At 60.8% G+C, this 56590-nt stretch carries 59 protein-coding genes and 1 pseudogene (1 of these 60 cut by a window edge); 18 read left to right on the forward strand and 42 right to left on the reverse strand.

Annotation, left to right across the window (positions count from 1 at the left end):
- Window positions 1–193 (forward strand): helix-turn-helix transcriptional regulator (locus tag O4H62_RS22690; protein ID WP_269391154.1); only part of this gene is annotated, 193 nt, incomplete at its 5' end.
- 39 nt (window positions 194–232) lie between these two features.
- On the opposite strand, the gene O4H62_RS22695 is transcribed toward O4H62_RS22690, so the two are convergent.
- The 13 genes from O4H62_RS22695 to O4H62_RS22755 all read right to left on the reverse strand — a co-directional run bounded on the left by O4H62_RS22695 (window position 233) and on the right by O4H62_RS22755 (window position 11688).
- Window positions 233–937 carry an ABC transporter ATP-binding protein gene (locus O4H62_RS22695; RefSeq protein WP_269391155.1) on the reverse strand — a complete coding sequence of 235 codons (705 nt, stop codon included), beginning with the start codon at window positions 935–937 and terminating at the stop codon, window positions 233–235.
- A gap of 11 nt (window positions 938–948) precedes the next feature.
- The gene (locus O4H62_RS22700; protein ID WP_269391156.1) at window positions 949–1677 is read right to left on the reverse strand and encodes an ABC transporter ATP-binding protein; all 729 of its coding nucleotides are present in this window, start codon (window positions 1675–1677) and stop codon (window positions 949–951) included.
- Window positions 1670–2623 (reverse strand): branched-chain amino acid ABC transporter permease, encoded by a 954-nt coding sequence (locus O4H62_RS22705; RefSeq protein ID WP_269391157.1) that lies wholly within the window; start codon window positions 2621–2623, stop codon window positions 1670–1672. The genes O4H62_RS22700 and O4H62_RS22705 overlap by 8 nt, the downstream gene beginning before the upstream one ends.
- Complete coding sequence (locus O4H62_RS22710) at window positions 2623–3474, reverse strand: branched-chain amino acid ABC transporter permease (RefSeq protein WP_269391158.1); 852 nt, start codon at window positions 3472–3474, stop codon at window positions 2623–2625. Before O4H62_RS22710 ends, O4H62_RS22705 begins: the two co-directional genes overlap by 1 nt.
- Window positions 3475–3556: 82 nt before the next feature.
- Window positions 3557–4864 carry an ABC transporter substrate-binding protein gene (locus tag O4H62_RS22715; RefSeq protein WP_269391159.1) on the reverse strand — a complete coding sequence of 436 codons (1308 nt, stop codon included), beginning with the start codon at window positions 4862–4864 and terminating at the stop codon, window positions 3557–3559.
- An 85-nt stretch (window positions 4865–4949) separates the two neighbouring features.
- Window positions 4950–5348 (reverse strand): Rid family hydrolase, encoded by a 399-nt coding sequence (locus tag O4H62_RS22720; protein ID WP_269391160.1) that lies wholly within the window; start codon window positions 5346–5348, stop codon window positions 4950–4952.
- A gap of 2 nt (window positions 5349–5350) precedes the next feature.
- Window positions 5351–6541: a malate dehydrogenase gene (locus tag O4H62_RS22725; protein WP_269391161.1), complete on the reverse strand. Its 1191-nt coding sequence runs from the start codon at window positions 6539–6541 to the stop codon at window positions 5351–5353.
- Complete coding sequence (locus O4H62_RS22730; protein WP_269391162.1) at window positions 6538–7167, reverse strand: BMC domain-containing protein; 630 nt, start codon at window positions 7165–7167, stop codon at window positions 6538–6540. The genes O4H62_RS22725 and O4H62_RS22730 overlap by 4 nt, the downstream gene beginning before the upstream one ends.
- 2 nt (window positions 7168–7169) lie before the next feature.
- The gene (locus O4H62_RS22735) at window positions 7170–8549 is read right to left on the reverse strand and encodes an aldehyde dehydrogenase family protein (protein ID WP_269391163.1); all 1380 of its coding nucleotides are present in this window, start codon (window positions 8547–8549) and stop codon (window positions 7170–7172) included.
- On the reverse strand, window positions 8549–9739 hold the full coding sequence (locus O4H62_RS22740; protein WP_269391164.1) for a hypothetical protein: 1191 nt from the start codon (window positions 9737–9739) through the stop codon (window positions 8549–8551). The genes O4H62_RS22735 and O4H62_RS22740 overlap by 1 nt, the downstream gene beginning before the upstream one ends.
- Window positions 9740–9791: 52 nt before the next feature.
- The gene (locus O4H62_RS22745) at window positions 9792–10100 is read right to left on the reverse strand and encodes a BMC domain-containing protein (RefSeq protein WP_269391165.1); all 309 of its coding nucleotides are present in this window, start codon (window positions 10098–10100) and stop codon (window positions 9792–9794) included.
- 1 nt (window position 10101) lies between these two features.
- Window positions 10102–10389 (reverse strand): EutN/CcmL family microcompartment protein, encoded by a 288-nt coding sequence (locus O4H62_RS22750; RefSeq protein ID WP_269391166.1) that lies wholly within the window; start codon window positions 10387–10389, stop codon window positions 10102–10104.
- A 3-nt stretch (window positions 10390–10392) separates the two neighbouring features.
- Window positions 10393–11688 (reverse strand): glutamine synthetase family protein, encoded by a 1296-nt coding sequence (locus tag O4H62_RS22755; RefSeq protein WP_269391167.1) that lies wholly within the window; start codon window positions 11686–11688, stop codon window positions 10393–10395.
- A gap of 92 nt (window positions 11689–11780) precedes the next feature.
- On the opposite strand from O4H62_RS22755, the gene O4H62_RS22760 reads away from it, so the two are divergent.
- Complete coding sequence (locus O4H62_RS22760) at window positions 11781–12917, forward strand: FAD-dependent oxidoreductase (protein ID WP_269391168.1); 1137 nt, start codon at window positions 11781–11783, stop codon at window positions 12915–12917.
- Between the two features lie 4 nt (window positions 12918–12921).
- Here the strand turns inward: O4H62_RS22760 and O4H62_RS22765 are convergent, their stop codons facing one another.
- Genes O4H62_RS22765 through O4H62_RS22785 form a run of 5 tightly spaced genes read right to left on the reverse strand, consistent with a single transcriptional unit; the run spans window position 12922 to window position 17104 of the window.
- Entirely contained in the window at window positions 12922–13611 is a 690-nt protein-coding gene (locus tag O4H62_RS22765) for a type 1 glutamine amidotransferase (protein WP_269391169.1), read from the reverse strand.
- Window positions 13612–13658: 47 nt separating this feature from the next.
- Window positions 13659–14024 (reverse strand): DUF6455 family protein, encoded by a 366-nt coding sequence (locus O4H62_RS22770; RefSeq protein WP_269391170.1) that lies wholly within the window; start codon window positions 14022–14024, stop codon window positions 13659–13661.
- Window positions 14025–14064: 40 nt separating this feature from the next.
- Window positions 14065–15486 carry an FMN-binding glutamate synthase family protein gene (locus O4H62_RS22775; protein WP_269391171.1) on the reverse strand — a complete coding sequence of 474 codons (1422 nt, stop codon included), beginning with the start codon at window positions 15484–15486 and terminating at the stop codon, window positions 14065–14067.
- Window positions 15471–16163 carry a hypothetical protein gene (locus tag O4H62_RS22780; protein ID WP_269391172.1) on the reverse strand — a complete coding sequence of 231 codons (693 nt, stop codon included), beginning with the start codon at window positions 16161–16163 and terminating at the stop codon, window positions 15471–15473. Before O4H62_RS22780 ends, O4H62_RS22775 begins: the two co-directional genes overlap by 16 nt.
- Entirely contained in the window at window positions 16160–17104 is a 945-nt protein-coding gene (locus O4H62_RS22785) for a class II glutamine amidotransferase (protein ID WP_269391173.1), read from the reverse strand. The genes O4H62_RS22780 and O4H62_RS22785 overlap by 4 nt, the downstream gene beginning before the upstream one ends.
- 156 nt (window positions 17105–17260) lie before the next feature.
- On the opposite strand from O4H62_RS22785, the gene O4H62_RS22790 reads away from it, so the two are divergent.
- The 3 genes from O4H62_RS22790 to O4H62_RS22800 are packed head-to-tail and all read left to right on the forward strand — an operon-like array spanning window position 17261 to window position 18649.
- On the forward strand, window positions 17261–17926 hold the full coding sequence (locus tag O4H62_RS22790) for a GntR family transcriptional regulator (protein WP_269391174.1): 666 nt from the start codon (window positions 17261–17263) through the stop codon (window positions 17924–17926).
- A 36-nt stretch (window positions 17927–17962) separates the two neighbouring features.
- On the forward strand, window positions 17963–18112 hold the full coding sequence (locus tag O4H62_RS22795) for a LysR family transcriptional regulator (protein ID WP_269391175.1): 150 nt from the start codon (window positions 17963–17965) through the stop codon (window positions 18110–18112).
- A 21-nt stretch (window positions 18113–18133) separates the two neighbouring features.
- On the forward strand, window positions 18134–18649 hold the full coding sequence (locus tag O4H62_RS22800; RefSeq protein ID WP_269391176.1) for a LysR family transcriptional regulator substrate-binding protein: 516 nt from the start codon (window positions 18134–18136) through the stop codon (window positions 18647–18649).
- Between the two features lie 520 nt (window positions 18650–19169).
- Here O4H62_RS22800 and O4H62_RS22805 read toward each other — a convergent pair.
- The 3 genes from O4H62_RS22805 to O4H62_RS22815 form a co-directional block, all read right to left on the reverse strand.
- Window positions 19170–20021, reverse strand: coding sequence for a fumarylacetoacetate hydrolase family protein (locus O4H62_RS22805; protein WP_269391177.1), 852 nt, complete (start codon window positions 20019–20021; stop codon window positions 19170–19172).
- Window positions 20022–20133: 112 nt separating this feature from the next.
- A complete protein-coding gene (locus tag O4H62_RS22810) occupies window positions 20134–21117 on the reverse strand; it encodes an NAD(P)H-quinone oxidoreductase (protein WP_269391178.1) in 984 nt (327 codons plus the stop codon).
- Window positions 21118–21191: 74 nt separating this feature from the next.
- Entirely contained in the window at window positions 21192–22172 is a 981-nt protein-coding gene (locus tag O4H62_RS22815; protein ID WP_269391179.1) for a VOC family protein, read from the reverse strand.
- 251 nt (window positions 22173–22423) lie between these two features.
- Between O4H62_RS22815 and O4H62_RS22820 the strand changes: the two genes are divergently transcribed.
- The gene (locus tag O4H62_RS22820; protein WP_269391180.1) at window positions 22424–23212 is read left to right on the forward strand and encodes a helix-turn-helix domain-containing protein; all 789 of its coding nucleotides are present in this window, start codon (window positions 22424–22426) and stop codon (window positions 23210–23212) included.
- A gap of 16 nt (window positions 23213–23228) precedes the next feature.
- On the opposite strand, the gene O4H62_RS22825 is transcribed toward O4H62_RS22820, so the two are convergent.
- From O4H62_RS22825 to O4H62_RS22890, 14 genes are all read right to left on the reverse strand, one after another.
- Window positions 23229–23834 (reverse strand): nuclear transport factor 2 family protein, encoded by a 606-nt coding sequence (locus O4H62_RS22825; protein WP_269391181.1) that lies wholly within the window; start codon window positions 23832–23834, stop codon window positions 23229–23231.
- Window positions 23835–23938: 104 nt separating this feature from the next.
- Entirely contained in the window at window positions 23939–24940 is a 1002-nt protein-coding gene (locus O4H62_RS22830) for a TRAP transporter substrate-binding protein (protein ID WP_269391182.1), read from the reverse strand.
- Between the two features lie 101 nt (window positions 24941–25041).
- Window positions 25042–26343: a TRAP transporter large permease gene (locus O4H62_RS22835; RefSeq protein ID WP_269391183.1), complete on the reverse strand. Its 1302-nt coding sequence runs from the start codon at window positions 26341–26343 to the stop codon at window positions 25042–25044.
- A gap of 43 nt (window positions 26344–26386) precedes the next feature.
- A complete protein-coding gene (locus tag O4H62_RS22840) occupies window positions 26387–26917 on the reverse strand; it encodes a TRAP transporter small permease (RefSeq protein WP_269391184.1) in 531 nt (176 codons plus the stop codon).
- 151 nt (window positions 26918–27068) lie between these two features.
- Window positions 27069–28670: a bifunctional 3-(3-hydroxy-phenyl)propionate/3-hydroxycinnamic acid hydroxylase gene (locus tag O4H62_RS22845; protein WP_269391185.1), complete on the reverse strand. Its 1602-nt coding sequence runs from the start codon at window positions 28668–28670 to the stop codon at window positions 27069–27071.
- 181 nt (window positions 28671–28851) lie between these two features.
- Window positions 28852–30516, reverse strand: coding sequence for a sulfatase-like hydrolase/transferase (locus O4H62_RS22850; protein WP_269391355.1), 1665 nt, complete (start codon window positions 30514–30516; stop codon window positions 28852–28854).
- A gap of 22 nt (window positions 30517–30538) precedes the next feature.
- Window positions 30539–31153 carry a glutathione S-transferase family protein gene (locus O4H62_RS22855; RefSeq protein ID WP_269391186.1) on the reverse strand — a complete coding sequence of 205 codons (615 nt, stop codon included), beginning with the start codon at window positions 31151–31153 and terminating at the stop codon, window positions 30539–30541.
- A gap of 16 nt (window positions 31154–31169) precedes the next feature.
- Complete coding sequence (locus tag O4H62_RS22860; protein WP_269391187.1) at window positions 31170–32039, reverse strand: 3-keto-5-aminohexanoate cleavage protein; 870 nt, start codon at window positions 32037–32039, stop codon at window positions 31170–31172.
- A 214-nt stretch (window positions 32040–32253) separates the two neighbouring features.
- Window positions 32254–32592, reverse strand: coding sequence for an OsmC family protein (locus tag O4H62_RS22865; RefSeq protein ID WP_269391188.1), 339 nt, complete (start codon window positions 32590–32592; stop codon window positions 32254–32256).
- Window positions 32593–32695: 103 nt separating this feature from the next.
- The gene (locus O4H62_RS22870; protein ID WP_269391189.1) at window positions 32696–32827 is read right to left on the reverse strand and encodes a DUF3309 domain-containing protein; all 132 of its coding nucleotides are present in this window, start codon (window positions 32825–32827) and stop codon (window positions 32696–32698) included.
- Window positions 32828–33216: 389 nt separating this feature from the next.
- Window positions 33217–34065, reverse strand: coding sequence for an FAS1-like dehydratase domain-containing protein (locus O4H62_RS22875; protein ID WP_269391190.1), 849 nt, complete (start codon window positions 34063–34065; stop codon window positions 33217–33219).
- A 24-nt stretch (window positions 34066–34089) separates the two neighbouring features.
- On the reverse strand, window positions 34090–35250 hold the full coding sequence (locus O4H62_RS22880; protein WP_269391191.1) for an acyl-CoA dehydrogenase family protein: 1161 nt from the start codon (window positions 35248–35250) through the stop codon (window positions 34090–34092).
- 105 nt (window positions 35251–35355) lie between these two features.
- Window positions 35356–36717 (reverse strand): MmgE/PrpD family protein, encoded by a 1362-nt coding sequence (locus tag O4H62_RS22885; protein ID WP_269391192.1) that lies wholly within the window; start codon window positions 36715–36717, stop codon window positions 35356–35358.
- Window positions 36714–37553, reverse strand: coding sequence for an HpcH/HpaI aldolase/citrate lyase family protein (locus O4H62_RS22890; RefSeq protein WP_269391193.1), 840 nt, complete (start codon window positions 37551–37553; stop codon window positions 36714–36716). Before O4H62_RS22890 ends, O4H62_RS22885 begins: the two co-directional genes overlap by 4 nt.
- Window positions 37554–37821: 268 nt before the next feature.
- On the opposite strand from O4H62_RS22890, the gene O4H62_RS22895 reads away from it, so the two are divergent.
- The 5 genes and pseudogenes from O4H62_RS22895 (at window position 37822) to O4H62_RS26560 (ending at window position 41477) form a co-directional block, all read left to right on the forward strand.
- Entirely contained in the window at window positions 37822–38961 is a 1140-nt protein-coding gene (locus tag O4H62_RS22895; protein ID WP_269391194.1) for a CaiB/BaiF CoA transferase family protein, read from the forward strand.
- A 109-nt stretch (window positions 38962–39070) separates the two neighbouring features.
- Window positions 39071–40039: a LysR substrate-binding domain-containing protein gene (locus O4H62_RS22900; RefSeq protein ID WP_269391195.1), complete on the forward strand. Its 969-nt coding sequence runs from the start codon at window positions 39071–39073 to the stop codon at window positions 40037–40039.
- An 81-nt stretch (window positions 40040–40120) separates the two neighbouring features.
- Window positions 40121–40372 carry an SDR family NAD(P)-dependent oxidoreductase gene (locus O4H62_RS22905; protein ID WP_430538505.1) on the forward strand — a complete coding sequence of 84 codons (252 nt, stop codon included), beginning with the start codon at window positions 40121–40123 and terminating at the stop codon, window positions 40370–40372.
- A pseudogene (locus O4H62_RS22910) lies at window positions 40278–40652 on the forward strand (aldehyde dehydrogenase family protein); the annotation flags it as partial. The gene O4H62_RS22905 and the pseudogene O4H62_RS22910, both read left to right, overlap by 95 nt.
- 690 nt (window positions 40653–41342) lie before the next feature.
- Window positions 41343–41477 (forward strand): transposase, encoded by a 135-nt coding sequence (locus tag O4H62_RS26560; RefSeq protein WP_430538506.1) that lies wholly within the window; start codon window positions 41343–41345, stop codon window positions 41475–41477.
- A gap of 168 nt (window positions 41478–41645) precedes the next feature.
- On the opposite strand, the gene O4H62_RS22915 is transcribed toward O4H62_RS26560, so the two are convergent.
- The 4 genes from O4H62_RS22915 to O4H62_RS22930 form a co-directional block, all read right to left on the reverse strand.
- Window positions 41646–43001, reverse strand: a complete 1356-nt coding sequence (locus O4H62_RS22915) for an aspartate aminotransferase family protein (protein WP_269391196.1) — start codon at window positions 42999–43001, stop codon at window positions 41646–41648.
- 3 nt (window positions 43002–43004) lie between these two features.
- Window positions 43005–43655, reverse strand: a complete 651-nt coding sequence (locus tag O4H62_RS22920; protein ID WP_269391356.1) for an HAD family hydrolase — start codon at window positions 43653–43655, stop codon at window positions 43005–43007.
- Window positions 43652–45136, reverse strand: coding sequence for an aldehyde dehydrogenase (locus O4H62_RS22925; RefSeq protein WP_269391197.1), 1485 nt, complete (start codon window positions 45134–45136; stop codon window positions 43652–43654). The genes O4H62_RS22920 and O4H62_RS22925 overlap by 4 nt, the downstream gene beginning before the upstream one ends.
- Before the next feature lie 191 nt (window positions 45137–45327).
- A complete protein-coding gene (locus O4H62_RS22930) occupies window positions 45328–46137 on the reverse strand; it encodes an IclR family transcriptional regulator (RefSeq protein ID WP_269391198.1) in 810 nt (269 codons plus the stop codon).
- Between the two features lie 120 nt (window positions 46138–46257).
- On the opposite strand from O4H62_RS22930, the gene O4H62_RS22935 reads away from it, so the two are divergent.
- The 7 genes from O4H62_RS22935 (at window position 46258) to O4H62_RS22965 (ending at window position 53643) form a co-directional block, all read left to right on the forward strand.
- Window positions 46258–47205, forward strand: a complete 948-nt coding sequence (locus O4H62_RS22935) for a tripartite tricarboxylate transporter substrate-binding protein (protein WP_269391199.1) — start codon at window positions 46258–46260, stop codon at window positions 47203–47205.
- Window positions 47206–47329: 124 nt separating this feature from the next.
- A complete protein-coding gene (locus O4H62_RS22940) occupies window positions 47330–47869 on the forward strand; it encodes a tripartite tricarboxylate transporter TctB family protein (protein WP_269391200.1) in 540 nt (179 codons plus the stop codon).
- 6 nt (window positions 47870–47875) lie between these two features.
- Window positions 47876–49375 (forward strand): tripartite tricarboxylate transporter permease, encoded by a 1500-nt coding sequence (locus O4H62_RS22945; RefSeq protein WP_269391201.1) that lies wholly within the window; start codon window positions 47876–47878, stop codon window positions 49373–49375.
- Window positions 49368–50648, forward strand: a complete 1281-nt coding sequence (locus O4H62_RS22950) for an aspartate aminotransferase family protein (protein ID WP_269391202.1) — start codon at window positions 49368–49370, stop codon at window positions 50646–50648. The genes O4H62_RS22945 and O4H62_RS22950 overlap by 8 nt, the downstream gene beginning before the upstream one ends.
- Complete coding sequence (locus O4H62_RS22955) at window positions 50645–51592, forward strand: phosphotransferase enzyme family protein (protein WP_269391203.1); 948 nt, start codon at window positions 50645–50647, stop codon at window positions 51590–51592. The genes O4H62_RS22950 and O4H62_RS22955 overlap by 4 nt, the downstream gene beginning before the upstream one ends.
- A gap of 18 nt (window positions 51593–51610) precedes the next feature.
- Entirely contained in the window at window positions 51611–52855 is a 1245-nt protein-coding gene (locus tag O4H62_RS22960) for a Tm-1-like ATP-binding domain-containing protein (protein WP_269391204.1), read from the forward strand.
- Window positions 52852–53643 (forward strand): SDR family NAD(P)-dependent oxidoreductase, encoded by a 792-nt coding sequence (locus O4H62_RS22965; RefSeq protein WP_269391205.1) that lies wholly within the window; start codon window positions 52852–52854, stop codon window positions 53641–53643. The genes O4H62_RS22960 and O4H62_RS22965 overlap by 4 nt, the downstream gene beginning before the upstream one ends.
- Before the next feature lie 148 nt (window positions 53644–53791).
- On the opposite strand, the gene O4H62_RS22970 is transcribed toward O4H62_RS22965, so the two are convergent.
- The 3 genes in view from O4H62_RS22970 to O4H62_RS22980 are tightly spaced (each overlapping or abutting the next) and all read right to left on the reverse strand, a layout consistent with a single transcriptional unit that may run on beyond the window.
- Window positions 53792–54769, reverse strand: coding sequence for an ornithine cyclodeaminase family protein (locus tag O4H62_RS22970; protein WP_269391206.1), 978 nt, complete (start codon window positions 54767–54769; stop codon window positions 53792–53794).
- Window positions 54766–55617 carry an alpha/beta fold hydrolase gene (locus tag O4H62_RS22975; protein WP_269391207.1) on the reverse strand — a complete coding sequence of 284 codons (852 nt, stop codon included), beginning with the start codon at window positions 55615–55617 and terminating at the stop codon, window positions 54766–54768. The genes O4H62_RS22970 and O4H62_RS22975 overlap by 4 nt, the downstream gene beginning before the upstream one ends.
- On the reverse strand, window positions 55614–56590 hold the 3' portion of the coding sequence (locus O4H62_RS22980; RefSeq protein WP_269391208.1) for a M81 family metallopeptidase. 475 nt of this gene lie beyond the right edge of the window; only the last 977 of its 1452 coding nucleotides appear in the window; the start codon falls outside the window, past its right edge — the gene reads right to left on this strand; its stop codon occupies window positions 55614–55616. Before O4H62_RS22980 ends, O4H62_RS22975 begins: the two co-directional genes overlap by 4 nt.

A 56590-nucleotide genomic window follows, 5' to 3' on the forward strand; every position in this document is an offset into this window, starting at 1 on the left:
CCCCTGCCGGGCCACGCCTTGGCAGGGGCTCATGGCACCTGCGCAAAAGCAATTTCCAGACGTCAAGTTACAGTACCTTGCAAGGATGCTCGGGATTGCTCCGTCGACTGTCCGCAATCAAACCCAGTCGATCTACGACAAGCTTGGCGTCAATTCCCGGGCGGGACTCGCGTCGATGTTTGCGCGTCCGTAGACCGGTTACCTCCGGTGGACAGATTTGGCATGCTGGGCATCAGTGACCGAAATAGGCCTTCGTCAGCTCCGGATCCGAGCGCAGTTGCTCGGGCGTGCCGCTGACGCGCAGTGACCCCGTCTCCAGAACGTGAATTTCCTGAGCAAGGCTCAGGGCGAAATTGACGTTCTGCTCGGCGATCACCACCGTCAGGCCCATCTCCTGATTGAGCCGCTTGAGCGCCCTGGCGATGCCGTCACAGATTTTTGGCGCGAGGCCGATCGTCGGTTCATCGACCAGCAGGATTTTCGGGTCGCTCATCAGTGCCCTGCCAAGGGACACCATCTGCCGTTCGCCGCCACTCTGGGTCGCGGTTTCCTGAGCCCAGCGATCCTTGAGCACCGGAAACAGGTCATGCACCTGTTCGAGCTTCTCCTCGATGGTCTCGCGCGCCGTGAAGGCGCCGACAAGCAGGTTCTCGCGTACGCTCATATAGGGAAACAGATGCGCGCGTTCCGGCGCATAGCCAACCCCCAGGCGCACGATGTCGGAAGTGTCGAGCCTGGTTGTTTCCTGGCCGGCAACCTTGATCGAGCCGGTGTTTTCCACCAGTCCCATGATGGAATCCATCAAGGTCGATTTGCCGGCGCCATTCGGTCCGATAATGCCGACGATAGAGCCTTCCTCCACCGAAAGGCTGATGCCGTGCAGCGATTTCGCCATGCCGTACCGGGCGTGCAGGTCGGTGATTTCGAGAAGCGCCATTGTGTCCTGCCCTACTGTCCGAGATAGGCGGAGCGGACCGCCTCGTCATCCATCACCTCGATGAAGCTGCCTTCCGCGATTGCCCTGCCGAACGTCATCGCCACAGCGCGGTCGACCAGCGGCTCGAGCGCGCGAAGATCATGGCTGACGATGATGTAGGTCAGGCCTTCCTTGCGCTTCTGCGCAAGCAGATCCGAAATCTGCTCGATCTCGCCAACCGTCAGTCCGGCAAAGACTTCGTCCAGCAGCATGATTTCGGGTTTGGCGGCCAGCGTTCTTGCCAGTTCCAGTTTCCGCAGGTCACCCATCGAGAGTTCGCTGGGTTTGCGCAACAGGTCCTCGTCGCGGAAACCGACGCTGCGGGCAATGGTCAGTTCTGCGTCGGGGTCGGCGCTTTGCGTGATCATCTTCCACAGATTGTCGGGCATCATGCCGACGCGAATGTTGCCCGCCACATCCATTTCCGAGAAAGGCCGCGGCACCTGATAGGTCCGGGCGACGCCCTTCTGGATGCGCTTGTGGGTCGGCAGGTGCGAGATTTCCTCGCCATTCAATTTGATCGTACCGGAGTTTTGCCGGTGTTCGCCCATGATCAGGCTGAAGATGGTGGTCTTGCCGGCGCCGTTGGGTCCGATCAGCGCCAGCGATTCCCCCCGATCGACGTGGAAGCTCAACCCGTTGGTGGCGACGATGCCGCCGAACCGCTTGACCACCTTGTCGAGGACCAGAAGACTAGACATTTCCGGACCTCCCGGTTTGCGGGCCGCGGGTGCGCAGGCTGAGGTTTTTGAGGATCTGCATGATGCCTTTGGGCTGGTAGACGTAAAGCACCAGGGCGATCATTCCGTAGACGAGGTAGCGCTCGCTTCCCGGCAGCAGGGGCCGGAGATATTCGAGCAGGAACGTCATGAAGAAGGCGCCCATGATTGGCCCGATTATGGTTGCGGAGCCGCCAATCAGAACGGATACGATGATCGTGAAGACGAAATTGATGTCGAACAACGCCCTTGGCGCGATCGAGCCGAGATAGTGGACATAAAAAGCGCCGCCGAGACCCGCCACCAAGGCGCTGACCATGAATGCGAACAGCTTGAGCCTGGTGGTGTTGAGCCCACTGCCGCTGACCGCCTCCTCGTTCATCGAGATGGCGTCGAGTGCAGTGCCGAGCCGTGTGCGCGATAAAAGCCACAGGGCAAGCCCGATCGCGAACATCAGGCCGAAGGACAGATAGAAATTGGGCGCGGCCCCCGACAGGATGGTCTTGATGCCGGAAATGCCCCTTGTTCCGCCGGTCAGGTCCGGCCGGATCACCTGAACGAGCTGGTACATGAGCTCCATGAAGGCGAGCGTTACCAGTGCGAAATAGGTACCCTTGATCCTCAGTGCCGGAAGGAAGAACAGAGTTCCGCCAACCATGGTCGCCAGCACCGCGAGCGGGATCGACAGCGACACCGGCATTCCGAAACGATAGGACAGGATCGCCGATGTGTAGGCGCCGATGCCGATGAGGAAGGGATGGCCGAAACTGATGTAGCCGGTTTTTCCGGAGATGAAGTCCCAGCTCATCGCAAAGATGGCGAGGAAATTGGCGAAGATGATGATGCGCAATGTTCCATTGCTGACGAACTGCGGCAGCAGCAGCATTGCGACGGCAAAAATTGCCCAGCCGAGAAGTGGACGCGCCATTACAGATCTCCCCGACCGAAGAGGCCCTGCGGCCGGATCACCAGAACGCCGATGATCAGAAGCATGGTGAACACGCCGCGCAGCTCGGCGGCGATGAAGGTGGTGGTGATGATTTCCATGAAACCGATGATGTGCGCCACGATCAGCGTGCCGACGATGCTGCCGATCCCGCCGACAATGACCACGGCCACCGCGATGATCAGCGGTGCCACCCACATCGACGGATTGAGCTGGGTGTAGGAGGCAAAGAACACTCCGGCCACGGATCCGAGCGCGCCGGAGATTGCCCAGGTCATCATGTTGACCCGATCGGTGTTAATGCCGGAAATCCGTGCGCCCTTGGCATCCATCGAGACCGCCTGCATCGCCCGGCCGACATGGGTCTTCTTGACGAACAGCAGCAGTCCGCCAAGGATGATCCAGCTTGCAACCATGGCGACCAGGATGTTGTTGGTGATGGTGGTGCTGCCGATGCGCCAGACGCCGCCGACAATCGGATGGAGGATCTTGGAGCTGTCGTTGAACACCAGAACGACACCCGCCTGAATGACGACGGCGAGAATGAGTGTCGAGATCTCGACGGCGACCTGATCGCCCTTCAGCCGCTTGACCAGCAGCCGGTACATCAGAACACCGGCGAGCGCGCCCATGCCGGTGGCAAACAGGAACCCCGGCAGTTTCGGCATGCCGAGCGTCTGGACACTGTAGAAATAGGCGTAGCCGCCAAGCATCAGATACGCGCCGTAGGCAAGATTGAGGACCCGGCCGACACTGAAGATCAGGGTGAAGCCAACCGCGATCAGGGCGTACAAACCGCTCAGGAGAAAGCCTTGGATAAGGACTTGCAGCATAAATCAACCGACCCGGTGTTTGAAGGAACCGTCGGAGATCCGGGCGCAGCAGCCTGCGCCCGGATCTCCATCGAAGACGTGATTACTTCTTGACCCAGGAGGGGACCTGGAACTCGCCGTTGGCATATTTCGGCGGATAGACCACTTTCGAGCTGCCGTCCTCGTACCATTGCACCACCACCATTGACGGCGCGCCGTCATCATAGGGAGGGGTGATGTCGAAGCGCAGGTTGTGCGGGTATGTCCGTCCTGTGCGTTCCTCGGTCTCTCCTGGCTTCCAGAAGCCGTAGCGCATCCACAACTCGCCGTCCTTTTCGAGGATCAGGTCCTGGTTCTCCATTGCCGGAACCCATTTGTCGAGGCCGAAGCCACCGGCTTCCTCGGCGGCGGCGAATGCCTGCTTGACGCCGAAATAGGCGTTGAAGCCGTTGAAATGCGGGTATTTCGGCCGTTCTGAACCGTATTTTGCGACATATTTGTCGGCGAATGCCTGCGAGACCGGATCAAGCGAGAAGCCGACCGACGGCACAGGGCTGAGCGTCGAGATACCACCGCCAGACCCGCCCGTGTCTTCCCAGTATTCCTGGCCCAGGGCTGCGACATTGACCCCGGTCATGGCCAGCGGAACCTGCTGCTTGACATATTGCGAGGAGACGACTTGGCTGTTGACCGAGGAGATGATGTAGATGAAGTCCGCGCCGCTTTCGACCGCTCGGCTGAAGATCGGCGAGAAATCGACAGTCGCGGGATCGTAGACGATGGTGTCGACCACTTCGATGCCTGCTTCCGGCGCCAGCAGCCCAGTGACGAGCCCGTTGATGGCGCCGCCGAAAGCCGTGTCCTCCTGCAGGATGACGGTCTTCTTCCATCCCATCTTCCCGGCCAGAATGTCCTTGCCGAAATCGACATAAAGCGTGGCCAGCGCCTCGTCGGAGGCGACGTTCATGAAATACATCTTGTAGGAGTCGTAATCCTCGACAATCTTGTCGATGATCGTGATCGAGGAGGTCCAGGTGTCCAGCGTCGGGATCTTGTACTCGACCATCCGGGGCAGCCAGCCGAGCGAGACGTCGTCGACGTCGCCCGAAACGATGAATTCCACCTCCTCGGTTTCGGCGAGATACTCGTAAGCCTTGATGCCTTCGGTCACATCTTCGCCGGTATCGGCCTTGACCAGTTCGATGGTCTTGCCGCCGAGCACGCCGCCTGCAGAGTTGAGTTCTTCAACGGCAATTTCGGCGCCGCGCAATGTGCTGCGTCCTGCATCCGAGGCGAAGGAGCCAATAAAGCCGATCTTCACGGTATCTGCTGCAAAGGCCAATGTGCTCATTGACATGCTCAGCGACAACGTAAGCGCTGCCAGTCCGGTTTTTACTGCTGACGTTTTCATTGCGTACTCCCTTGTTGATCAGTGCTGTTCCGTTTTTCCATTTTTTCTCGACCCGATGTTCCCCCGGGCTAGATCAGAAATCTGTTCATTCCTCCCCGTCGAAAATGATTGCGTCGGCCTCGATCTCGATCATCATGCCAGGTGTCGTCAGGCCGGCCTGGACACCGCTTGTCACCGGGTCTATGCCCTTGAAAATTTCGCCGTGGGCCTTGACGAAGCCACCGCCGCCTGCCGCCATATCGGTCAGGAACGCGCGTGTGCGCACCACATGTCTCATTGATGCACCGACTTCCCTGAGAGCTTCCTCGATGCGTTTGAAGATGAAGATCGATTGCGCATAGGTGTCGCCCGGCGCGTGCAGCAATCCACTGGGCTCGATTGCGGTTGTGCCGGCCACGTACACAAACTGACCAACCCGTTTGACGCGCGCATAAGAGCCGATCTCTTCGAAACGTCCGCCGGATTTGATCGTTTGCACCCGCATGATCAGACCCCGAGCCGTTTCTTGATCGCGTCCGCCGCGGCCTTCAATGCCGCCAGCTCGTCCGGCGACAGCGTCAATTCCTCGACCGAGACAATGCCGTTGATGCCGAGATGGCATGGCACGCCGAGCACCACACCTTCGATCCCGTACTCGCCGTCGAGCATCACCGAGACTGGAACTGCGCCGGCTTTCGCGCCCCGGATGTGTTCCACCAGTTCGATGGATGCATGGGCTGGCGCCAGTGTTGCCGAGCCAGTCTTGCGCAGGGCGACGACCTGTCCGCCGCCGGTGACCGCATCGCGCACGCACGCGTCGATCTGGTCCTTGGAGAGGTAGAGGGAAACCGGGCGGCCCTTGATCTTCGCCTTTGAAACGATGGGAGCCATTTCATCGCCGTGCGAGCCCAGCGTGATGGCTTCCACATCCGACGGATTCACATTTGCAGTGCGCGCGAGCGCGTTGCGAAAGCGGCTCGAGTCCAGGGTGCCGGCCATGCCGAGAACCTTTTCTCGCGGTAGCCCCGTCGCCTTGAGCATCTCGAAGGTCATTTCATCAAGTGGGTTTGTGACCACGATGACAATGGCGTTTGGGGCGTGGGACCTGATGGCTTCGGCGGCGGACCGGATCACGCGTGCATTGATGTTTATGAGATCGGACCGGCTCATTCCCGGAGAGCGTGCGCGTCCCGCCGTGACGATGACGACATCGCTTCCTGCAATGGCCGACAGCTCCATTCCACCGCTGGCTCTTGCCTTCGAGCCGTTGATTCCGCTGGCGTGGTTGAGGTCCATGGCGACCGACTCCGCCAGGCCCGGCACGATGTCGACGAGCGCGATCTCGTCGACCATGTCGCCATTGGCGGCGAGATGGGCGATGTTTGCACCGACGCCGCCAGCGCCGATCAACCCAAGCTTCTTCAGGCGTGTCGCCTTGCCGATGACCTTGCCTTTTCTCGGATCGATCCAGTGCGGTGACCGCCGGTAGAGGCCGCGCATCATTTGCTTGGATCCGTCGGTCCTGGCTATGGCGGGACGCTCCAGCGGACCATTGAGCAAGTTGATGCCAAGCCGGTGGGCAGTCTCCCGTGCCAGATCGGTGACGATATCTCCCGCCATGATCTCAAGTGCCTGCTTGCCGGCCCGTTGGGCCATGCTCACATGTTCGGCACCTATGACGCGGGACTGTCTGTTCATTTGGCGGCGACTCCGTCCACCGCTTCGATGGCCTTGACGGCGGCTTCCATGGCGGTGGCTACTGAATCTTCCGTGCCGGAGATGAACAGGCGGCCGAACTTGCCGACCGCGCGCACCTCCACGATATCTATTTCCGCGGATTTTTCGGCCTCGTTGGCCGCGATCGAAATGTAGGCCGCCGGCTCGCATTCCAGGATGCCCAGCGTCTGGCCGGGAACCAGCAGGGAGCCCTTGCGCCACTTGTTGAGCAGCTGCGCCTGGTAAGGCTCAACCGACGTGATGATCTGGGTTGTCGCGACCTTTGGCTTGACGCGATCGAGCATGGTCGCGCCGAGTTCAGCCAGGATCGCATCGCGGGCGGCGCTGACTTCAGCATTGGATGGCGAGCGCAGGATGAAGAAGCCGAACTCGCGCTCGACGAGCTGCGATGTCGCTTCCACCGACGATGCCTTCAGCGCCCGGTCGATCAGCCGGAAGACGCCGTTGCCCGGGGCGAATTCCCCGATCAGCACGGTGTCGCCTGACAGGGGCACCGAGCCTTGCACCGTGGCGCCGTTATAGGCGGCGAATTTGGGCTGCAAATTGTCGATCTGCATAAGCGCGCGAATGGTAATTCCTGATGACACAATCACTCTCCATATTCTTCGTAGATGTCGCGCCAGGGCCTGTTTTCGTAGGCAACACGCTTGATGTTGATGAGATGCAGTGCCGTCACATTGTCCGATGTAATCGAACCCGACCATGTGCCCGTGCCCAGCATGAAGCTTGGCTCCAGCGCCGTCGAATACCCCATGCCGCCCATGATCGCCGGCGTGTTGACCAGGACGCGGCCGACAGGAATGGCCGAGTATTTCGACACGACTTGCGGGTCGTCAGAGTGAATCACCGCAGAATGCCCCCAGCCTTCGAACCTGGCGATGCCGAAGGACAACTCCATGCCGTGGGCTTCATCGCGCGCTTCATAGAAAGCCAGAACGGGATTGAGTTTCTCGGCCGACAATGGACGGTGCCAGCCAATCTCGCTCTCGTCAGAGACAAGGCAACGGGTCCTGGGAGGAATGGAGAACCCGGCTTTTGCCGCCAGGACGTGAGGAGATTGGCCGACATTTTCCGGATTCATGGCCTGCTTGCCGGTGAAGATCACCTTGGCAAGGCTGGCGGCTTCCTGCGGGGTCATGAAATAGGCCCCGCGCATTTTCAGCTCGTGACGCAATTCGCGGGCGATCTGCTTGTCCGCGATCACGGCCTGTTCGGACACGCAGGCCGTGCCGTAGTCAAAGCTCTTGGATGTGACGATCTGCTCGGCCACTTCGCCAATCTGTCCGGCCTTTGACTTGTGCACGTAACACGGCACGTTGCCTGCGCCGACGGCCAGCGTCGGCTTGCCGGAGGAATAGGCGGCCTTGACCATGCCGGGGCCGCCGGTTGCCATGACGACCGAGGTCCGGCGGTGCTTCATCAGTTCGGCGGTGCCCAGAATGGTAACGTGCTCAAGGCACTGGATCAGTCCCTTCGGTGCGCCCATCTGTTCGGCGCATTCGGCCATGATGCGGACCGTTTCCAGGCCGGATTTCACGCCGCGCGGGTGGGGCGCACAGACAATCGCATTGCCTGCCTTCACCGCGGAAAGAACCTTGTAGATGATGGTCGATGTCGGGTTGGTCACCGGAATGAGCGCTGCGACCACGCCCATCGGTTCGCCGATCGCCAGAACCTTTGCAGCATCGTCGCGCCAAAGCACGCCGAGGGTTGTAACCTCTCGCAAATAGTCGGCGACCGACAGGGCGTTGAACAGGTTCTTGACGCGTTTGTCGGGCACGTTGCCATAGCCTGTCTCAGCAACAGCGATCTCGCCAAGACGTTTGGCTTCGGGTTCGATTGCCCGTGCCATCGCGTCGACGATTTCATCGACCTTGGCGGGGTCGGTCCCGAGAAAAGCCTGGTAGGCGGCAAAGGCGCTTTCGGCACAACGGCGCGCGGCGGCGATTGACTTGAGATCGTCATCCATCAGCGAGATCCTCCGGCAATAGAATCGAGAATGCGGCGTGCATCATCGATGTTGCTGGCATTGATTCCGATGGAGGAAAGCCTCCGGCCGGCACTTTCGATGTCGGCTTCAAGCACTGTGGAGGCAAGCGTGATCATCGCCGATGTGGCGGGCGTGGCAATGCCGGCGATCTGTGCCGCCGATTGCAGCGGCGCGAGCGAGCCGATCGTTCCGCACCGCACGATGCCGAGCGCTTCCGCTTCGCCGGGAATCCTGCGGGCGCCATGTCCGCGCGCAGCGCCTGCATATGTTTCGATCCAGCCCGCGGTTTCAGGCAGGTCACGCACGCCAAAGCGCGAAGCCACCATCCGGCGTTCGTCGGCCATCCGTTCGATGATCTTCAGATGCTTCTCTCCGATCAGCGACCGGAATGTCGCATTCTCTTCCAGCGGCTTTGCTTCGGCGGGAACCACAGGGCGGGAGTCTGGAAGGGCAGGCCCTCCCATCAGCAGCGCCGGCAGTTCAACCAGTGCGGAGGCGTCGTGGAAGCCGGCGTGAACCGTACTGGCGACAGGAGCGAGGTTGGGGAAAAACCGTGACAGACCATCGAGCGCATCCTTACGCCCGGCAGGAAGCGTGGCCGCGGCGACATCGCCCGACTTTGCAAGATTGAGCGTTCCGCCGGCTTCGGTTGCCCAGTAGGGAAGGCCCTGGACTTCGATGATCGTACAGTCGGCCTTGCATCCGCCGACCCTGAGCAACCAGGCTGTCTCGGCGGCTCCCAGCGAACGGCCCGGTGCGAGCACCAGAACCTGACCACTGCTGAGATGATCGGCCAGAACCATCGCATAGGTGCGTTGCTTGTGAACCGGCCCGGTCAGGAAGATCAGATCCGCATCGCTGATTGCATTATCAAGTTCCGCCGTGGTCCTGATCGATGGCACGCTGTCGCGGTCCACCTGAAAGGTTCCTATCGGACCTTCGCCCCTCAGCGTGATGCCGCCGTTCCTGCGCAACGCACCCAGTTCGCCGCCATAGGCCGAGAACAGGCTCACGCTTGCGCCGCCTGCCAGGCAGAGCGCGGCAATCAGCCGGGCGTCCTTGCCCCCGCCAAGCACGGCGACCCGCTCGAACCGCCTTGCGGTTTCAAGCGCTGCTCTGGGCGAGGATGCCATCGCATCCGCAAACTCTTCAAACGGTGATCCGCTCATGAAGACGATTTCCTTTAACCGGGCGTTCTAGGCATTGCTCGGTGGTGGCGACTTAATTCGCGGAACCGGCGCCAAGTGTCGCGATGATGGCCTCGAGTTCATCGTGGGGTCGCGGGATCACATGGACCGAAACCACTTCGCCGACCTTGTTCGCCGCCACTGCGCCTGCATCGGTCGCAGCCTTGACGGCGCCGACTTCGCCGCGGACCAGGATCGATACGAGACCACCGCCTGCCTTGGTCTGGCCGACTATGGTGACGCTGGCCGCCTTGACCATCGCGTCGGCGGCTTCGATCGCCGCCACCAGGCCGCGGGTTTCAATCATTCCCAAGGCCATCTGGCCACTCACAGGTTTTGCCATCTCAGTTTTTCCCTTTGCTGGAAGTTTTCAGGTCTATGTGATCGACGATCGCTATCGCGGCCATGTCCACGGGCAAGCCGCTGTTCTTGGCCGCCAGGCGGGCAGCGGAGCCTGAAACGAGCAGGACAAGATCGCCCGGCCCCGCCGAACAGGTGTCGGCGACAATCACCGCCTCTTCCTGGATGTTGCCCTCGGCATCCTCGATATTGGCCACGAGCAGGACCGCGCCGGATAGCTTTGGATCTTTCACGGTGGCGGTGACGGTTCCGGTGATGCGTCCGATTTTCATGGCTTAGAAATTACCCATGTAGCGGTCGATCTCGACCTGGGTGACCTGGTTCCTGCGGAAGGCCAGTTCGCGTTCGGACTGCTGAATGTAGAGTTCGCACATGTCATCCCCCAAGACCGCTTTCATGAACTCGGACCCTCGTGCCAGCTCGATTGCGGCTCCGAGGTCGGTTGGAATCGGATCATGGCGCTCTTCCGAATAGGCATCGCCGGTGGTCATTTCGGTTGGCTCTATTTTCTGCTCGATGCCGTCGAGGCCGGCGGCGATGTCTGTGGCCAGAAGCAGGTACGGATTGCAGTCGGCGCCAGCATCGCGCTTTTCGGTGCGCACCGCATTGTCGCTGCCTTCGATGATCCGGATCCCGACCGTCCGGTTGTCCGGGCCCCAGGAGGTGTTGATCGGGCAGAAGGTGTAGGGCTGGCGCCGCAGGAAGCCGTTCGGCGTCGCCGATCCGCACAAGGCGGTTTCGGCCATTCGCTTCTGCAGGCCGCCGACGAAATGGCGTCCCAGCTGGTTCAGCTTGCCGTCACTGGCGAAGGCGTTCCTGCCGTCGGCCCACAGCGAGTAGTGGGTGTGAAAGCCACTGCCGGACATCTCGAAGAACGGCTTGGGCATGAAGGTCGCAAGGTATCCGTGCGCGCTCGCCAGCTGCTTGACGAGGGAGCGGAACATGATCACGCGGTCGGCAGCCAGCAGCGCCTCGCCGTAGCGGATGTTCACCTCCACCTGTCCCGGCGCGTATTCCGGGTTGGACTGCTCGATCGGGATGCCGGCCTCGTTGATCTGCTGGCGGATCGGACCCAGCACATGCTCCATCTCGGCGGCGCGGGCCAGCGAGTAGACCTGAATGTCGTTGTCCTTGGGGCGGCGTGTCACCGGGTCAAGCAGGTAGAACTCCAGTTCGGTTCCGGCCTTGACCTCGTAGCCCATCCGTTTGGCGCGCTCGAGTTGCCTGATCAGCACGTTGCGTGGATCGATCGGAACGGGCTTGTGGTCCATTCCTTCGGCGCGGGCCATGCAGAATGCCACTCCGGGCTCCCAAGGCAGGGAAACCGGCTCGGAAACCGGAAACATGTGCATGTCCGGATAACCGTTGCCCATGTTCACATAAGGAGTGTCCCATATGTCGCATGTCATATCCAGCGCCAGCAAGGCGATGGAGAGGGCGTTGCCGCCCTCGCAAACCGCATCCCAGTGGGTTGCGGGAATGCGCTTGCCGCGCATTATGCCATTGAGATCGCCCATGCCCATGCAGACAGTGTGCGTGTCTTTTGGCAGCTTGAATTTTGTGCCGGCCATTTTTTGTTCCCCGCAGAGCAGCCCTTGAAGATAGGCTGTATACAGAATACAGTATGCAGATAGTGAGGGCGAGTTCAAGGGGATTCTTCGTTATGAGTGGCAACGCAATTGTAGTCGGCGGGGGTATCGCCGGAACCATGACCGCCCTCTCGCTCGCCAGACGGGGGATAAGAACCAGATTGATCGATCGCTGGGAGCCCGGACACTCGCGCGCTTCTTCAACCGATTACAACCGGGTCATCCGGTCCATCCATGGACGCGACGAATTCTATACCCGCTGGGCGCGGGAAGCACGGCTGCAATGGATGGAGCTTCAAGCTGAAACCGGTCAGAAGCTCTATTATGAGTGCGGCGCGCTGATCCTGGCGACGAAAGGCCATTGCGACTGGGAGGATGCGACTGCGGAAACGTTCACGAAACTGGGCGTTCCGTTCTACAAGTTTTCTCAAAATGAAGTGGCGGTACGGTTTCCGCAATTCGATGTGTCGAGCATTTCCTATGCTCTCTATGAACCGGAGGCCGGGATGATCATGGCCCATCGCGGTGTGCTGGCCGGTATTGACCTGTTCCGGAAAGCCGGTGGTCGGGTCGAGCGCGGCCACGTGACGACCGACAGCGACGAACGTCTGCTGCTCGACGGAAAGCCGCTCGAGGCGGATCTCATCGTCGTTGCAACCGGCGCCTGGATGGGCGAGATGTATCCCCGGACCATCAAGCCCATCCTGAAGACGGTCGGCGTCAATGTGCTCTACACCTCGACGCCGGATGGAAGCACGGCCTTCGACCAAGAGGAAATGCCCTGCTGGATCGACCACGGAGAGGGATCGTTCGGCCTGCCGTCGTGTGAAGGGTCGGGCGTCAAGGCGGCGGTCGTCATTCCGGACACGATCGATCTCGACAAGGATGAGCGGCTGGTCAGACGGGAAACACTCAACCGGACCCGCAGCTACATTCGCAAGCGCTTTCCTGGCCTCGTTGGACAGGCAGTGGTCGATTCGAAATTCAACCAGATCAGCCTGACGCCGGACACCCATTTCATTGTCGACTGGCACCCCAAGCACAAGAATGTGCTGTTTGCCGGCGGATGCTCCGGCCACCTCTACAAGCATGGTCCGGTATTCGGTGACTTTGTCGCGGGCGTGGGCGTGAAGGATTATGACACCGCCGACCGGTTCAAGATTGCCGGCCGCCGCAAGCTGTCGCCAAAGGAAAGCCCGTCGGGCCGTTGACCGGTCAGCTGTCCGGCGCGTGGCTCTTGAAAAACGCGGCGACCCGGTCGGCAAAAAGGTCCGATTTCACGTTTGCCTGCTGCATCGATTGGCGCGCTCTCGCGCCATCGGCGCCCGGGAGCTCATCGTCAATAAGGTCGATGACGTCTCCGACGAAGCTTGATCCATATTCTGGATGGAACTGCGTCGACATGGCAGGAAAGTCATAGGTCAGCGCGGCAATCGGACAATAGTCGGACGAGCCAGCCACTTTGCTGCCTGGCGGTACCCGCGTTACCTGATCTCCATGTAAAACGTATGCATCGAAGGTTTCGCCATCGACGCGGAATTGCCTGACGCCTGCGGCCCACATCTCCGCTTTCTCGGCCTTGCCGCCATAGGTATCCGCCATCAACTGGTGACCGAAGCAGATGCCGTAGACCGGTTTGCCGGCAGCCCGTATGTCGAGCAACAGCGCGCGCATGGGCGCCATCCAGGCCGGTGAATCGTAAACGCCCAGTTCCGAGCCGGAAACGATGAACCCGTCAAAATCATGGACCGAGACCGTCGGCGCCCCATCCCCGATCGCGACGCGGATCAGCTCATCGCCGATCAAATGCGGGGCGAGCCATTTGGTTATCATCGCAGCGATGGAATCATATTTCTCCAGAGCGGGCGACACCCAGGTGGCGCAGTCGAGAATGGCAATTCGCATGGCAACTTTCTGCCGTTAGGGGGCAGGCAGCCCGGCAGGGCGCCCGTTCATTTTCCGTCTTTGGCCATTTCGTGGAACGTCCCTGCATTCGGGCAGAACTTGTCAGCCTCCGTGACCGGTCCGTCGCCGTGCAAGAAGCGCTGGCAGACCCTGGTTTCCGAGCAATGTCCGCAGGCCTTGGTCAGTTCCAGCGCTCGCCAGCGTTTTTCGTCGATTTCATCTTCCGTGATACCGAACCTGGCCGCCATTTCAACCAGCTGGGCCCGTGTTTCGGGGCGGTTTGACATGAACGTCATCATTTCGTCGCGAGCCAGGCCGAGATCGCTCTCGGCGAGCGAATTCATGTTGCTCACGAAGTCACGGTCGCGCTGGTTCTCCAGCCATTGCTCGAAAATCCTCCTGAGTCTGTTCACTTTGGTTCCTCCCGGCGTCCGGCGTCAATTCCTGTAAAACTTACCAGTCAAATGCCCGGTCGATGCCTGCCATCTTCACACCGGTGAAGGCTGAGGCCTGGAACGACAGCGCACGCAGGTCCTCCACCTCGAGATTGTGGACGGAAGACTTGCCGCAGGCCTTGGCCAATGCGGTGATTTCCATGGTCATGGCAGTCAGATATCGCGCCACCCGCTCCGCGCCGGCATGAGGGTTCATGCGTTTTTCGAGCTCGGGATCCTGTGTCGCCACGCCCACCGGGCAGCGGCCTGTGTGGCAGTGGTGGCATGCGCCCGGAGCCGTGCCAAGTGCTTCATAGTCCGCGAGATAGCGCGGCGAATTGCAGCCCAGTGCCATCATGGCGGCATTGCCGATCATGACCGCGTCGGCACCGAGCGCCAGACATTTGGCTGCGTCGACCCCGGACCGGATGCCGCCTGCGGCAACCAGCGAGACCTTGCCGGTCATGCCGCATTCATCCAGCGCTTCCCTTGCCGCGCGGATGGCGCTCATGGTGGGAATTCCCGTGTGGTTCAGAAGCATTTCCGGGGATGCTCCTGTGCCGCCCTCGGCACCGTCGACAACGATCACGTCGGCCCCTGCCTTGGCGGCGATGGCCACATCGTAGCGCGGCCGCGTGGCACCCATCTTGATGAAGATCGGGACCTTGTAATTTGTCGCGATCCGGAGTTCCTCGATCTTGACCGCCATGTCGTCGGCGCCAAGAAAGTCCGGGTGACGAATGGTGGAGCGCTGGTCAACGCCCTGCGGAAGAGTGCGCATCCTGGAAACGCGTTCGCTGACTTTCATGCCAAGCAACAGGCCGCCCGTGCCGGGTTTGGCGCCCTGGCCGACAACAATCTCGAGTGCATCCGCACGACGCAAATGGTCAAGATCGACGCCATAGCGGGCAGGGGACATCTGATAGAGCAGACGCTGGGATGCTTCGCGCTCTTCTTCGAGCATGCCGCCTTCGCCGGTGCAGGTCATGGTGCCGACCTTGGACGCGCCGAAGCCGAGTGCCGCCTTCGCGGAGGCGGAAAGGGCACCGAATGACATCGATGCAATGTATATCGGAATCTTGAGTTCCATCGGCTTTTCGACCAGGCCGCGGCCTCCGCCCAAAATGGTGGTGGTGTCACAACTCTCGCGATAGCCTTCGAGAGGCAGACGGGTCATCGTTGCCGGGACGAAGGTCAGATCGTCGAAGGTCGGCAATTGCTTGTTGAACGAATTGTAGCCGCGGACCTGATAGCGCCCGAGCTGTGCCAGGGCATGAACTTCGGCAATGGCATCGGGAGACCAGCGCGCCGACCCGCCTTCTTCGTAGGAAGATGGGACACCGGCGGGGCGTCCTTCGATGGCGCCGTCACCGAACTTGATCTCGGCTTCGCTCGCAGCCTCGAACGGGTATTCGTATGGAGTGTTCAGATCATGAGCCATGCGCTTGCATCCCTGCTTTCAAAATACCAAAGACGCTGACCCGAGATCATCTTGCGCCAGTTCCGCGACGAATCCACCAGGCCGAGGGGCTCGAGAATGGCGTCGACTTCGGCAACCTCCTCCGCCGTCGGCTCGACAATGTTGACGTCGACGCCGAAGCTTGAGACCTCGCCCGCCACCCAGACCTCGCCCTGCCAGAGCGCGTCGGCGCAGCTGTCGCCGGCGCCGCCAAGGGCGATGATCTTTCCGGAATGGGCCATGAAGCCGGATTGGTACCCGATCTTGCCCTCGACGACGATATTGCCGCCCTTCATGGCGACGCCGCAGCGCGGACCGGTGTCGCCCTTCACATGAATGGTGCCGCCGATCATGGCTGCGCCCACCGACATGCCTGCATAGCCTTCCACAGTGATCATGCCCTTGGCCATGCCTTCGCCGAGCGCCCAGCCGGCATTGCGTTCGATGTGCAAGGTGGAACCGGTATTCAGGCCGCCGCAGAAATAGCCGACGCTGCCTTCGAACGTGATGTCGGCGCCATCAGGCAGGCCGACGCCAAGATTGTGCCGGGAAAGGGTGTTGACGACCCGTATCCTGTCGCCCTTCTTGCAGGCCTCCTGGATCTCCTCGTTGATTTCCCTGATGTGCCGTTTGCCGACTTCGATAACCGTCTCGCTCATGCTGCAAGGCTCCGGTTTCCAACGCCCCAGATACCGGTGAGGGAAGGGCCGTCATAATTGATGACATCGCATTCATTCGGGAAAATCCGCCGCACGGCCTGCTCTTCGGTTGCCGCGGCAAGGTCGCCGTTCTGGTCGATCACGACCAGCGGCTTCATGGCAAAACGGTCCTTGGCAAAGCCAATTCCGTCGGGTCTTGCGATCATGAAGGTGAAGACGCCGTCGATGGAGGACACAGACTTTGTCAGTGCCTGTTGCACCGTCATTCCGGCCTTGATCTGGTCGGATACCCAGACCGCAATCAGCTCGCTGTCGTTTTCAGTGAGGAAGCGGTAGCCTTGGCGTTCCAGGTGCTTCTTCTGCGTGTAGTAGTCGGTGATCTGGCCATTGTGCACGATCGCCACGTCCGAAAACGGGCGCGCCCAGAAAGGGTGGCTGGCGTTTGGGAGCACCGAACTTTCGGTTGCCAGACGGGCATGACCAAGGCCATGCGTGCCGATCATGTCCCGCACCTTGTGCTTTTCGGCCACTTCGGCGGCGCCTCCGGTATCCTTGATAATCTCCAGGGTGCGGCCGCAGGACTGGATCTCGATCCGGTGCGATATCGCGTCGGCATCACGCACCCAGGCAACCAGATCCTTCGGATCCCTGATTTCCATCCGGAAGCAGTAATGCTGTTCATGAGAGGTAACGATGTGCATATCGTCCATGAAGTCGGACCCGTGGTCGTGCAGGATGTTCTTGAAATCATCCAGGTCAGCACTCATCGCCGACTTGTCGAAGCCCATCCCCCGGAGCACGTACCCTTCGTCGCGGGGCAGGCCATAGATCGCGAAGCCGGTGCTGTCGGCGCCTCGATGTTCCTGGGCATCCATCAATTCGACGAGATCGTTTCCAACTTTTCCCGGCGAAGTCAAAATCCGTCCTGCAATTCCGCACATGTCGAGTGTCTCCCGCGCTTAATCTGTATACTGTATTCAGTATCCACATTATCCGCAAGAGCCCATATGCGACGAATTTGCACTCCACATTGTTTTTTGCATCCTGTATACGCGGTGCATCGGGACTTCAGAATTCAGGCAGCAAGGGAATGCCTTATGGCATTGAAAAGCATTAAGCAGGATCGTCCGCGTCTGGCCGACATTGTTTACAACCAACTGCTCGAGGCTATCCGCAGCGGCGCCATTTCAGACGACGAGAGGCTCGTCCAGGAAAAGTTGGCCGAGGAAATGCAAATCAGCCGTACACCGGTGCGTGAAGCATTGCTGAGGCTGGAACAGGAAGGCATTCTGGTTGTCGCTCAGCGCGGCGGGTTCAGGGTATACCGCATGTCGCGCGACGAGGTGCATGAGCTCTATCAGGCCCGCGCCGCGATTGAGGGGCAGGCCATGCGTGTCCTTGCAACCAATCCGGATGCGAAAAAAATTCAGGAATTGCGAAAGCTGATCGAGAAGGAGGAAAACATATCCTCTCCCTCGATCGATGCGTATTTCACGGCCAATCGCAATATTCACCGCAAGATCGTCGAGTTGTCGGACAACCGTTATCTGCTCGAAATGTTCGACAACATCTGGAATCGCGGGGTTTCGTACAACCTGTTTGCCGCCATCGCCAAGATTGATCTGGCACAGTCCCTCGGCGATCACCTGAAACTGGTTGATGCAATTGAGACAGGGAACCCGATTGTTGCAATGGAAGCTATCGTGGACCACATCGCCCACGGCTTCGACCTGCAGATCAAGGCGCTGGAAAGTAAGGGTTAGGTGTTCAGTCCCGGCAATTGTTGGATCGGGTTGACGATGAATCTGTTCCGCTGGTTTCTGGAGAACCCCTTGACCATTTCGCCCACCCGCATCCGCGCCGCAAACGCCGTCGCTGCAGCCGGTTGCTTTGCGGCGGCCGCGCGACTGCTCGGCATATCCCAACCGGCGGTCTCGCAGCATATATAGGGGATCGAGGAACAGTTCTGCGTGCGACTGTTCCAGCGCCGCAACGGTGCGCTTCATCCGACCGTATCGATCACGGTGGAGACCGGTTCCTTCGAAGAGATCACCGCGGCGGTTATCACACGCCGCGTGGATGTCGGTGTGCTCCCGAACGTGCCGGACGACGGGCGCTTCCGGCGTGAGCTCCTGCTCTGTCAGCAGGTCGTGGCCATCGCCAACCGCGACAGCGTCTTGGCGGCCGAGGGTTGCTTGAGCTGCGAACAATTGATCACCGCACCCCTGATCTTCAGAACGAGGGGATCCTCGACCCAACGCATCGTCGACAGAGCTTTCAATGCCGCCGGACTTTGCCCGGTCCCGCTGCTGACGCTCGACACTCATGATGGAGTTTATGAAACGGTCGCAAACGGCATTGGGGTCGGCTTCATGTGGTGCGAGGGCACCGGTCGAACAGATACGATCCAGCGTATACCCGTCCGCGAAATGGACCGGCGCTATGACGAGGTGTCTTCACCCTGCGCGACGAGGCTGGCCAGGTGAGTGACACCTTCTTCGCAGCAGCGAAGGTTTTCAGCGGTTCAGTTCTGGCGGTGGCCGGGACGAAAGAAACTGAGAACACCAAATTGTATTCCTGGCATGTGCGGCCCGCCAGACCATGCTGATCCAGCGGTTGCCATGCTCCCACCGGTAAGATCCCATTTTCTCGCAAGTGTCGCCGCAATCAGGGCCCCGCAACCGAATATCTTCCTGATATAAATGCAAAACCCTGATCCTCCGACAGGGGACTTTTGCTGTGAAACGGAATAGGAGGGGCATCTCCGGCCTGATTGTGCTCCGATCCCAAAAACCGGAACGATGTTGGGCCGTCCTGTTGAATAGATCCCAACTTCAACCGCTTTCGCGTGGGTCACTTTCCCACAACATCGGCGACGGCCGGGCGGAAACGGCTGTCACCCAAGACCTTGGACAGCCTTGGCCCTGCCGGCATCTATTCGCACTCTCAGCACAATGGTGTTCTTGATGATGCACCGAATCCAAAAGACAACCTCAATCGTGACGATCAGCCTTCATCCTCGATGCTGTTGGACAGGGTGCCGATCCCGGAAATCTCGACTTCGATCCTGTCGCCCTGCTTCATGAACAGTTTCGGTTCTCGGAACAATCCAACGCCGCTTGGCGTGCCCGTGGCGATGATGTCGCCTGGCAGAAGTTCGGTCATGATCGAGAGGTAGGCGATGAGTTCGCCGATATTGAAAGCAAGATCTGCAATCGGTGTCGACTGCACCACCTCTCCGTTCAATCGGGTGACCAAGAATTGCGCCGCTGGATCGGTCAGTTCGTCTGCCGTCACCAGCCATGGCCCCATGGATCCGCTCCGGTCGAAGTTCTTGCCGGCCCAGAATTGCGAGGTGTGGCGTTGGTAATCGCGGATCGAGCCATCGTTGAAACAGCTGTAGCCGGCAACATGATCCATCGCTCTGTCTTCCGAAATATTGCGACCGGGCTTGCCGATAATGACGGCAAGTTCCCCTTCAAAGTCAAACCAGTCGGATGCATTGGGGCGGATCATCGGAACCCGGTGGCCGACAAGCGAGGATGGGTAGCGGGTGAAGATTGCCGGCTTTTCAGGCTTGTCGCGCCCGGTCTCCTTGATATGCGTCATGTAGTTGAGGCCGATGCAGATGATCTTGTCGGGGTTTTGCACCGGCGGCAGCAGCGTTACATCCGTCAGGTTCAGCACAGGCCCGGCTTCCGACGCAAGCTTCACTTCATGCAATGCATCGGCTGCCAGCACGGCGCGCAAGCTGGTGTGTTTGGCGCGCAGATCCGGACCAACATCGTGCAATTTGTCGTCCGTGGCGACGCCATAGGATGTCGTTCCATCAGCGGTGATGTAGGATGAGATGCGCATGTCTTGGCTCCGGTTCATTATATGTGAGTGCCGTCGATACACCGGCACCGTTCGGGTCGCGCGCTAAGCCTTGCAAATGTCCGCCCTGTGAACACCGGCAAGCACCGGCGTGCTAGCTGGTTGAGACATGCAGGAGGATCTTGCCGATATGGCTGCCCTTTTCCATCTCGCGATGCGCTGCTGCCGCATCTTCAAGCGGAAATCGCGAGGCAATTGTCGGCCGCATCCTGCCGTCAAACAACGGCAGGACGTCGCGTCTGATCAGTTCCGCGATTTCGGCCTTGCAGCTCAAGGCCAAGGGCCTGAGCAGCGAGCCGGTGATCGAAATCCGTTTCGCCATCAGTGGCTTCAACGGCACTTGGAGCATCCCGCCACCTCCGGCGGAGAGATGGGCAATGCGGCCGTCCGGCGCCATCATCTCGAGATCGGCAGCGATATGGGCGCCGGCCGACATATCCAGCAGGGCGCTGATACCCGCCCCGCCGGTCGCATCCCTGACCTTGGCCGCCAGGTCCGCGTCCTTGTAGCTGAAGGCGGCATAGGCCCCAAAACCCGTTGCGGCCTTGACCTTCTCGTCGCTACCGGCGGTCGCCAGCACCCGGTAACCGAGAGCCGACAAGGCCTGCAGAGCAAGGTGGCCGACGCCACTGGTTCCACCATGGATCAGGGCGAACTCTCCCCGCTTGAGGTGCATCAGGCCAAAGAAATTCCACCAGGCCGTAAACAGCGCCTCGGGAATGCAAGCCGCCTCGTCCATGTTGAGGCTCTGAGGGATCTTCATCACAAGGGCAGTGTCCGCCAGCGCGAATTGTGCATACCCGCCGCCCTGAAGCAGGGCCATGACCTGATCGCCAACGGCAACATCGGTGACGTCGTCCCCCAGCTGCACCACAACACCCGAAGCCTCCAGTCCGGGGATCGGGTTGCCGTCATGATGGACCCCAGCTGCCCGCTGATTGCAATCATGGCGGTTCACACCAGCAGCAGTGACCTTGATCAACACCTGGTGCTGGCCTGGACGCGGCAATGGCATGTGTGCGACCTGCAATACTTCGGGGCCGCCGGCAGCCGTGATGATCATTGCTGTTTGCTGCATTGGCATGCCCATGTTCATTTCTCTATCTTGAGGCTTTCTGGTTTGCTTTCCAAAGCCTGGCTCGGGATCAGAAATCATTTCTTGTCAGCAAGACTGTCGAGCCATGCGCAGTTTGGAACCGGATCAGGCGCGCGCATTCCTCGTGCCGCCGCATCCAGACGCATCTCGCGCATTTTGATCCGAACCGGCGAGTCCTCGGGCAGATGCACACGCTCATGCCCCCAGTAGCTGGGTCCGTCAAAGGTCTCATGCGGCTCCCATGTGTCGGGATCGACTTCGCGTGCGCCCCAACCATACTCGATAAAAAATCCTGAAGGTGAGTTCGCATAAAAGCTCATCATGTGGTCATTGGAGTGGCGCCCCAGCGTATAGGCCAGACGATCCTTCTCCTGCTGGGCCAGATCATAACCCTGGCCGACGTCGTCCAAGGACTGCAACTCGACCATGAAATGGTGCATGCCCCTGCGCCCGGACCCGACCATCGCAAAGCTGTGATGCCGTCCGTTGATATGGAAGAAATAAAGCTTGTAGGGCGTCATGCCGTAATCGCTGACCTTGAACCCCAGCAGGTCGCGGTAGAAGGGCAGCAGAGCGTCAATATTCTCGACATGCAGCACGGCGTGCCCCATGCCCAGTGAGCCGGTCTTGAACCCCGATATCGGCCTGCCGGGAACGAACGGATCGCTGGCAATTTCCGGTTTGCAGAACACTTCCAGATGATTGCCGTCAGGATCCTTGAACGAGATCAGTTGGCTGACCAGGCGTTGATTCGCCAATCCGGCCGCTTCGAGCCTGACGGCGACGCCGGCGTTTTCGAGGCGACCGGCCAATGCGTCGAGCGCCTCCGGGGAGCTGACTTCCCATCCCATGAAGTCCAGCCCCTCCGTGCCATCATCGGTGACCAGCAGGCGCTGCTTCCTGTCGTCCATGCGAAACGCGCGGGATCCGGCGCCCCGGTCTATTTGCTGCATCCCCAGGAGCTTGGTCGCGAAGGTGCTCCACTCGTCCGTTCTCGAAGACCGGATGCCGATGTAGCCGAGTGAACTGAGCGTCATGTTTCGATCTCCCTACCCATGGTTGCCTTCCGACGCTAGCCGACCGGCAGGCATGTCGCCTCTGCGCGATAGGCGTTGTCCATCAAGCGGACACGGTTGGGACGGCTTCGCGTCATGCCGTCAGCGGGTGATAGGGCATTTCTCCGCTTCCCGGCTTTCGGCTGCACGGGTGTCAGAAAATCTGGTGGCTTGCGCCATTGATCAAAACTTCGGAAGATGTCCGCCAGTCGGACGAATTGGAAGAGGGCGTCATGTCTGGGTTTGGGTCGGTGCGGTCCCTGGAACGGGGCCTGGAAGTGCTGCAATGCGTCAATCAGAAGAACGGCCTCAAGGCGGGCGACATCGCCAAGGAAACCGGTATTCCGCGACCAACGGTCTATCGTCTGCTGGAAACGCTCGAGGGCATGAATTTTCTCGTGCGCGACCATTCGTCGGACAAGTGGCGGCCAACGCTGAACACCAAATCACTCAGCTCCGGGTTTCGAGACGAGGACTGGGTGTGTCAGCAGGCGGTTCCCGAAATGGTGCGGTTGGGACGCGAGATCCTGTGGCCGCTGGATCTGGTCACCTTCAAGGATTACCGGATGGAGGTTCGGGAATCGACCCACAACATCAGCCCCTATTCGGTGGATCATGGGATGGTCGGGCTCAAACTGCCTGTGCTCGATACTGCCGGTGGGCGGGCATACCTGGCGTTCTCACCCGAGGAAGAGCGCGCCCACACGATAGCCGGTCTCCAGGCAGAATTCAGCCTGGAAAAGCCGATCTATCTCAGCGATGGTCCACTCGACTACATTTTGGAAGAAACCTGCAAGCTTGGCCTGGGCTACCGCCAAAAAGGATACCGCGCAGCGACGATGAGTCTATCCGCACCGATCTATCACGAGAGCCGGATCCTGGCTTGCCTGACCATGGTCTGGATAGGCAGTGCATTGCCCTTCGCCAAGGCCGTGGAACTCTACGCCGACAAGCTGCTTGCATGCGCCCGGACAATTTCGAGCAGGCTGGATGAACAATTCAAGGTGCCCGACAACACCTGAAGGTGAAGCTCTCCGATTATCCTTCTGCCAACCACAGATCAGCATCCGCCAGCAATCTGTCTGCTTCGGCCGACCCGTCGCAGATAATGCCTGAATGAAGCGTCCGCCCGGATGTGATCAGCCTGTAGCCAAGATAGCGATAGGGCTCCGGAATGGCGGAAAAATCGGTTTCGGCCATGAACCGGTCGAACGCGGTTCCCGGCGCAACCGGATCCATCCGGTCCTTTTCATACACCGCGTCACGGCGCGCGATGCGCCATCCGTCCTTCGTCCGGATCAGGCGATCGGCAAAGCGAGCGTAGCTGGTCACATCCACCGTCACATCTGAAGCTTCAAACCGGCCAAGTATCTGGATGTTGGTTTCCGCGATCGCGCGAACGCCGAGAACCTTGGCAACCGGAACGCCGATAAGATGTTTGGTCCGTGGCGAAACAGCTTTGTACTGCTTTTGGGAAGCGGCGACGAAATCGTCGATGACCCCGGTAAACCAGGTGACCGAGATTGTTCCGCCGGGAACGAATGTCCGGGCCAGTTCCGCCCATCGGCCCTGGTCCCGAAAGAATCCCCAGCTCTGGATCAGCTGGCTGATCTCTAGGATGTCTGCCGCTTCTGAAGTGTTCACGAAACAACCTTCCCTGATAAGATGGGACAATCGCGGAAACTGCTGGCAACCCGGACGCAATACGGCGCTGCCCGATCAAAGGCAGCGCCGTACGCATGGAATGTTCAGTTGGAGGCGTCAGCGATGGCCTTGGTCATAGCATCATGGATGGCCTGTCCATTTTCATTCTGGGCGATCCAATCCGTCGTCGAAACGGCCAAGGCGTCACGCCACTCTTTGGCCAGCGCTTCATCAGGAACGAGTTCCTTGATGCTGTGCGCCGCAAGATTTCGTTTGCGTGCTTCCGCGACATTGGCATCAAAAGATTTGCCAAAACGTTCGGAAAATGCCGCGCCGGAAAATGTGTCGAGCGCAGCCTTGGCCGCATCCGATAGGCCATCATACTTGGCCTTGTTCATGATGATCAGCATCGGTGTCGCACCCAGCGGCAGGTCAATATAGTGCTTCACCACCTCGCCCATGCGGAATGTCTCGATCGCACCCCATTGGGTGAAGGTCCCATCAATCAAACCGCGGCTCATGCTCTCGGCCATGGTCGGCCCGGTGATGCCGCCGACGGGTACCGCGCCCAGGGCGTCAATGGCGGACAGCATGGTCGGGCCGGGCGCCCGCAGATTCAAGCCTTTGAGATCTCCAGGCGCCTTGATTTCCGCGATTGTCGCCAGCCCATTGGGAGCGGATACCATGATCCCGATGAGTTTGAACTTGTCGTAATCGCCGGTGAAAAGTCCTTGCTCATACATGCTCCACATTGCTGCCGACCCGGCGGCTGAGTTTGGAATCATGAAAGGCAATTCGCTGACTGTGCCCTGATCGAACCGACCCGGCGTATATCCGGGGATCACCCAGGCAATGTCGGCCACGCCGTCTTCTACCAGCTTGAGCTGTTGGGCCGGGCTGCGGCCAAGCGTGCCACCGGGAAACATCTGGATTTCCAGTTCGCCGTTTGACGCCGCCGCCACGTCTGCGGCCCACGGAGTAAGGATATTCTTGGTAACGTGTGCGACGGGCGGCTCGAAACTCGAGAACCGCAAAGTCTCTGCCGCCGCCGAACAGCTCAAACCGACGGCAATTGCGCCCGCAAGCGCCAGTATCCTGATATTCATGTGATCCTCCCAGTTTGGTTTTTGTTCGTTGAAGAATTAGATCAATCACTAAAGGCAAGCTTTCGCTAACCGTGAACCGTCCACCTATCGGACACTCCACGTCAGCCGAGAACGCTCGGCAACCACAAGGTCAATGACGGGAAAAGTACCAGCAAGGTCAGGCGGACCAGGTCGGCGCACAAGAACGGGACGATGCCGCGATAGATCGTGGTCAGGCGGATGGACGTGTGCATGGAGTTCAGCAGCATGACATTGATGCCGATCGGCGGCGTGATCATGCCTATTCCAATTACCACGACATTGACGATACCCCACCAGACAAGATCATAGCCCAATCCCTGAATCACCGGAATGACGAAGGGCAAGGTGATCACCATGGCGGCGACCTCATCAAAGAAAGCGCCCAGAAAGATGTAGAGCAACAACAGTCCGAAGATGATGAGGAGCGGTTCGACCGACAATGCGGCGATGGTATCGACCAGATACTGGGCGCCGCCCGTGACTGAAACGAAGTAGGAGAATATCGTCGCCCCGAACACCATGATGTAGATCATGGCTGTCGCAGCGCTTGCCTCAGCCATAACCCTCAGAAAGGTTTTCCGATTGATCTTTCGACGCACGATTCCGAACAGAAAGGCAACGACAACGCCAACCGCGGCGGCCTCGTTGACGGTAAAGACACCCGAATAGATGCCGCCTAGCACTACCACCGCCAGAACAATCACGCTCCAGCCATGACCCAGCGCCACCATCCTTTCGTTCAGGGGCATTTTTTCGGCTATCGGGGCAGCTTCGGGATTTCGTGCCACCGCATATTGAACCGCGACCGCATAAAAAATGACGGCTAATGCCGCGGGAATGATGGCGGCGGTGAAGAGGTCAAGCACCGACTGTTCGGTAAGGACGGCATACAGGATCATCATGCTTGAGGGTGGAACGATGATACCCAGCGTTCCGCCGGCCGCGATCGAACCCGCCGCGAGGCCAGGCTGATAGCCCCGGGACAGCATTTCGGGCATTGCGACCCGCCCGAAAGTGGCCGTCGTTGCGACGCCTGATCCGCAAATGGCGCCAAATCCCGCGCTTGCCACAACCGTTGTCGTCGCCAGACCGCCTCTCCTGTGCCCGAACAGTGCGTTGGCCATATCGTAGACGTCGGACGCTAGCCCTCCGGCGGCGGCGAGGCTACCCATCAGCATGAAGAGCGGGATGACTGCGAGATCGAGATTGCCCATGGCCGAAGCGGGTTCGCTTGCCATAAGCGACAAGGCAGGGCCCCAGCCGGTGATTTGAGCAAATCCCGTGACGCCGACAAGCGCCATGGCAATGCCGATCGGCACGTGCAGCGCGATCAGCAGCATCATCACGCAGAACCCGAGCAGGGCGAGCAGGAGGGGATCCATTAGAGGCATTCTCCTTCAATTTTCGGCTGGGATTTACTTGATTTCACAGAAGCTGATCGAGGGTGTGCGCGGGCGCTTCGGAATTCCCGCCCAGAACGACATTGCAGAAGTCGCCTATGAGAACGACAATCTGGATCAGGACCGCAAACCACATCATGACGGCGGCCAAGCTCCACCATGGCCAGATTGGCCAACCAAGAACCCAGGTTTTGTCGCCGTTTTCGTAAAGACCACGGGCGTAGGGCACGAATTGCCAGGCGATGGCAACGATGAAAACGAGCGTCAGCAGGCTGGCGAACAGCTCAAGCAGGGCGTTGAGTCGCTTGCCCGCGATTGCCCCGAAAACTTCGACCTTGATATTCTGCTTCATCGCCAGATTGGCGGGTACGCAAACTGCAATGACCACGGCCATGACAACCGAGCTCACATCGTTGACACCCTGGATCGGGGTTTGAAAGAGCCACCGCAAAAGCACGTCCAGCGTCGTCATCAGCGCCAGCAGCAGCAGGCCAGTGAACCCGACCAGCGCAAATGCACGGGCCATGGCTTTCGCATCGCGAACGATCTTGTGCATTCAATACCCTCCCAACGAGCGCTTTGGCTCGACCAGCGCTTTGGCTGGTATTTTTTCTACGGCAGAGGTTTGATTGCCAGACGTGGCATTTCAATCTCGTACAAAGAATTGTCCGCATGCCGGACGCCGCGCCAACGGATCTGTATCCGATTCAGGCGACCTTTCGAGTGAAACCCGCGCCTGACAGCAGGCTTTCGTAGCGTGCAATCGTGCTTTCCAGTTCATCGGGAAACATCGCCGCCGCGCAATACCTGTCAGGCCGGATCAGAAGGATCTGATCCCGATGGGTTAGCAACGGTCGGGCGATATCGGTATCTGAGGAATGCAATGCCGTCGGTGTATCGCGACCCATTGTATTGAGATCGATTACCGTGAGCGGCAGGCCCATGAGTGATGTCCTGCCGAGCTTCGACAACGCGGCTTTTGCACTATCGCTCTGCCCGATCAGCGCAAAGCCCACGCCAAGTATTTCGTCCAGCAAGATTTCCTTCTCGCCTGCGATGACCGCAGGCTGTGGGATCATCTCCCCAACCAGCGAAGCCTCGAAGACAGGGGTTTCGATATCCAGAAACAGACCGGCACCATAACGCGGCTTGGGCTTGAAACGCATCTGGATCAAATAGTCTCGAACATTTGGAAACGGTTCCAGCGCTTTGACCAGCAGATCCCGGAACATGATCTGCTCGGCGCCAGCGGGCATGATGAAATTGCCCATGGTCACCGCCAACTGGATCATGTGCCATGCGGGCTTGCGCCGCTCTTCTTCATAACTGTCGAGAATTGCCGGGCTGGCGCCGCCATTCAGCACACTGGCAATTTTCCAGCCAACATTATGCGTGTCGCGGAATCCGGCGTTCATCCCTTGCCCCGCAAAGGGCGGCGTCAGATGTGCCGCATCACCCAACAGCAAAATGCGGCCGTCGCGAAAGCTCTCGGCCATCCGGGCGTGAAAGGTGTAAACGGTCTTGCGAACCACATCGCGGACGTCGAGCCCTCGGTAGGGCTTGACAAGCTCGGCCAGAAACGCGTCATCCAACACCTGCTCCCGGGTTTCTCCGTCCAGCACCATGAACTCATAGCGCCGCCCTCCGCGCGGAGCCGGCACGCTGACGGCCGGGCGCGTCGAGCTGCACATGAACTTGGAGAAGTTGGAACTGTCGGGATCGTTGAGCATATCGAGGACGATCCAGTCCTGCTTGTAGGTGCTGCCGGACATGGCAATACCAAGCCGTTCGCGAATGGGGCTGCGCCCACCGTCGCAGGCCAGCACCCAGTCTGTCCTGATCTCATGCGTTGCGCCGGAGGCGTCGCGGATCAACACAACGGCATGATCGCGCTCCTGCCTGATATCCAGAACGTCAGAAGAGAACCGCAAGGCACCGGGGGATTGTTGCTCCAGGCGATCGCGTAACTCGGTCTCCAGCTCTGGCTGATTGATAAAATACCGCTTGCGGAATCCGTAGGTCGTGAGCCCGGCCCCTGTCTGGGCAAAACAGTTCCCAGTATCGTCATAATACCGCGATCCGTCACTGATGGCGGCCTTTTCGACATAGGTCTTGTCGATCCCGAAGACCTGAAATGTTCTCAATCCCTCATCATCAAGAACGATGGCGCGCGGCAGGTTCAGTGGTTCGCCTTCCCGTTCAAGAACGATGCATTCGACACCGTAGGCAGCCAACAGATTGGCTGTTGTCAAACCTGCCGGACCGCCTCCGACAATCACGACCGGGATTTCTGCGGGATATGAAACCATTGCTTATGCCCTTCCCAAACTGCGAACGCCATTTCCAACTGTCACCGTTACAGCCTCACAAAGACGCGGCTGTCTATTTGAAGCCTGGGGGCGTTCACGTGGTGGACATGCTGGCAGGCTGGCGCACATGCTCACCGGCCTGGCCAAGCCGATTTCGACCTTTGATGGGGATGGACGGATGCTACTGGTCGTATTGCTTGCGAATTTTCGCCTTGCGATCGCGGTAGTGGATTGTCAGATCGAGGGGGACGTCGTTTTCATCGTAAACACCCAGCACAACGCCGCGCCGGCGAAGGGTCTTGCGCAATGCAACCAGCTGTTCATCGCTACGGGTGGTGCGCTGCGATGTACGTCGCGACCAGCGGAACAGTTTGTCATACATCGCGGCTATGACCGCTTCATGGGCACTGCTGTCGCCCAGGTCGGTCAATTCACCCGGGTCCGTCTCAAGATCAAACAGGATCGGGCGAAAACCGCCTTCGCAATGGATCAGCTTCCATCGCTTGTCGGCAACCATGAACAACACGGACTCGCGCACCGCCAAGTTCAACCGCTGGGAAATCGGAGTCGCAGCGAAGTCATATTCCGAGATTACCGCGTCGCGGTCCCAGCCATCCCGGCCATGAAGAAGCGGCAACAGCGAACGGCCTTCCAGTATATGACCGGGCACCTTGCCGCCCGCCACCTCGACAAATGTCGGCGCTAAGTCAATGGCTTCAACCAGTTCATCGCAGACCGTGCCGCGCGTGCCGTCCGCGTCCTCCGAGGGATCAAAGATGATCAAGGGAACCTTGACCGAAGCGTCATGGAAAAAGGTCTTTTCCCCCATCCAGTGATCGCCGAGAAAATCGCCATGATCGGAGGTCAGGACAATCATCGTCTCCTGCATGCGTCCGGATTTTTCCAGCCACTCCAGCAGCGCGCCCAGCTGATCGTCGCATTGCTTGATCAGCCCCATATAGGCCGGGATAACCGCATTGCGCACCTCGTCCCGGCTGAAGGCCTGCCCGATCGGCGAGGTCATGAACGCCTTGAGCACGGGATGGGCGTTGTCGAATTCCGCCTGGCTGCGCACCGGCGGTACCACATGCTCGGGCCCGAACATGTCATTGTAGGGAGCTGGGGCGATGTAGGGCCAGTGCGGCTTGATGTAGCTCAGATGGCAAAGCCACTGGTCGTCTCCGGACCCGTCAATAAACTCCATGCCGCGGCGGGTCAGGTAGGGGGTCTCGCTGTCAGGCTCCTCGATGTTGGCCGCTTCCTGCGCATTCCGCATGAACCAGCCTGAAAGCACATTGCCATCGCCATCCACGCCGGAATTCGCGTGGTCGTGCCAGGGATTGTTACCCTCATAGCCATGTTCACTGAGATAGGTGTCATAGGCCTCACCACCGGGCTCAACCAAACGCCCATCAGGACCCACCGCCCTCATTCCATCATCGCGCTCGAACACGTCAAACCCGCATTCGGCGACCCGCGCGCCAATGATGCTGTCGGGTTCCAGGCCAAGCCGCCGCATGCCTTCTGCGTCGGCATGCATGTGGGTCTTGCCCACCAACCAGCACGCCATGCCCGCGTCCCGCAAATGATCACCCATGGTCAACTCGCCCACCTTGAGCGGCGTGCCGTTCCAGCTGGCGCCGTGGCTGTGAACATAACGACCGGTATAGGTCGACATCCGCGATGGACCGCAAAGCGGAGCCTGGACATAGGCACGGGTGAACCGGACCCCCATTCCGGCCAGCCTGTCGATGTGTGGCGTTTTCAGATGAGGGTGTCCGTAACAGCTAAGATAATCCCAGCGAAGCTGGTCGAACATAATGAACAGGATGTTCCTGGATTTCACGACCGGCTCCGATCCATGGTGGTCACCGCATCCATAGAGTTTTGGATTTTCTGAAGGATGGCCGCTGCCGTAACCGCTGATGACATGCGGAGAGATTCTCCGGTAACGTAAACCCTTCCTGCTTCGCCCAATCCAGCACATAGAACAACGCAGCATCGGCAAGGCCGAAATCACCCAGCAGATAGTCGCGCTCTCCCATCATCTCTGACAGGATCGACAACCCCTTCCCAACTTCGGTGCGGCCGTGTGCCTGCAATGCTGACTTGCCGGCGGCGTCACTGAGAAATTTCTGCGGAACCTTGACGAAGGTGAAGCCGCGCATGTGCACAGACCCAACGATGAAATCGAGCGCTTCAAGCGTTCGCGACCGGGCCAAAAGGCCATCGGGCCACAAGCCTGCATCCGGATAGGCATTGGCCAGCCAGTAAGCGATGGCTTGAAACTCTGTCAGGATGGTTTCGTCGTCAATTTTCAGCGCCGGCACCTTGCCCTTGGGATTTTGCGCCAGATAGGCATGAGACCGCTGATCCCCGCGCACGACGTCGACAATCCGGGTGTCGAAGTCCGCGCCTGTCTCGTGCAACAGCAACAGGATCCCATTCGAGCAACTGCCGGGTGAATGAAAGAAAGTGAGCATGTTTTATCCTTGAAATTCACAGGCCAAGTTGCTCGCGCACCCGTTTCGGCCCCAACAGATCGACGCCGAGCTCATTCAGGATACGGCAGGCTTTTTCGACCATGGCGGCGTTCGAAGGCGCCTTGACGCCCTTGGAAAGCCAGACTGCATCTTCCATTCCGATCCGCACGTTACCGCCTGCCAGCACCGATTGCGCCACCATCGGAAAAGCCAAGGCGCCGGTGCCAAAGGCTGTCCAGATAGCACTTTTAGGCAACATGTTGCGGGCATAGAGAACGGTTTCGGGCGACGGCATAAAGCCGTATTTGACACCCATCACGATGGAGCAGAGCGGCGGCTTTTCAAAGCAGTTCTCGTCCATCAGTGTGTTCAGGATGGAAATGTCCCCGCTATCGAACAGCTCAATTTCAGGCCGCACACCCGCGCCCTGGATCAGTTCGGCCATGCGACGGATGGAGGGCAAGGTGTTGATGACGACCTCCTCGCCAAAAACCATCGTATTAAGATCAAGCGTCGCAATATCAGGTTTGATCTCGAGAACATGCTGCACCCGCGCGTCGGGGAGAAGCAGGTTTGTCTTCGGCCCTGCGACCGCCGGATTGTCCCGGGAAGGGTCGTAGCGTCCGCCATTGCCTGTGGTCAGATTTATGATCAGCTCGCTGTTCTTGTCTCGTATCCGATCCACCACCTCGGCATAAAGCGCTGTGTCCATCGATGGCTGCTCGGTCTCCGGGTCGCGCACATGGACATGGACAATCGACGCCCCCGCATCTGCGGCAGCCAGACAATCGGCTGCAATCTGCGCAGGCGTGATCGGCAGATTCTCATTTTGTGCACGTGTCGAGAAATTGCCGAGAACCGCACAGGTCAGGAAAGCAGATGGCACCAGGGTGTTTTCCTTGTGGTTGCACTGATGGCTGGGCTCCTGACGTTAGCAGCCGGCGCAATTCACCTGAAACCGTATATGCGCATGTGTCCGGCATGCGGACGACTTGTTCATGGAGGGATCGCTCTTAATACCCTTCTGGCAGGCGCGTTTGCGGAAGGCACAGTCTTCCGGCGAGGTCCGTCGCGCCAGCCAATGTGTTGAAGATGGTGCCCTATCTTTGGAGATCGCGGTGCAATGGATCGAGCCGCGCGTCGCTTTCGTCTGTGTCCACCACGATCTGATAGTCGATGCGGAGCATCTTTGGAGGTCTGTCCTGCCGCACCCCGTGCAGGCTGACCTTGATGCCGGGCAGATCAAAGGTGAGCATCGGCATCACCAGTTCGGCGCCGTTCAGAATGCAGGCTGCGAGGCTGACCAACAGCATCACTGCCAGGATGAAGGCATCGATCCGACCCGCCATGTCGGTATCCAGGACAATCCTCGCATTCTTCGCCGTGGCTTCCGATCCATGGCTGTCGATACGGCCGGCGGAGACGTGGTATTCCGGCATGGTCCGACCTTTCAGAGGTCAGACTATATGCCGGAAACAAGGCAGTCTGGTGCTTCAAGCGAAATTCTGCCCTCGGCCCGAACGGGTGTCTGCGCCAATCACGTCAGAGGCGACCGGTGAGAACCGGAATGAGAAGTATGATCTCCAGTACGCCGATCGCACCGACCCCGCCATGGCCGAAGCCGTAGCCGCTGAAGCGTCCGAGCAGGAAGATGATTCCACTAGGCTCATGCAAGCGGGCATCAACCGGTGTTGTCCAATTCCGTCAGCAGGGCTGCCAAGCGTGGCGCCTGCTGCAGTCCAGCCGGTCCGTCGAGGATGCCGATCTTCCCAGCCTTGTCCTTGGCGACAACCGCTGATGCATACAGCGTGATGTCGCCGTCCCTGTGCAGATCCTTCAGGGCGCCAGCGCTTCGAATGGCGCGGTTTCTGCATCAAAAACTGCAAACAGCATCTTCTTGTAATAGCTCTCCTGTTGGGTTTCCTCCTTTTCGTCCCGTTGCAGGTAACTTGTATCCGGCGCCTGCTCTGTTTGATTTCGAACAATGGCGGTTGCTTTTGCGCGCTCTCGGATTGTTTCCGAACGCCTGCGATCATTTTCCAGATCGAAAATGCAACAATCTGCTAAACCGACGCCACCGTAGCCTTCATCGTCGGTGCACCGTGTTGATCGGCGACCCACAAGTTGATGCCACCCGCCCCGCCTGTCGCATGGATCGATACCTGGCCGCCGGCAAAGAGCGGCGCCACCGACCGATAGCCAAAGCTCTGCAGGGGCGCATCAGAGATTTCCGCTGCAAGCCGAAGCAGGAACGTGGCTTGCAGCGGTCCGTGAAAGACAAGTCCCGGGTAATCTTCCTCGTTGATCGCGTAGGGCAGATCGTAATGAATTCGGTGTCCGTTGAACGTCAGCGCCGAGTATCGGAACAGCAGGGTCGCTGTTGCGTCGATTGATTGAGAATGGTCGGCTGCGACGCTTGTCGGAGGCTGCATTCCCGGCCGAGCGGCAGCTTTGATTTCCTGATCGCGGTAGACGATATCCTGGCGCTCACTCAATGCGGTGCCGTGCGGCGTGAGATAGTCGTGCCTTACGGTGACGAACACGAGGGGTCCGCTGCGGCCGAGTTTCTCGGTCACGTCTTCGATGCGCGAGCGGCGGGTGATGATGTCGCCAACCCGCAAGCCGCCGGAATAATCCACCTGGCCACCGGCCCACATGCGCCGCGGCAACGCTACAGGTGGAAGGAAGCCGCCGCGCGCAGGGTGACCGTCCGGGCCGAGCCCGCTCATTGGAGCGATATCGGGCGCAAGACACCAATGGATGCCGAGCGGCGCCGGATCGCCCAGTGCCAGCCCTGAGCTGGCATTGAAGATCGCGTTGAAGCTCTCGACGAGCCGCGGCTGAATGCTGTCGCTTTTTTCCTGGGCGCGGCCGATCCAGGTGCGCAAGTGGTCAATGTCGAATATTGGCACAGCCGGGCTCCCTGGCGAATTGGGTCAATAGGACCGCGGCATGCCAAGCACGTGCTCGGCAATGTAGCTCAAGATCAGATTGGTCGATATCGGCGCGACCTGATAGAGCCGTGTCTCGCGGAACTTGCGCTCGACATCGTATTCCTCGGCGAAGGCAAAGCCGCCATGGGTCTGTACGCAGGCTTCGGCAGCGGCCCAGGAGGCGTCGGCGGCCATGAGTTTGGCGATGTTGGCTTCCTCCCCGCAGTTCTCGCCCTCCTCATAGCGCCGGCACGCGTCGCGGACCAGTAGGTCGGCTGCCTTCATTTGGGCATAAGCGCGGGCGATCGGGAACTGGACACCCTGATTTTGGCCGATCGGCCGGCCGAAGACCACCCGTTCCCTGGCATAGGCGCTCGACTTCTTGATGAACCACTTGGCGTCGCCAACGCACTCGGCTGCAATCAGGATGCGCTCTGCATTCATGCCCGAAAGGATGTAGCGGAACCCCTTGCCCTCTTCGCCAATGAGGTTTTCGGCGGGAATGCGGACATTGTCGAAGAACACTTCGGTGGTGGAGTGGTTCATCATGGTCCGGATCGGGCGAATGGTCATGCCAGCTTTTCTGGCTTCCTGCATGTCAACGATGAAAACCGAGAGCCCGTCTGTTCGCTTGGCAACCTCATCCTTCGAAGTCGTGCGCGCCAGAAGCAGCATGAGATCGGAGTGCTCGGCGCGAGAGGTCCAGATTTTCTGGCCGTTGATTACGTAGTGATCGCCGTCGCGGATGGCGAAGGTCTTGATCGAGGTGGTGTCGGTGCCGCTACCGGGTTCGGTGACGCCGAAGGCCTGCAGACGCAGACGCCCGGCGGCGATTTCCGGCAGGTATTTCTGCTTCTGGGCTTCGCTGCCGTGCCTGAGGATTGTGCCCATGATGTACATCTGCGCATGGCAGGCACCGCCATTACAGCCGGCACACTGAATTTCCTCAAGGATCGCCGCTGCCGCGGAGAGCGGCAGGCCTGATCCGCCATATTCCTCGGGGATCAGGGCGGCCAGATATCCGGCTTCGGTCAGCGCGGCGACAAATTCCGCCGGATAAGTGTTTTCGCGCTCAAGCTTCTGCCAGTACTCACCGGGAAAGGTCGCGCACAGCTTGGCGACTTCTTCGCGAATTTCAGCATAATCCTCAGCAGACCCGGACATCATCTTTCCTCAATTGAATTTCGTGGGAAACTAGGGCTAGCATGCCATAACATCAAATAGCATAAGATGAGAGCGTCCATACATTGAATGTATAGGTCAGGCGGATCACTGATCCAGAAGCCCGCGCATGTCCTGGATGCCCTCAACTGCGGCAAGCCGCGCGTAAAGGGCGGAAGCCTCGTTGCCCAGAACCGGGCGGGCGAGTGTCATGAACTTCTCCTCCACCCGATCGAGCGGTGGAAAGCTGTCCGGCTCGCCTGACGGGTCGGGGATCATCAGCGAGTACGTGCCATCAACGGCGCGGACTGCAATATGGGCGCCGAACGGATGACGCAGGCCTTCAAGGCGTTCATCCTGGCGCACATCGATCCGCGCCGTGATGGCTTCGATGCCAGCATCGCCGATGAGAGCGTAATCGTCCCAGCCGAAATGGCCCTGATGCAGGGCCACCGCCGCGGTGAACGGCATGGAGAACTGGCCGTCGACCACGCTTCTGGGACGCTGTTTTTCCGCGAGCGGCGCGCCGGTCAGAACGATGCCGTTGCGGTGTAGGCCGATGGTCACGGCGATGATGTCATCGGCGGACCAGCCGTGTTCTTTGCGCAAAGCAATCAATCCGTCGATGGCGGCGTGGGTGTAGCGGCAACTCGGATAGGGTTTCATGCCGATCTTCCTGGTCTCAAAGATGGAGCCGAGACCGGCGACTGCCATGTCGGGGCGGGCATTGTCGGTGTGGCCGTGCAGGAACCCATGCTTGCCTTCGATCGCTTCCGCAGCACCAATGAAACCCTCGCTGGCCAGAGTTGCGGCGATCAGACCGTTCATGGCTGCCGCACCAACCTGATAACGCTTGTTCCAGCCACCATTGACGAGGAACTGCAGCGAGCCGGCCGCCTGGCTGGCCGCCACACCGAAGGCGGAAGCAATGCCGGCGGCGTCGAGGCCCAGCAGTTTTCCTGCCGCAGCGGCGGCGCCGAAGGTGCCGGCAGTCGCGGTTGGATGAAAACCGCGCGCATAATGGGAGGTCGGATCAAGCGCATTGCCAAGCCGGCAGCAGACTTCGAACCCGGCGACGATTGCCACAAGCAGATCCCGTCCTGATGCACCCGCCATTTCCGCTGCCGCAAGGGCTGCCGGGACAACGGGCGCACTCGGGTGCAGGGAACTGTCGGCATGGGTGTCATCGAAATCGAGCGAATGGCCGAGCACGCCATTGAGCAGGGCCGCTGTCGCGGGACTGTAGCGGCGGTCCTGTCCAAAAACGCGGGCCTCGCCCGGCGCGCCGAGACCGAGCCGCTCGATCATCCGCATGATCGAGGGGGTGGAATCGGATTCACGGCCGGCCCGCACGATGCTGCCGACCAGATCGATCATCAGGTGCTTGGCTCTTTCGGGCACCTCTGCAGGCATGTCATCGTAGCGGAGATTAGCGACATAGGTGCTCAGCGTTTTGGTAATCTCTGTCATCGTGTCTGCCTGTTCGATTGCCGGTCTTGATCATTGCGAATCTGGCGGGCGCGGGCAATGACCGGTGCATCGACCATCTGCCCGTCGACGGAGACTGCGCCGCGGTCACCGCTGCCGGCGAGGATCCGTTCCGCCCAGGCGAGGTCCGCAGGGGTAGGCGAGAGACCCCGGCGCGCGGGCGCGATCTGGGCGGGGTGGATCAGTAATTTGGCTTTCAGGCCAAGGCTTGCCCCATAGCGGGCGTCGTGTTCGATCTCGTCCTCGTCGCGGATTGACCGCGTGACGCCATCGATAGGCACATCCCGCTGCGCCACACGGGCGGCAATGACCAGACGCGTGCGGGCAAACAACAGGGCGTCGCTTGTATGATCACATCCGATGTCGGCGGCAAAATCGATGGAGCCGAAAGCAATCCGATCGGCCGCGCACGCGATTTCCTCGGCGTGAGCAAGCCCGGCGGCGCTTTCAACAAGTGCAATGATCATCGCGCCTGGACCGAGGGTCAGGCGAATGGTTTCGATATCATCGGCCGCTTCGGCTTTCGGTAGCATGATGCCGGCGAGCCGACCGGAGCGCAGCAAGCTGGAGACCGCGACCAGATCATCCGCGTGCCATGGCGTGCCGATGCCGTTGATGCGGAGCAGAACGGGTGTGGCAGTGGCAGGCGCGGATTGCAGTTCTTCGCACAGCATTGCGCGTGCCGCGCTCTTTCTGTCCGGCGCCACGGCGTCCTCAAGGTCGATGATCACCCTATCCGCTCCCGATGCCGCCGCTCCGGCATAGCGTTCGGGCCGATCTGCCGGCACGAAAAGGAACAGCGACGGGGTATCTGGCATGGGTATCACGGTCTGTCGCTACTCAAGAAGGGTATGATTCCTTGACGATAGGCCGTTCAGGCTGCCTCCTGCCAATAGCATTTTGATACTTCACCTATCGTGTTCCCTTATGCTGCGCGGCGAGTTGCGGCAGACCTCCCTATAGCGTCTTGTTATCGCCTCCCCATTACAGTGTTATTTGTAGTGATATCCGAAATCGGTAATGATCGCGCCTGGAAACAGCCGGGAGGACGGCTGTGCAGATACAACTCAGGCACGGGCATTGGCGATGAAAAAGGATCTCGACGGCTTGCTCGTCGTTTCAATCGAACAGGCTGTCGCGGCGCCTTATCTTTCCGGCAAGCTGGCTGATGCGGGCGCGCGCGTGATCAAGATCGAGCGGCCAGAAGGCGACTTCGCACGCGAGTACGATCATCTGGTTCATGGCGAGAGTGCCTATTTCGTCTGGCTCAATCGCGGCAAGGAATCGCTTTGCCTGGATCTCAAGCTTGATGACGACAAACGGGTGCTCTCGGCCATCATCGCGAAAGCCGACATCTTCATCCAGAACCTCGCTCCGGGCGTCATTGACCGGCTGGGATTCGGGGTTGATGAACTCAGGCGGCGTTACCCGCGGCTGATTACCTGCTCCATCTCCGGCTATGGCGATGAGGGGCCGCTGCGCGACCTCAAGGCCTATGACTTGCTGGTGCAGGCCGAAAGCGGCCTGTCGGCCATCACCGGCAACGAGCACGGCTCGGCGAGGGTCGGTGTTTCGGTTTGCGACATCGCCGCTGGCATGACCGCAACCCAGGCGGTGATGCAGGCTCTTTATGCCCGCACCATCACGGGCGAGGGCCGCCATATCGCGGTCTCGCTGTATCACGCGCTGTCGGACTGGATGAATGTCCCCTATATGCAATATGTCTATGGCGGCAAGGTTCCCGAACGCAGCGGCCTCAAGCATCCGACGATTGCGCCCTATGGCGCCTATGACTGCAGCGACGGCAAGGCGATCCTGTTTTCGATCCAGAACGAACGCGAATGGCAGATGCTGTGCAGGGAGGCGCTGGGGCGTCCGGATCTTGCCACCGACGAACGATTCAGGAGCAACAGCCTGCGGGTGGCCAACCGGGCGGCGCTCGATGCCGAAATAACTCCGCTCATGGCGGCGCTGCCGCGCGAGGAAATGGCGGCCCGGCTTCAGGCGGCACGTATTGCCTACGGGCGGATCAGTACGCTTGAAGATGTCGCCAACCATCCGCAGAACCGATACTCGATGATCGAGACTCCAAGCGGTCCGGTGCGGATGCTGGCGCCTGGTTTCCTGGTTGACGGCAATCAACCTGAGCTCGGCAAGGTGCCCGGGCTGGGCGAAGACACCGATCGGCTTCGGGCCGAGTTTATGGTTCCTTCCAGCGCGAAGTAGAGCAAGGCGGCTACGGGTAACCGCCTTGGCTTGACATTCATGGACCTCCTCTCGGTATAATAAAAATGCTTGCCAGTCCGGCTTGCTATACAAAAACGTGGGTGGTCACTTGGATCTTCGGCAACTCCGCTATTTCGTGGCGATCGTTGAAAATGGTTCTTTTTCAAAGGCTGCGGCGATGCTCAACGTCGCGCAGCCGGCGCTGAGCCTGCACGTCCGGAACATGGAGGCCGATCTGGGCACGCAACTGCTTTTCCGCAGCCCGCATGGCGTTCTGCCGACGGAAGCCGGTGAAATCCTGTTGCGCAATGCCCGCGTCATCATCGAGCAGTTCGCTTTCGCCGCCGAGGAAATCCGCGGACATGAAGCCGAACCCAGCGGCGAGGTGCGGCTGGGCCTGCCCGGAACAATCAGCCAGATCCTGTCCGTTCCGCTGATCATTGCCGCCCGCAAACGCTATCCCCGCATCAAGCTCAGGATTGCCGAGGCGATGAGCGGGTTCATCACCGAATGGATCCGCGAGAACAAGATCGATCTTGCCGTTCTCTACATCCCGGTGCAGGACCGGACGCTCGCATCCCATCCGGTGCTGACGGAAGAATTATGCCTGCTCGGCCCTGTCGGTGCGATGCAGGGCATCCAGCCTCCCGCCGACGGACCGATCGCCTATAGGCAGGTTGCGGAATTGCCGTTGATCCTGCCCAGTGTCAATCACGGGCTGCGTGAACTGCTTGAAGGGGTGGCCGGCAAGAGCCGCTTGCCGCTCAACACCGTCATCGATGTCGATTCCTACGGCAACATCAAGGAGCTGGTGGAGGAAGGCATGGGCTATTCGGTCCTGCCTTTCAATGCGATTGCGCGAGAAGTGCAGGACGGTCGGCTCAAGCACTGGCCAATCCGCAAACCCGAGCTTCAACGCGATGTCTATCTGGTGCATGCCTCGGACCGGCCGATGCCGAATGCGGTCACCGTCATCGAGGCGCTGTGCCGCGAAACGCTACTGGGTCTGGTGGATACCGGCCGCTGGAAGGGCGCGCGATCGTTGCAGGAGGCCGTACCCGATAACGCCGCTCTATAAAGGCAAGCCCTAAACGGTCTTTGCGTGCACATGCTGGGCTTCTCTATGTTCTTCCGACCTGAACCAGGAGGAAGACCCGACATGACACTGCCACACATCGAATATTCGCAGGAAGACACGCTCGCCGGCAAGGTGGCGATTGTCACCGGCGCGGGCGGCGGCTTCGGCGAAGCCATTGCCCGCCTTTTCGCCAGCCGCGGCGCGCGTGCTGCCGTACTCGATATCCGCCTCGACGCTGCCGAGCGTGTTCGCGGGCGTCCGCAACGAAATGCAGATCGCCCAGCAGGAAGTGTTCGGCCCGCTGTTGTCGGTCATTCGCTTCACGGACGATGACGAGGCCTACTCCATTGCCAATGACACGCCCTATAGGCTTGCCGCAGGCGTTTGGACAACCGACATGGCGCACGCCTTCACGGCCGTCAGGCGGTTGCGCGCGGGCACGGTGTGGACCAACACCTATCGAGCGGTCAGCTACATGGTGCCGTTCGGCCGTTTCAAGAATTCCGGCCAGGGCCGCGAGAGCGGGCAGGACGCCATCTATGACTATCTCGAGACCAAGAGAGTCTGGATGGCCTTCAGCAAGGATGTCCCCAATCCGTTTGTCATGCGCTGAGCCCGCTTCAAAGTGATGGAAGACCAGAGCCTGTGTGCTCGGCGGTGTGTCGATTTTGGTTAAGGTAGCAGGTTCGTCAGTGTGCGAACGGCTGTTTATCCGCTGATTTGGATGCGAGCATTTTGACAGGCTGTTGCCGTCGCGGGTCGTTCAACGCGATGCGAGCGTCTTCGGTTGCGCGCGGGCCCGGCCAGACTCTGTGCAATCAGGACCCCGCAACAAAATATCTGCCTGATAGCACAGCAAAAAAAACAAAGAACCTAACCCCGAAGAATTCGGCTTCCGCTGGTCCGGAATCGCGGGGCACTCCAGGATGATGTCCGCCTCCATCACCAGAGGTTCACTCGGGTATCAGATCGGTTTCCATGCAAATCAAACAGACAGTCTCTTCGCTTCGAAGTCCGAAGAGAGGGGGTCTGCGAATCCACCGGCTAGAGCGGTCCCCAACGATCAGGACAATGACGAGCCAGCCAACGCCAGTGCACGCCATCAAAAGCCTGGCGCGCACTGGCTTATTCTTCGCACAAGAGCCGGGATCAGCATTTGACAAGCCTGATTCGAGAGTTATTGAGTGATATCAGTGGGATGTGATGCCGTCGGATTGTCGAAGATTCGATGGACGTTGCCTTGTCCTAGGCTGAAATCATCCGAGTTGAGCATAGCCGTAAATCGGAGCGCTAGCCGACCGACTTGACGGACGTCGAGTGGGATGCGGCGTCACCGCGGGTTCCGCTTTCGGAGGCAGGCGACCGGACTCGTACGAGCGACATGCGCGAGGTGATGAACGCAATTCTCTACATCGCTTGCAGCAGCATCCCATGGTGAATGCTACTAAAGGATTCCCCCACCGTCTCCACAGCTCTGGGTCAGGGCCGATCCAAACCAAACGTCCAGTCAACCGACGAGGTTTCTTCTGGCGTTCCGGATAGACCGGCTGCTGTCGGCTTGACCGGCGCCGTCCGGGCACGCGCCAGATACTCCGGACGCCGGCAGTCACGCCTGTGCGGCAAAGCCGTGATCAAGTGCGGCGATGATCGCCTCGACGTGTTTTGCCGTGAGGATCAGAGGCGGGGAGAGGATGATGTTGGGACCCGATACCCTGACCATGACGCCGGCTTCCATGGTCTTGCGATAAATTCTGCCAATCACCGTCTTGTCGACCGGTGTCTTCGACTTCCGATCCGACACGAGTTCCAGCGCGCACATCAGCCCATGTCCGCCGCGCACGTCGCCGATCACCTCGTGCCTTTGCTTCAGTGCCTCGAGCCCCTGGAACAGCTGCGTGCCGCGTGCGGCGGCGTTGTCGTTGATTTCCAGCCGCAGCGTCTCCTTCAGGCAGGCGATGGCGGCGGCCGCGCCGACAGGATGGCCGGAATAGGTGTAGCCCGAGCCGATTGCGGCCTTGCCGGATTTGTCGCTTTCGAACGCTTCCGCCACCGCATCGGAGATCATAACGGCGCCGAAGGGGAAGTAGCCGTTGGTGATGGCCTTGGCGGTGCACATGAGATCCGGTTTCACCCCCCAATGACGCGAGCCGCTCCAGCTTCCGGTACGGCCGAAGGCGGTGATGACCTCGTCTGCGATCAGCAGGATTCCGTGTTTGGTGCAGAGATCCCGGACGCCTGGCATGAAGCTCTCGTGCGGCGGGATTACGCCACCGGCGCCGAGTACGGGCTCCATGATGAAGGCGGCGATGGTGGACGGGTCCTGGAACTTGATCTCGTCTTCAAGGGCCGCGAGGCAGAGTTGCGCCAGCTTCGCAGGATCGGATTCGTTGAACGGGTTGCGATAGGTGTAGGGTGCGGGAATATGATAGCAGCCGGGCATCAGTGGCTCGTACTGGGTGCGGAAATTGGCGTTGCCGTTTACCGACGCACCGAGCGTATGGGTGCCGTGGTATCCCTTCTTGAGACTGAGAAACTTGATGCGGCCTGCCTCGCCGCGCAGCTTGTGGTACTGACGCGCCAGCCGCAACGCCACCTCGACGCTGTCGGATCCGCCGGAGGTGAAGAAGGCGCGGCTCAGGCCGTCAGGGGCGAAAAAGTCGCGCAGCATGAAGCTCAGTTCGATCACCGCATCGTTGCTGGTTCCGCGGAACGTGGAGTAGTAGGGCAGGGCGTCAAGCTGGCGCGAGATCGCTTGCTTTACCGGCGTGCAGGAATAGCCCAGATTGACGTTCCAGAGCCCGCCGACGGCGTCGATCATGCGGTTGCCATCGACATCGGTGATTTCGACGCCTTCACCGCCGGTGATGATCTCGGGCGGATTGGCGAGGCTGTCAGCAGGATGCGCCATCGGATGCCACATGTGGCGGGCGTTGTTTTCCTTGAGGAAATTGCTGTCCTTCATCGCTTATGCCTTTATCTTGAGGAGGTCGAGAGCCCGGTCGTAGCCTTCGCCGGGTCGGGTCACGTCGAATGCCACGGTCTGCATGCCCGCAGCCGCGGCTCCGCGGATGTTCTTCATCTGATCGTCGACGAAGACGCACTCCGCCGCCTGGATCCCCAGGCCATCGGTGATGAAGCCGTAGGCGCGAGGGTCGGGCTTGAGGATGCCGGTATAGGTGGCGTCTACAATCAGTTCGAAAGCGGCGAGAAACGGCAGCCGGTCGCGGAAATCAGCGCCGTAGAACAGGTCGAGCTCATTGGACAGAATTGCCAGCCTGCACCCGGCATCGCGTGCCTTGCCGATTGCCGCCAGCGCTTCCGGCCTTATCACCGCAGCCGGATCGGCTCCGCGCACCCGGCCGACGAATTCGGCGAACTCGGTCCACTCTTCGCCGATCAACGCGCCGGTCTCGCGCATTCTGAGTGCCCAGTAGTCGCGCTCGCTCATCTCGCCCGCCTGCATCGCCCGCCAGGCCGCGTCGCCATTGGGGTCGAAGGGGCCGCGCCATTCGAGTGTGCCTGGCGCAAGGCCGAGGGCCTTTTCGGACAGATCATGCGTCTCGAACAGGGTTTTCGAGATAACGCCGCCGAAATCGAGAACCAGCGCCCGGCTCACAGTTTGATCCATGCGGTCTTGAGGTCGAGATACTTGTCAAAGGCGTGCAGCGATTTGTCGTGGCCGTTTCCCGATTGCTTGACGCCGCCGAGCGGTACGGTCATGTCGGAGCCGCCATAGGTGTTGACGTGGACGATCCCGGCCTTGATCCGCCGGATCATCCGGTGGGCGCGCGACAGGTTGGCCGTCCAGACGGCGGCCGCCAGTCCGTAATCGGTGCCGTTGGCGAGGGCTATGGCCTCGTCCTCGGTATCGAAAGGCATGACCGCAAGCACAGGTCCGAAGACCTCGTCCCGGGCCAGCCGGTCTTCCGGGCGGACACCGGCAACAATTGTGGGCGCCATGTAGAAGCCGCCGGTGTCCTCGAGAATACGGGTACCTCCGGTGACGATCCGGCGTCCGGCCTGGCGCGCTTCAGCGACGAAGTTCAGGTTCTTTTCGAGCTGGGCGTGCGAGTTGATCGCTCCGGCGGCGGTCGCCGGATCGAGCGGATCGCCGACCGTCATCGCGTTCGCGACCGCTGCGAGCTTGTCGACAAAGGCATCATGAATCGTCCGCTCCACCAGGATGCGCGATCCTGCGATGCAGACCTGTCCGGAATTGCGGAAGATGCCGTGGGCGGAGACCTTGGCAGCCTCATCAAGATCGGGCGCGTCGGCAAAGACGATGTTCGGCGACTTGCCGCCAAGCTCCAGATAGACGCGCTTGAGATTGGACCGCGCCGACGCTTCCAGCAACCGCCGGCCCGTTGCGCCCGATCCGGTGAAGACCAGAACATCGACATCGCTGGATTCGGCTATTGCCGCGCCGACGACGGAACCTTCTCCGGTCACCACATTGAGCACACCAGCCGGTATTCCGGCGTCGAGCGCCAGTTCCGCGATGCGTAGCAGCGTCAGCGAGGCGGTTTCCGCCGGCTTGAGCACCACCGTGCAGCCGGTCGCCAGCGCCGGGCCCAGCTTCCAGGCGCCGATCATCAGCGGAAAATTCCAGGGCACGATCGCTCCCACCACGCCCGCGGGCTCGCGGTGGACAAGGCCGAGTGTGCCAGGTCCGGTCGGGGCGATCTCGCCATGCAGCTTGTCTGCCGCCTCGGCATAGTAGCGGATCGTGGCGGCGGCCGACAGTGGTTCGGCCTTCAGGGCCATCCCGATCTCGGTTCCATTGTTGCGGACGCCGAGAACGGCGAGTTCCATGGCATGAGCCTCGATCAGACCTGCCCACCGCAGCAGCACCGCCTTGCGCGCGGCGGGCGCCAGATCGGACCAGCGGCCGTCGTCAAAGGCTCGCCGGGCAGCTGAAATGGCGGCTTGCGCATCATCGCCGGTTCCGCGCGGCATCGTCGTCAGCCTGCGGCCGTCGGCCGGCGAGATCACGTCCATGGTGGCGCCATCGGACGCCGCCCGTCGTTCCCCGTCTATGACGTGCGCGGCGGGGGGCACGGGCGCTGACCGGAGGGACGCAAGTTCAGTGAGATCCATTTCGGAACAATCCGTATCGGTTTATTATATACACCAGCGTTTCAAATATTCTGTCCCGCTTCGCCCTTGATGTCAATCGGGCAGGTCAGGCTCTGCCGGCGGACAACCCAGCGCCGCCCGAAAAGTGGCGCGCCAACCAGTTCCCGGGTCCGCCATGTGCGACTGCGATCGTCAGACCGCCGCCGACAGGCTCAAGCCGATCCGTCCGGCAGCGATGACAGGGTCTTTCTGACGGTTTCGGGATAGCCGGCCGGTTGCGTTCCTCCGGTGCCGGACGTGATCACCTGCGCCGTGCGGAGCACCGCGTCGACGATCTTGTCGCGCAAGGCTTCGGTCATGCGGTGCGAGGGCGTCGCCACGGCGACGGCTCCGCAAGCGAACCCGGTCTTGTCGAAATAGGGAGCGGCGATGCCATAGACGTCGATTTCGTTGGTCTGGTCGGTTTCCCCGAACCCGGTCCGCCGCGCGGTCTCGATGAGTGCATTGAGCCTGCCGGGATCGGTCAGTGTGAAAGATGTCTTGCCGTCAAGGGGGCCTGTAAGCACGCGGGCGGACAGCTCTTCGGTCCCGAAGGCGAGCGTGGCGATGCCCGAGGCCGTGGCATGGAACGGCAGGACCTCGCCGACAACCAGGGAAACACGGTTCGCCTTGCTGCTCTCGCAGATTCCGACCGTGGCCAGCGCCCGGCCCGAAATCAGCGAAGCGTGGGCGGTTTCGCCGGTTTCCTGCGCCAGGAGATCGAGTTCGGGCTGCAGCACCGAGGCAAAGGGAAAGGCCTTCTCCCTGATTCGCGCCAGACGCAGGATGCCGGCGCCGAGACGATAGAGTTTCGTGTCATGACGCTGCTCCACCAGGCCTGCATCAGCCATCACGCTCAGCATCCGGTGCACGGTCGCCTTGTCGAGTCCGGACCTGCGGGCAAGGTCCGACAGGCCGATTTCGGGCTCGTTTTCAGAGAAATGATCGAGCAGGGTCAGAGCCTTGGCGACTGTCGAAGACATGCGGTTTCCTTCCGGGTCCGGGCATATGTGCGCAACGCGGCAACGTTTTGTTGACAACCTCAAGGCGCCTTGCCAAGATATGAACTACTGTTGACAATAATGAACCAGAGGGAAACGTCAATGAAGTATGCAACTTTATTCGCGGGCACTGCGCTCTTGGCTGCAGCATTCGCCCTGCCGGTCGCACCGGCCCTGGCCGAGTATCCCGATCGTCCGGTCAGTTTCGTGGTGCCGTTCCCGCCAGGCGACCTTGAGGACGTGCTGACCAGGATGATCGCCGAAGACTTCGAGGCCGAATACGGCGTTGCCGCGGCCGTGGTGAACCGCCCGTCCGACGGCGGTCCGTTTCCGGGTGCGGCAACGGTCGCTGCGGCGCCTGCGGATGGCTACACCATCGGCTCCTTCGTGGTCGACATCCCCGTGGTCGGTCCAGAGGTCGGCGTGCCGGGTCTCAATCCGGACCCGTTCGAGCCTCTCGGGATTTTCCTGACCTATCCTTTCGTGATCGCCGCCAGCAGCGACAAGCCGTATTCGACCATGCAGGAGCTTGCAGACTATTCAAAGGAAAACGGCCAGGTGCTGGGCCATTTCGGCGCCTTCCTTCTGCCGACGCAAGCGACCTTTGCCGCGGCAAAGGAGCTGGGATTTGAATGGAAGGCGGAAGCATCGGCGGATGCGCTTGACTGCAATTCGCTGGCTTCGGGTGACTTCGACGTCGTCAACACGACCATTCAGCAGGTTCTGCCCTGCCTCGACAAGGTGAACATCCTCGCCACCATCACTGAAAGTCCGATTTCCGTCGTTCCGGATGCACCAACGCTGGCCTCCATCGCTCCGGCTCTGAACATCTCGCTGTGGAACGGTCTGTTCGTGCACAAGGACACGCCCCAGGACGTGCGCGAAAAGATCATTGCCTCGGCCGAAAAGACCATGGCCTCGGAGCGCGCCCTGGATCTTGCCAAGCAGACCGGCGCCATCGTCTACTGGATGAATTCGGCCGATTCCGCGGCGCGAATCAAATCCGACATCGAGGTGTCGGGGCGCATCAACGCGATGATCGCCCAGTAGGGCAGTACCTGTCAGACCGGCTGCCATGGATGCAGCCGGTCACATCCCTGTTCCTGTTCGTCTCATTGCGTGGTTTTTGCGTTCTGTCATGACGCCGGCCACCTCAATCGCGGGGCACACCTGAATGGCTGACGATGTCAGAGAAGAGCCTCACGTCTTTCCGCTCGGCCGCAAGCCCGGCGAGATGCTGTTTTGCACCCTCATGCTCGTCCTCGGCGGTCTTCTGATTGCGGCCATCGGATGGGAGACGACCTGGCTCGAAGGCAAGCGTCTTTCGGCTCAGCCGCGATTCTGGCCGACGATCTCGTTGGTCGGTGTCGTGCTCTTTGCCGGGCTCAACTGGCTGTCGCGAAGCAAGGTCGAGCGCACGCCGGGCCGCTGGGCGGAAGCCGGAATCTGGCTGCGCTCGCTCGAATATGTCGGCTGGTACCTTCTGTATGTCTGGGCAATTCCGCTCATCGGCTATCTTCCGGCGACCGTGATCTTCTGCGCCGGCCTGACATTGCGGCTCGGCTACAGGGGCAGGGCAGTATGGGCGGCAATCGGCTTCGCGCTCTTCGTCGTTCTGTTCTTCAAAAGCGCGATGAATGTAAAGATCCCGGGCGGCGCGCTGTATCAACTGGCGCCCGAAGGGCTCCGCTACATCCTCCTCCGTTACTTCTGAGGCGTCATGGAACTGCTTTCATCGAGTATCGACCTCATTGCCCGCTGGGACGTCATGGCGGCGCTGCTGATCGGCTCGATCGGCGGGGTGATCGTTGGCGGACTTCCGGGTGTCGGCGCCGCGGTGGCCATCGCCATCGTCCTGCCGGTAACCTTCTCGCTCGAACCGATCGTCGGACTGACTGCGCTGCTTGGCATCTACGGCTCGTCGATGTTCGGTGGAGCGATCCCGGCGATCCTGGTCAACACGCCCGGCACGCCGGTCAACGCGCTGACCACCTATGACGGGTATCCGATGACGCTCAGGGGCGAGGGGCAGCGGGCGTTGAGCCTTGCCTATTCGGCCTCGTTCTACGGTGCGATCTTTTCCATCGTGGCGCTGATGTTCCTGGCGCCGGTGCTCGCGAGCATCGCGCCGATGTTCGGGTCACGCGAGATCTTCCTGGCGGCGTTGCTGGGGATCACCCTTGTCATCATCACCCATCGCGGACAGGTATTGGCCGCAGGGATGCTGGCGTCCGTCGGCATCTTCCTGCAGACCATCGGCATCGAGCCAAGCGCTTACACCCAGCGTTTTACCTTCGGGCTCGGCTGGCTGCAGTCCGGCATCAATCTGATTGTCGTGGTCCTGGGGCTGTTTGCGGTCAGTCAGGCGCTGGTCCTGTTCATGGACAAGGACAAGCCGATCAAACTGCCGGATGTGGGAAGACCAAAGGTCCTGGAGCAGGTCCGTGACTTCTGGGTTTTCAAGCGGGTTGCCACCGTCGGATCGGGCTTCGGTGTCATATGCGGCATGATCCCCGGCGTCGGCGAGTTCATGTCGCAGTTCATGTCCTATGCCTACGCGCAGCGCACGTCGAAGACCCCGGAACTTTTCGGCAAGGGCAATCCGGAGGGGATCGTGGCATCGGAAGCCGCCAACAATTCGGTGCCGGCGGCGGCCATGATCCCGCTTCTGGCGCTGGGCATACCCGGCGAAGAGCTGACCGCGATGATGCTCGCCGTGTTCTACGTGCACAATGTCGTGCCGGGACCGCAGCTGTTCGCCAACCAGATGGACTTCGTTCTGGCGCTCTATCTCTGCCTGCTGCTGCTTAACATCATCGTCGTCGTCTTCCTGTTCTTCGCCACCAGCACCTTGATGAAGGCGATGACGATCCCGAACCGTTTCCTCGGGATGATGATCCTGACCTTCAGCCTGATCGGGGTCTATTCGCTGCGCAACTCGCTGACGGACGTGGCCATCGCTTCGGGCTTCGGAGTGTTCGGCTTCATTCTCAAGCGGCTCGATTATCCGACATCGCCGATCATTCTCGGCATCGTGCTCGGCAAGCTGATGGAGGACAAGCTGCGTACGGCGATGGCGCGGGTAACGACACCGTGGGAATTCATCGACCGGCCGATTGCCTTCATCCTGTTTACGATGATCGTTATCGCCGTCCTGTTCCAGGGCTGGACCATCATCCAGGCCCGGCGTGAGCGCGCAAGCAAGGTATCAGATGTCTGATCTCATGGAGCGCCGCCGGGAGCTTCTCGGACCCAACGTCTCGACCTTCTACGAGGAGCCGGTGCACATTGTTCGGGGCGATGGTGTGTGGCTGTGGGACGAGGACGGACGCCGCTATCTCGACTGCTACAACAATGTCGCCCATGTCGGGCACTGCAATCCGCGCGTTGTCGACGCGCTCTGCGCACAGGCGCGGACGCTCAACACCCATACCCGCTATCTGCACGAAGGCATCCTCGATTATGTCGAGCGGCTCACCGCGACCTTCGACGACCCGCTGTCGACCGCAATCATGACCTGCACGGGATCCGAGGCCAACGACATCGCATTGCGCATGGCGGAGGCGATGACCGGCAACCGCGGGATCATTGCCACGGACGCGACCTATCACGGCAACACGACGCTGGTCAGCCACCTGTCGAGAAGCAACGTTCCGGCGGTGGGATTCGGCCTCGGCGAGTATCTGCGCCACGTCGAGGCGCCGGACAGTTACCGGATTGACGACCCTGACGGAAGCCGGTTTGCAGCCCATGTGGCGCGCGCGGTCGAAAACCTGCAATCGTCCGGCATCGGCGTGGCGGCGCTGATCGTCTGCCCGATCTTCCTCAACGAAGGTTTTCCGGCACAGGCAGAAGGCTGGCTGCGACCGGCGGCCGAGGTGGTGCGCAAGGCTGGCGGGTTGCTGATCTGCGACGAGGTGCAATCCGGTTTCGGCCGCTGCGGCAGCCATTTCTGGGGTCACCAGAAACAGGGTGTGGTTCCGGATATTGTCACCATGGGCAAGCCGATGGGCAACGGCCATCCTGTCGCCGGCGTCGTCACCACGCCCGACATCATGGCGCGGTTCAGGACATCCTTCCGCTATTTCAATACTTTTGGCGGCAATCCGGTGTCCTGCGCCGCCGCCATGGCGGTGCTCGACGAGTTGTGGGAAAAGGACCTGCAGGCCAATGCCCTGGCGATCGGGACGATGGCGCACGAGCGCCTGTCGGCGCTGGCCGAGAAGTATGAAGTCATCGGCGATGTGCGGCAGACCGGAATGGTCTTCGGCGCGGAGTTCGTCACCGACCGCGAGACGAAGCAGCCCGCATCGGATTACGCCGACCGCGTGGTCAACGCGATGCGCGCCCGCGGCATCCTGCTGTCGAAACTCGGGCGGCACAAGAACACGCTGAAGATCCGTCCACCGATGCCCTTTGCAGCCGAGCATCTGGATCTGCTGATCGAAACGCTGGACGACGTGATGTCGCAGACCTCGTTGGTGGCGCGATGAGCGACGATGTCGAGCGGGCACTGGCGCTTTGGGGACTTGCGGCAATGCCGGTGCGCTTCATTGCCGGACGCGAGAACCGCGTCTACCGGGTTTCGGCCGCGCAAGGCGATTTCGCGCTTCGCCTGAAGCGACCCGGGTACCGCTCGGACGCCGAGCTTCTGTCAGAACTTCAGTGGCTTGAGGCGATGCATGCGGCAGGCGTTCACGTCCCGCGCCCGCAGCCAGCGCTATCGGGCAAGCTGCTGGAAACGATGGGCGCGCAGCGCGTGGATGTGATCGGATGGTTGCCGGGCACACCCCTCGGTCAAAGCCGGGCACCGCTGGCGCTGGCCGATGCACCGGGCGTATTCCGCAGGCTTGGCGCGGCGATGGCAGAGCTGCACGAGGCGTGTGACAGCTGGATCAAGCCCGCCGGCTTCGAGCGAGGCGCCTGGGATATCGAGGGTTTGTTGGGCGATGCGCCGCTATGGGGCGCATTTTGGAGGAACCCGACACTCGACGCGGAGACCCGGGCGCTGTTCGAAACCTTCCGTGACATTGCCCGCAAGGATCTGGACCGTCTGGCGGAAAGCCTCGACTACGGGCTCATTCATGCCGACCTGGTGCGCGAGAACGTGCTCGTTGACGGCCAGGAGCTGCGGATGATCGATTTCGATGATGGCGGCTGGGGTTTTCGCTTGTTCGATGTGGCGACCGCGCTGTTCAAGAACAGGCATGAAGCGGGCTATGACGCACTGAAGACCGCACTGCTTGCGGGCTACCGCTCCCGCCGCTCGCTCGACACGACGGCACTGGATCTTTTCATGGCCTTGCGGGCGGTCAGCTATGTCGGCTGGATCGTGCCCCGGATCGACGAGGATGGTTCAGGCGATCGCAACCTGCGTTACATCGAAGACGCAAGGGACCTTTGTTCAGACTATCTTCGGCAAACTCACCCAGCCTGACGCAATGGAGGAGAGAGAATGACAAAGACGATACTGGTGGTGGGTACCTTTGACACAAAGGCGGACGAGCTCGGCTATCTGATCGAAAAGATCAGGAGCCAGGGCGGAAACGTGCTTGCCATGGATGTCAGCGTGCTGGGTGACCCGCGCGTTCCGGTCGACGTGACAAAGCATGAGGTTGCCGGAGCCGTCGGCGAGACGATCGACGGCTTGATCGCGCTCGGCGAGGAAGGCGAAGCGTTCGAGAAGATGAGCGCCGGCGCAGCCCTGCTGACACGGAAACTGCATCGCGAAGGCCGGTTCGACGGCATGATCGCGCTTGGCGGCACGATGGGCACCGACCTGGCGCTCGATTGCGCGCAGGCCCTGCCGATCGGCGTTCCTAAATACATCGTGTCCACCGTTGCCGGATCGCCGCTGATCGCTGCGGAGCGGATGGCCGCGGACGTCCAGTTCATTCTCTGGGCCGGCGGGCTTTACGGGCTGAATCCGCTCTGCAAATCCTCGCTCAGCCAGGCTGCCGGCGCGGTTCTGGGCGCGGCGCGCGCGGCGGAACCGCCGCAATTCGACCGGCCCGTCATCGGCATGACATCGCTCGGATCGAGTTGCCTGAAATACATGAAGCGGCTGCATCCCGAGTTGACCGCACGCGGCTACGACGTCGCGGTCTTTCACACAACCGGCATGGGCGGGATGGCCTTCGAGCGGCTGGCCGCAGAAGGGGCATTCGCCTGCGTGATGGATTTCTCCCTGCAGGAACTGGTCAACATGCTGCATGGCTCGCTGGTCAGCGCCGGGGCCGACCGGCTGACCGGGGCAGGGCGCAGCGGCACACCCCAACTGGTTGCTCCCGGCGCGATGGACATCCTCGACCTCGCCGGTTGGCAGGAGATACCCGCTCGCTTCTCCGACCGGCCGTTCCACGAGCACAACCGCCTGATCAAGAGCGTCGCTTTCGATGCGGAGGAGCGACGCGCGCTGGCCCGCGAAATGGCCGATCGGCTGGCTGCTGCGAGCGGACCGACACACTTCCTTCTGCCGCTCGGCGGGATAGAAGAGTGGGACCGTGCAGGCGAGCCGGCGTACAACCCCGAGGGGCTTGCGGCTTTCACGGAAGCCGCGGAAAAGTCGCTCGACGGACGGGTTTCCTACCAGGCGCTGGATTGCCACATCAATGACGAGGCGTTTTGCCTTGCCGCGCTGGCACATCTCGACCGCTGGGTTGCTGAAGGCCTCGTGCCGGCCGGAAAGACGGCGGCATGAACGGGCGTTTTGTCGGAAAGTCCGTTCTGATCACCGGCGCCGGGACCGGCATCGGCGCGGCTGCCGCGCGTCGGTTCTCGCAAGAAGGTGCAAGTGTCCTGCTGATGGGCCGACGCAGGGAACCGCTTGAGGCGCTCGTAGCCGACATCGATGCTGTGGTGTTTGCCGGTGACGCTGCCGACCCCGCGCAGGCCGAGGAAGCGGTGGCGCTGGCACGGCAGCGGTTTGGCGGGCTCGACATGGTTGTCGCCAATGCCGGCGGTCACGGCTTCGGCTCGATCGTGGAAACCACCGACGCAGAATGGTCGGCCTCGGGGCGCGCCAATCTCGACACCTCGATGGTGATCCTGCGCGCCGCGATGCCGGAGCTGATCGCGCGCAAGGGCGCCATCTGCGTCACCGCCTCGATCGCCAGCCTGGCGGCTGCGGCAGGCACGTTTGGTTACACGGTGATGAAACATGCCCAGATCGGTCTCGTTCGCTCCATCGCCCGGGATTTCGGGGCGCAGGGCGTGCGCTGCAATGCTGTCTGCCCGGGATGGGTGACGACGGAAATGGCCGATGCCGAGATGGATGAACTGATGGCGCGAAAGGGTCTCGGTTCCCGCGCCGCGGCCTATGGGCTTGTCACAAAGGACGTTCCCCTGGGGCGGCCTGCCACGCCAGAGGAGGTGGCTGCCGCCATCGCGTTTCTCTGTGCGCCGGAAGCTGCGATCATCACCGGAGCGGTCCTCACCGTCGATGGAGGTTCGACCATTGTCGATGTGCCTACACTGGCTTTTGCTTGAGACCGGCTCCACGTCTTTCGATCCCGGTCAGCTTCCTTCTATTGGGCGATAACGCCGGACCGCAGAATGCTCCGGGAAGAGGTCAGACCACCTCTCGGGAACAAGGACCGGCTTTTGAAGGCAATGGTTTGCCACGGTCCCGGTCCAATCAGAACGGAACGTGATGACCGCGGCTCTCCGCTCGCGCACGGGTCAAGACGTGGTGGGCTGCGGCGAGATCCTGGGCAGCGATGCCCAACGAGCGGTAGATGGTGATCTGTTCAGCACTGCTACGGCCGGGGATTTCGCCCGACAGATGGGCTCCGATCTCGCCCTGCAGCTGATCGGCGCTGAAGGTTCCGGCCTTGATCATGTCGACGATCTCGCCGGCCTGAGCCAGCGTCGATTGCAGGTAATCGACCCAGATAGCGCCGCGGATGACCATCTCGTCGTCGACTTCGCGCATGGTCGGGATGGAGGATCCGACGATGTTGACGTGCGCGCCGTCGGAGACCCACCTTCCCTTGACGATGGGTGATGCCGAGGACGTCACGGTACAGATGATGTCGGCATCCTTGATGGCTGCCTCAAAGTCGGCGCCATGGTCGATCCGGAGTGCCGGATAGAGACGGGCGACCCGCGCGGCGAAGGCTTCGGTCTTCTCGGCTGATCGCCCAGCCACCGACAAGCGGCGGATCTCGCGCACGCACATCATCGCGTCGAGATGATGCTCGGCCTGTTCGCCGGTGCCGATGATCGCCAGGTGGCTGGCTTCGGGGCGGGCGAGCGCTCGGGTGGCAACGGCGCTTGCCGCCGCCGTGCGGATTGCGGTCAGCAGGCTCGCATCCATCATGGCGACAGCGCCGCCGGTCTCGGCCTCGAACAGCACCATGGCGCCGCGATGCGAGGACAGGCCACGCGCCGGATTGCCGGGAAACAGGCTGATCATCTTGACGCCGAAACAGGCCGGTTCAGCAATGGCGCCGGGCATCAGCCCCATCCTGTTGTTTCCGCCCACCGGTGTGACCGAGCGCAAGGGCAGCGATGCCTCACCGCGCGATACCTGCTTCATGACCGCTTCGACGACTTCAATAGCCTCCTGCATCGGCAGCAAGTTGGCGACATCGTCATGGCTGAGAATGATCACAACGCACGCTCCTTTCCGGTGCCCCAGTCGGAGCCGGTGAGGGGCAATCCGAGCACCTGTTCGAGCAGCCCGGTATAGTCCTCCGGCCGCGCCACGTAGGGAAAATGCCCGCCTGACAGGAACCGGTAGGCGCAACCGGGATCGAGCCGTTCTCGTACCGCGGCCCGCATCGGCGGCGGGATCAGCGGATCGTCGTCGGCCTCGATGGTGCAGATGTCGGCCTTGGGTAATGGGACAGCGGGCAGGTCGGGCGCGGTCTTGGTGGCGTTGAGACGGTTGCGCAGCTCGGCCTCGGGAATGCGCCCGTTGACCTCGGCCATCAGCAATGCGACCAGGTCTGTCTGCTCCGGATGCGCTGCCGCCCAGGCGCTGAGACCCATGCCAAAGCCCGCGCGCAGGTCGGCGATCGGCGCGTTCATCAGGTCCAGTGCATAGGGCATGCGCTGGTCGATTCCCGCCACCGAGCACAGCGTGTTGGCGCCGATCAACCTGGTCACCCGGGAAGGGGCGTCGGCCGCAAGGTATTGCGCCAGATAGCCACCCAGCGACGATCCCAGTACGGTTGCCTGCTCCACGCGGAGGCGATCCATCAGCGTGACCAGGTCTCCGCTCCAGTCTGCGACGCCGCCGGTGCTTGGATAGGTCACGGCGAGGACGCGTATCCGGTGCTTGAGTGCCGTGATCTGCTGCCAGAAGATATCGCCGCGTCCGAGCGTGCCGGGGATCAGCAGAAGAACCGGGCCGGAGCCCACGTCACACAGTCCCCATTCGCGGCCGTTGAGATCGATCCGCTGTTCGGGATGGCTGGCGGCGAAGGCGTCGCGGCTGTCTATCAGGGGATTGCTCATGCGAAAGGATCCTCAACTGCGGGCCAGTAGGTGCGGGCGCGTTTGGTGTAGGGGATGTTGGCGAAATCGGGCGTGATCGCGCCTGGGGTTGCGACCGGGATGACCTGGGCGGCGATCGGGTTGAACCCGGCCTGGTAATGGTTGGAAGACTTGACGCAGACATAGCGGCGCTGCGACAGGTCGATGCCCAGTTTCTCGAAAGCTTCGGGATGAAAGGTCTGGCTGCGATTGTCGTTGATGACGATGTCGATGCCATCGGCTTCGACCCAGACCGTCTGGCCCATCGGCGAGGGCAGTTCGCCGAAGCGTTGGGTCATCCCATCGGCAATGTTGCGCACGGTCACGGTCAGATCCAGCGGGTTGCCCGACATCGGGCCGCACTTGCCGCCCAGGCGCAGTTTCAGCGTGGCGCCGATGCCGGCCTCCTTGCAGATGCGGACGGCGATCGGATCCCAGAAGATCCCGGTGGCGATGCTGCGCATACCGCGGTCGATCATGGCGCGCAGCAGGAAGGTGGCGTCGGAAGGGGCGCCGCCACCGGCGTTGTCGGACATGTCGGCCAACACCACCGGGCCTTTTGGCGCGGCCTCGGCAAGGTCCAGGGCCGCCTCGATCCCCGGAATGTCGCGATGCAATTTAAAGCGCAGATCATAGAGCGCCTTGCCCAGCCGCTCGGCTTCGGCCTGGGCCTGATCGGCATCGCCGTCGCAAATGGCCAGCGCGCGCGTGCCGGTGCGGGGGTGGTCGCCCCAGGGGAAACCATGGGCCAGCGACAGCGAAAGAACACCGGGTTCGGATTCGCGCGCGGACATGGCGTCGACAAAGCCGCGCATCGGTTGATGCGGTGTCGGCATGGCGATGATCATCCGGCAGTCCCAATCACGCATCACCGGCCTGATTTCGCCGCTTGCGGTGCGGTCGGCCAGCACAAACATCTCACGGGCGCGTTCGGGCACGTCGACATGCGGATATT

It is taken from the genome of Parahoeflea alexandrii, from assembly GCF_027214025.1.
Classification (GTDB): Bacteria; Pseudomonadota; Alphaproteobacteria; order Rhizobiales; family Rhizobiaceae; genus Hoeflea; species Hoeflea alexandrii_A.

Coding starts and splice junctions, on each gene's coding strand:
- O4H62_RS22695 (WP_269391155.1), bottom strand. CDS start 937: ATGGCGCTTCTCGAAATCACCGACCTGCACGCCCGGTACGGCATGGCG.
- O4H62_RS22700 (WP_269391156.1), bottom strand. CDS start 1,677: ATGTCTAGTCTTCTGGTCCTCGACAAGGTGGTCAAGCGGTTCGGCGGC.
- O4H62_RS22705 (WP_269391157.1), bottom strand. CDS start 2,623: ATGGCGCGTCCACTTCTCGGCTGGGCAATTTTTGCCGTCGCAATGCTG.
- O4H62_RS22710 (WP_269391158.1), bottom strand. CDS start 3,474: ATGCTGCAAGTCCTTATCCAAGGCTTTCTCCTGAGCGGTTTGTACGCC.
- O4H62_RS22715 (WP_269391159.1), bottom strand. CDS start 4,864: ATGAAAACGTCAGCAGTAAAAACCGGACTGGCAGCGCTTACGTTGTCG.
- O4H62_RS22720 (WP_269391160.1), bottom strand. CDS start 5,348: ATGCGGGTGCAAACGATCAAATCCGGCGGACGTTTCGAAGAGATCGGC.
- O4H62_RS22725 (WP_269391161.1), bottom strand. CDS start 6,541: ATGAACAGACAGTCCCGCGTCATAGGTGCCGAACATGTGAGCATGGCC.
- O4H62_RS22735 (WP_269391163.1), bottom strand. CDS start 8,549: ATGGATGACGATCTCAAGTCAATCGCCGCCGCGCGCCGTTGTGCCGAA.
- O4H62_RS22740 (WP_269391164.1), bottom strand. CDS start 9,739: ATGAGCGGATCACCGTTTGAAGAGTTTGCGGATGCGATGGCATCCTCG.
- O4H62_RS22745 (WP_269391165.1), bottom strand. CDS start 10,100: ATGGCAAAACCTGTGAGTGGCCAGATGGCCTTGGGAATGATTGAAACC.
- O4H62_RS22750 (WP_269391166.1), bottom strand. CDS start 10,389: ATGAAAATCGGACGCATCACCGGAACCGTCACCGCCACCGTGAAAGAT.
- O4H62_RS22755 (WP_269391167.1), bottom strand. CDS start 11,688: ATGGCCGGCACAAAATTCAAGCTGCCAAAAGACACGCACACTGTCTGC.
- O4H62_RS22760 (WP_269391168.1), top strand. CDS start 11,781: ATGAGTGGCAACGCAATTGTAGTCGGCGGGGGTATCGCCGGAACCATG.
- O4H62_RS22765 (WP_269391169.1), bottom strand. CDS start 13,611: ATGCGAATTGCCATTCTCGACTGCGCCACCTGGGTGTCGCCCGCTCTG.
- O4H62_RS22775 (WP_269391171.1), bottom strand. CDS start 15,486: ATGGCTCATGATCTGAACACTCCATACGAATACCCGTTCGAGGCTGCG.
- O4H62_RS22780 (WP_269391172.1), bottom strand. CDS start 16,163: ATGAGCGAGACGGTTATCGAAGTCGGCAAACGGCACATCAGGGAAATC.
- O4H62_RS22785 (WP_269391173.1), bottom strand. CDS start 17,104: ATGTGCGGAATTGCAGGACGGATTTTGACTTCGCCGGGAAAAGTTGGA.
- O4H62_RS22790 (WP_269391174.1), top strand. CDS start 17,261: ATGGCATTGAAAAGCATTAAGCAGGATCGTCCGCGTCTGGCCGACATT.
- O4H62_RS22795 (WP_269391175.1), top strand. CDS start 17,963: ATGAATCTGTTCCGCTGGTTTCTGGAGAACCCCTTGACCATTTCGCCC.
- O4H62_RS22805 (WP_269391177.1), bottom strand. CDS start 20,021: ATGCGCATCTCATCCTACATCACCGCTGATGGAACGACATCCTATGGC.
- O4H62_RS22810 (WP_269391178.1), bottom strand. CDS start 21,117: ATGCAGCAAACAGCAATGATCATCACGGCTGCCGGCGGCCCCGAAGTA.
- O4H62_RS22815 (WP_269391179.1), bottom strand. CDS start 22,172: ATGACGCTCAGTTCACTCGGCTACATCGGCATCCGGTCTTCGAGAACG.
- O4H62_RS22820 (WP_269391180.1), top strand. CDS start 22,424: ATGTCTGGGTTTGGGTCGGTGCGGTCCCTGGAACGGGGCCTGGAAGTG.
- O4H62_RS22830 (WP_269391182.1), bottom strand. CDS start 24,940: ATGAATATCAGGATACTGGCGCTTGCGGGCGCAATTGCCGTCGGTTTG.
- O4H62_RS22835 (WP_269391183.1), bottom strand. CDS start 26,343: ATGGATCCCCTCCTGCTCGCCCTGCTCGGGTTCTGCGTGATGATGCTG.
- O4H62_RS22840 (WP_269391184.1), bottom strand. CDS start 26,917: ATGCACAAGATCGTTCGCGATGCGAAAGCCATGGCCCGTGCATTTGCG.
- O4H62_RS22845 (WP_269391185.1), bottom strand. CDS start 28,670: ATGGTTTCATATCCCGCAGAAATCCCGGTCGTGATTGTCGGAGGCGGT.
- O4H62_RS22855 (WP_269391186.1), bottom strand. CDS start 31,153: ATGCTCACTTTCTTTCATTCACCCGGCAGTTGCTCGAATGGGATCCTG.
- O4H62_RS22865 (WP_269391188.1), bottom strand. CDS start 32,592: ATGCCGGAATACCACGTCTCCGCCGGCCGTATCGACAGCCATGGATCG.
- O4H62_RS22880 (WP_269391191.1), bottom strand. CDS start 35,250: ATGTCCGGGTCTGCTGAGGATTATGCTGAAATTCGCGAAGAAGTCGCC.
- O4H62_RS22885 (WP_269391192.1), bottom strand. CDS start 36,717: ATGACAGAGATTACCAAAACGCTGAGCACCTATGTCGCTAATCTCCGC.
- O4H62_RS22890 (WP_269391193.1), bottom strand. CDS start 37,553: ATGCCAGATACCCCGTCGCTGTTCCTTTTCGTGCCGGCAGATCGGCCC.
- O4H62_RS22895 (WP_269391194.1), top strand. CDS start 37,822: ATGAAAAAGGATCTCGACGGCTTGCTCGTCGTTTCAATCGAACAGGCT.
- O4H62_RS22905 (WP_430538505.1), top strand. CDS start 40,121: ATGACACTGCCACACATCGAATATTCGCAGGAAGACACGCTCGCCGGC.
- O4H62_RS22915 (WP_269391196.1), bottom strand. CDS start 43,001: ATGAAGGACAGCAATTTCCTCAAGGAAAACAACGCCCGCCACATGTGG.
- O4H62_RS22925 (WP_269391197.1), bottom strand. CDS start 45,136: ATGGATCTCACTGAACTTGCGTCCCTCCGGTCAGCGCCCGTGCCCCCC.
- O4H62_RS22930 (WP_269391198.1), bottom strand. CDS start 46,137: ATGTCTTCGACAGTCGCCAAGGCTCTGACCCTGCTCGATCATTTCTCT.
- O4H62_RS22935 (WP_269391199.1), top strand. CDS start 46,258: ATGAAGTATGCAACTTTATTCGCGGGCACTGCGCTCTTGGCTGCAGCA.
- O4H62_RS22940 (WP_269391200.1), top strand. CDS start 47,330: ATGGCTGACGATGTCAGAGAAGAGCCTCACGTCTTTCCGCTCGGCCGC.
- O4H62_RS22945 (WP_269391201.1), top strand. CDS start 47,876: ATGGAACTGCTTTCATCGAGTATCGACCTCATTGCCCGCTGGGACGTC.
- O4H62_RS22950 (WP_269391202.1), top strand. CDS start 49,368: ATGTCTGATCTCATGGAGCGCCGCCGGGAGCTTCTCGGACCCAACGTC.
- O4H62_RS22955 (WP_269391203.1), top strand. CDS start 50,645: ATGAGCGACGATGTCGAGCGGGCACTGGCGCTTTGGGGACTTGCGGCA.
- O4H62_RS22960 (WP_269391204.1), top strand. CDS start 51,611: ATGACAAAGACGATACTGGTGGTGGGTACCTTTGACACAAAGGCGGAC.
- O4H62_RS22965 (WP_269391205.1), top strand. CDS start 52,852: ATGAACGGGCGTTTTGTCGGAAAGTCCGTTCTGATCACCGGCGCCGGG.
- O4H62_RS22975 (WP_269391207.1), bottom strand. CDS start 55,617: ATGAGCAATCCCCTGATAGACAGCCGCGACGCCTTCGCCGCCAGCCAT.